General features: G+C 58.4%; 53 protein-coding genes (1 of these 53 running past the window's edge). 29 read left to right on the top strand and 24 right to left on the bottom strand.

Annotated features, from left to right (window positions below; all coding sequences use genetic code 11):
• The 8 genes from FHR98_RS03420 to FHR98_RS03385 all read left to right on the top strand — a co-directional run.
• Positions 1-1900, top strand: the 3' portion of a protein-coding gene (locus FHR98_RS03420; RefSeq protein ID WP_183415248.1) for an NADP-dependent malic enzyme. The gene continues 386 nt to the left of window position 1, outside the view; 1900 of the gene's 2286 nt are visible here — the last part of the coding sequence; its start codon lies off the left edge, out of view; its stop codon occupies positions 1898-1900.
• Between the two features lie 19 nt (positions 1901-1919).
• Positions 1920-3350 carry a magnesium transporter gene (gene mgtE, locus FHR98_RS03415; RefSeq protein WP_183415247.1) on the top strand — a complete coding sequence of 477 codons (1431 nt, stop codon included), beginning with the start codon at positions 1920-1922 and terminating at the stop codon, positions 3348-3350.
• Positions 3351-3401: 51 nt separating this feature from the next.
• Positions 3402-4370: an ornithine cyclodeaminase family protein gene (locus FHR98_RS03410; RefSeq protein WP_246377424.1), complete on the top strand. Its 969-nt coding sequence runs from the start codon at positions 3402-3404 to the stop codon at positions 4368-4370.
• Positions 4367-4825, top strand: coding sequence for a PaaI family thioesterase (locus FHR98_RS03405; protein WP_183415246.1), 459 nt, complete (start codon positions 4367-4369; stop codon positions 4823-4825). The genes FHR98_RS03410 and FHR98_RS03405 overlap by 4 nt, the downstream gene beginning before the upstream one ends.
• Positions 4826-4853: 28 nt before the next feature.
• Positions 4854-5471: a glutathione S-transferase family protein gene (locus tag FHR98_RS03400; protein WP_183415245.1), complete on the top strand. Its 618-nt coding sequence runs from the start codon at positions 4854-4856 to the stop codon at positions 5469-5471.
• A 92-nt stretch (positions 5472-5563) separates the two neighbouring features.
• Positions 5564-6736, top strand: a complete 1173-nt coding sequence (locus FHR98_RS03395) for an isovaleryl-CoA dehydrogenase (RefSeq protein ID WP_183415244.1) — start codon at positions 5564-5566, stop codon at positions 6734-6736.
• 18 nt (positions 6737-6754) lie between these two features.
• Positions 6755-6919, top strand: a complete 165-nt coding sequence (locus FHR98_RS03390) for a hypothetical protein (protein ID WP_183415243.1) — start codon at positions 6755-6757, stop codon at positions 6917-6919.
• Positions 6920-6937: 18 nt separating this feature from the next.
• A complete protein-coding gene (locus FHR98_RS03385) occupies positions 6938-7129 on the top strand; it encodes a DUF1272 domain-containing protein (protein ID WP_183415242.1) in 192 nt (63 codons plus the stop codon).
• Between the two features lie 210 nt (positions 7130-7339).
• Here the strand turns inward: FHR98_RS03385 and FHR98_RS03380 are convergent, their stop codons facing one another.
• On the bottom strand, positions 7340-8035 hold the full coding sequence (locus FHR98_RS03380; RefSeq protein ID WP_183415241.1) for a DUF1194 domain-containing protein: 696 nt from the start codon (positions 8033-8035) through the stop codon (positions 7340-7342).
• A 77-nt stretch (positions 8036-8112) separates the two neighbouring features.
• Here FHR98_RS03380 and FHR98_RS03375 point away from each other — a divergent pair, with 77 nt between their 5' ends.
• From FHR98_RS03375 to FHR98_RS03360, 4 genes are all read left to right on the top strand, one after another.
• Complete coding sequence (locus tag FHR98_RS03375; RefSeq protein WP_183415240.1) at positions 8113-8997, top strand: nitrilase-related carbon-nitrogen hydrolase; 885 nt, start codon at positions 8113-8115, stop codon at positions 8995-8997.
• A 243-nt stretch (positions 8998-9240) separates the two neighbouring features.
• The gene (locus FHR98_RS03370) at positions 9241-10047 is read left to right on the top strand and encodes a hypothetical protein (protein ID WP_183415239.1); all 807 of its coding nucleotides are present in this window, start codon (positions 9241-9243) and stop codon (positions 10045-10047) included.
• A gap of 132 nt (positions 10048-10179) precedes the next feature.
• Positions 10180-10476 (top strand): ArsR/SmtB family transcription factor, encoded by a 297-nt coding sequence (locus FHR98_RS03365; RefSeq protein WP_183415238.1) that lies wholly within the window; start codon positions 10180-10182, stop codon positions 10474-10476.
• 40 nt (positions 10477-10516) lie between these two features.
• On the top strand, positions 10517-11545 hold the full coding sequence (locus FHR98_RS03360) for a permease (protein WP_183415237.1): 1029 nt from the start codon (positions 10517-10519) through the stop codon (positions 11543-11545).
• Here FHR98_RS03360 and FHR98_RS03355 read toward each other — a convergent pair.
• Together FHR98_RS03355 and FHR98_RS03350 are read right to left on the bottom strand one after the other, a co-directional pair.
• Positions 11542-11958, bottom strand: coding sequence for a GFA family protein (locus tag FHR98_RS03355; RefSeq protein WP_183415236.1), 417 nt, complete (start codon positions 11956-11958; stop codon positions 11542-11544). The two genes, FHR98_RS03360 and FHR98_RS03355, sit on opposite strands and share 4 nt — an antisense overlap.
• An 85-nt stretch (positions 11959-12043) precedes the next feature.
• Complete coding sequence (locus FHR98_RS03350) at positions 12044-14482, bottom strand: GcvT family protein (RefSeq protein WP_183415235.1); 2439 nt, start codon at positions 14480-14482, stop codon at positions 12044-12046.
• Between the two features lie 278 nt (positions 14483-14760).
• On the opposite strand from FHR98_RS03350, the gene FHR98_RS03345 reads away from it, so the two are divergent.
• Positions 14761-16344, top strand: coding sequence for a trimethylamine methyltransferase family protein (locus FHR98_RS03345; protein ID WP_183415234.1), 1584 nt, complete (start codon positions 14761-14763; stop codon positions 16342-16344).
• 112 nt (positions 16345-16456) lie between these two features.
• Positions 16457-17104 (top strand): LysE family translocator, encoded by a 648-nt coding sequence (locus FHR98_RS03340; protein WP_221205708.1) that lies wholly within the window; start codon positions 16457-16459, stop codon positions 17102-17104.
• On the opposite strand, the gene FHR98_RS03335 is transcribed toward FHR98_RS03340, so the two are convergent.
• From FHR98_RS03335 to FHR98_RS03305, 7 genes are all read right to left on the bottom strand, one after another.
• A complete protein-coding gene (locus FHR98_RS03335) occupies positions 17094-17474 on the bottom strand; it encodes a hypothetical protein (RefSeq protein ID WP_183415233.1) in 381 nt (126 codons plus the stop codon). The genes FHR98_RS03340 and FHR98_RS03335 overlap by 11 nt on opposite strands.
• Before the next feature lie 21 nt (positions 17475-17495).
• Complete coding sequence (locus FHR98_RS03330) at positions 17496-18452, bottom strand: hypothetical protein (protein WP_183415232.1); 957 nt, start codon at positions 18450-18452, stop codon at positions 17496-17498.
• Between the two features lie 82 nt (positions 18453-18534).
• Positions 18535-20544, bottom strand: coding sequence for a coiled-coil domain-containing protein (locus FHR98_RS03325; protein ID WP_183415231.1), 2010 nt, complete (start codon positions 20542-20544; stop codon positions 18535-18537).
• Positions 20545-20811: 267 nt separating this feature from the next.
• Positions 20812-21441: a sarcosine oxidase subunit gamma gene (locus FHR98_RS03320; RefSeq protein ID WP_183415230.1), complete on the bottom strand. Its 630-nt coding sequence runs from the start codon at positions 21439-21441 to the stop codon at positions 20812-20814.
• The gene (locus FHR98_RS03315) at positions 21434-24442 is read right to left on the bottom strand and encodes a sarcosine oxidase subunit alpha (RefSeq protein WP_183415229.1); all 3009 of its coding nucleotides are present in this window, start codon (positions 24440-24442) and stop codon (positions 21434-21436) included. Before FHR98_RS03315 ends, FHR98_RS03320 begins: the two co-directional genes overlap by 8 nt.
• A gap of 16 nt (positions 24443-24458) precedes the next feature.
• On the bottom strand, positions 24459-24755 hold the full coding sequence (locus FHR98_RS03310; RefSeq protein ID WP_183415228.1) for a sarcosine oxidase subunit delta: 297 nt from the start codon (positions 24753-24755) through the stop codon (positions 24459-24461).
• A gap of 17 nt (positions 24756-24772) precedes the next feature.
• Entirely contained in the window at positions 24773-26026 is a 1254-nt protein-coding gene (locus FHR98_RS03305) for a sarcosine oxidase subunit beta family protein (RefSeq protein WP_183415227.1), read from the bottom strand.
• Positions 26027-26275: 249 nt separating this feature from the next.
• Here FHR98_RS03305 and FHR98_RS03300 point away from each other — a divergent pair, with 249 nt between their 5' ends.
• Positions 26276-27313, top strand: a complete 1038-nt coding sequence (locus tag FHR98_RS03300) for a GlxA family transcriptional regulator (RefSeq protein WP_183415226.1) — start codon at positions 26276-26278, stop codon at positions 27311-27313.
• Positions 27314-27376: 63 nt separating this feature from the next.
• Here FHR98_RS03300 and FHR98_RS03295 read toward each other — a convergent pair whose 3' ends face one another.
• The 13 genes from FHR98_RS03295 to FHR98_RS03235 form a co-directional block, all read right to left on the bottom strand.
• Complete coding sequence (locus FHR98_RS03295; RefSeq protein WP_183415225.1) at positions 27377-27940, bottom strand: HD domain-containing protein; 564 nt, start codon at positions 27938-27940, stop codon at positions 27377-27379.
• A 47-nt stretch (positions 27941-27987) separates the two neighbouring features.
• On the bottom strand, positions 27988-28911 hold the full coding sequence (locus FHR98_RS03290) for a homoserine O-succinyltransferase (protein WP_183415224.1): 924 nt from the start codon (positions 28909-28911) through the stop codon (positions 27988-27990).
• Between the two features lie 186 nt (positions 28912-29097).
• Positions 29098-31125 (bottom strand): ASKHA domain-containing protein, encoded by a 2028-nt coding sequence (locus tag FHR98_RS03285; RefSeq protein WP_183415223.1) that lies wholly within the window; start codon positions 31123-31125, stop codon positions 29098-29100.
• A 50-nt stretch (positions 31126-31175) separates the two neighbouring features.
• A complete protein-coding gene (locus tag FHR98_RS03280; RefSeq protein WP_183415222.1) occupies positions 31176-32087 on the bottom strand; it encodes a methyltetrahydrofolate cobalamin methyltransferase in 912 nt (303 codons plus the stop codon).
• 198 nt (positions 32088-32285) lie between these two features.
• A complete protein-coding gene (locus FHR98_RS03275; protein ID WP_183415221.1) occupies positions 32286-33191 on the bottom strand; it encodes a methylenetetrahydrofolate reductase in 906 nt (301 codons plus the stop codon).
• A 45-nt stretch (positions 33192-33236) separates the two neighbouring features.
• The gene (locus FHR98_RS03270) at positions 33237-33545 is read right to left on the bottom strand and encodes a virulence factor (protein ID WP_183415220.1); all 309 of its coding nucleotides are present in this window, start codon (positions 33543-33545) and stop codon (positions 33237-33239) included.
• Positions 33546-33558: 13 nt separating this feature from the next.
• A complete protein-coding gene (locus tag FHR98_RS03265) occupies positions 33559-34206 on the bottom strand; it encodes a DUF1638 domain-containing protein (protein ID WP_183415219.1) in 648 nt (215 codons plus the stop codon).
• A gap of 63 nt (positions 34207-34269) precedes the next feature.
• The gene (locus FHR98_RS03260) at positions 34270-34965 is read right to left on the bottom strand and encodes a corrinoid protein (RefSeq protein ID WP_183415218.1); all 696 of its coding nucleotides are present in this window, start codon (positions 34963-34965) and stop codon (positions 34270-34272) included.
• 129 nt (positions 34966-35094) lie between these two features.
• Positions 35095-35823, bottom strand: coding sequence for an ABC transporter ATP-binding protein (locus FHR98_RS03255; protein ID WP_183415217.1), 729 nt, complete (start codon positions 35821-35823; stop codon positions 35095-35097).
• A complete protein-coding gene (locus FHR98_RS03250; protein WP_183415216.1) occupies positions 35823-36569 on the bottom strand; it encodes an ABC transporter ATP-binding protein in 747 nt (248 codons plus the stop codon). Before FHR98_RS03250 ends, FHR98_RS03255 begins: the two co-directional genes overlap by 1 nt.
• The gene (locus tag FHR98_RS03245; protein ID WP_183415215.1) at positions 36566-38419 is read right to left on the bottom strand and encodes an ABC transporter permease; all 1854 of its coding nucleotides are present in this window, start codon (positions 38417-38419) and stop codon (positions 36566-36568) included. Before FHR98_RS03245 ends, FHR98_RS03250 begins: the two co-directional genes overlap by 4 nt.
• Before the next feature lie 29 nt (positions 38420-38448).
• Positions 38449-39423 carry an agmatinase gene (gene speB, locus FHR98_RS03240; protein WP_183415214.1) on the bottom strand — a complete coding sequence of 325 codons (975 nt, stop codon included), beginning with the start codon at positions 39421-39423 and terminating at the stop codon, positions 38449-38451.
• 3 nt (positions 39424-39426) lie between these two features.
• On the bottom strand, positions 39427-40647 hold the full coding sequence (locus tag FHR98_RS03235; protein WP_183415213.1) for an ABC transporter substrate-binding protein: 1221 nt from the start codon (positions 40645-40647) through the stop codon (positions 39427-39429).
• A gap of 152 nt (positions 40648-40799) precedes the next feature.
• Here FHR98_RS03235 and FHR98_RS03230 point away from each other — a divergent pair, with 152 nt between their 5' ends.
• The 3 genes from FHR98_RS03230 to FHR98_RS03220 all read left to right on the top strand — a co-directional run bounded on the left by FHR98_RS03230 (position 40800) and on the right by FHR98_RS03220 (position 45141).
• Positions 40800-42122, top strand: a complete 1323-nt coding sequence (locus FHR98_RS03230; RefSeq protein WP_183415212.1) for an FAD-dependent oxidoreductase — start codon at positions 40800-40802, stop codon at positions 42120-42122.
• A gap of 149 nt (positions 42123-42271) precedes the next feature.
• On the top strand, positions 42272-44116 hold the full coding sequence (locus tag FHR98_RS03225) for a 2-oxoacid:acceptor oxidoreductase subunit alpha (RefSeq protein WP_246377422.1): 1845 nt from the start codon (positions 42272-42274) through the stop codon (positions 44114-44116).
• Positions 44113-45141 carry a 2-oxoacid:ferredoxin oxidoreductase subunit beta gene (locus tag FHR98_RS03220; RefSeq protein WP_183415210.1) on the top strand — a complete coding sequence of 343 codons (1029 nt, stop codon included), beginning with the start codon at positions 44113-44115 and terminating at the stop codon, positions 45139-45141. Before FHR98_RS03225 ends, FHR98_RS03220 begins: the two co-directional genes overlap by 4 nt.
• Positions 45142-45199: 58 nt before the next feature.
• Here the strand turns inward: FHR98_RS03220 and FHR98_RS03215 are convergent, their stop codons facing one another.
• Positions 45200-46165, bottom strand: coding sequence for a GlxA family transcriptional regulator (locus FHR98_RS03215; protein ID WP_183415209.1), 966 nt, complete (start codon positions 46163-46165; stop codon positions 45200-45202).
• A gap of 218 nt (positions 46166-46383) precedes the next feature.
• Between FHR98_RS03215 and FHR98_RS03210 the strand changes: the two genes are divergently transcribed.
• The 11 genes from FHR98_RS03210 to FHR98_RS03160 all read left to right on the top strand — a co-directional run bounded on the left by FHR98_RS03210 (position 46384) and on the right by FHR98_RS03160 (position 57247).
• Entirely contained in the window at positions 46384-47118 is a 735-nt protein-coding gene (locus FHR98_RS03210; RefSeq protein ID WP_183415208.1) for a hypothetical protein, read from the top strand.
• Positions 47115-47870 carry a glutamine amidotransferase-related protein gene (locus FHR98_RS03205; protein WP_183415207.1) on the top strand — a complete coding sequence of 252 codons (756 nt, stop codon included), beginning with the start codon at positions 47115-47117 and terminating at the stop codon, positions 47868-47870. The genes FHR98_RS03210 and FHR98_RS03205 overlap by 4 nt, the downstream gene beginning before the upstream one ends.
• Before the next feature lie 35 nt (positions 47871-47905).
• The gene (locus FHR98_RS03200; RefSeq protein WP_183415206.1) at positions 47906-48586 is read left to right on the top strand and encodes an SDR family oxidoreductase; all 681 of its coding nucleotides are present in this window, start codon (positions 47906-47908) and stop codon (positions 48584-48586) included.
• A gap of 24 nt (positions 48587-48610) precedes the next feature.
• Positions 48611-49744, top strand: coding sequence for an acyl-CoA dehydrogenase family protein (locus FHR98_RS03195; RefSeq protein ID WP_183415205.1), 1134 nt, complete (start codon positions 48611-48613; stop codon positions 49742-49744).
• Between the two features lie 43 nt (positions 49745-49787).
• A complete protein-coding gene (locus tag FHR98_RS03190; RefSeq protein WP_183415204.1) occupies positions 49788-50402 on the top strand; it encodes a 2-hydroxychromene-2-carboxylate isomerase in 615 nt (204 codons plus the stop codon).
• Between the two features lie 110 nt (positions 50403-50512).
• Positions 50513-52120, top strand: a complete 1608-nt coding sequence (locus tag FHR98_RS03185; RefSeq protein ID WP_183415203.1) for a carboxyl transferase domain-containing protein — start codon at positions 50513-50515, stop codon at positions 52118-52120.
• A gap of 4 nt (positions 52121-52124) precedes the next feature.
• The gene (locus tag FHR98_RS03180; protein ID WP_183415202.1) at positions 52125-52916 is read left to right on the top strand and encodes an enoyl-CoA hydratase/isomerase family protein; all 792 of its coding nucleotides are present in this window, start codon (positions 52125-52127) and stop codon (positions 52914-52916) included.
• A gap of 28 nt (positions 52917-52944) precedes the next feature.
• On the top strand, positions 52945-53868 hold the full coding sequence (locus FHR98_RS03175) for a potassium channel family protein (RefSeq protein WP_183415201.1): 924 nt from the start codon (positions 52945-52947) through the stop codon (positions 53866-53868).
• A 6-nt stretch (positions 53869-53874) separates the two neighbouring features.
• On the top strand, positions 53875-55920 hold the full coding sequence (locus tag FHR98_RS03170) for an acetyl/propionyl/methylcrotonyl-CoA carboxylase subunit alpha (RefSeq protein ID WP_221205707.1): 2046 nt from the start codon (positions 53875-53877) through the stop codon (positions 55918-55920).
• Positions 55921-55922: 2 nt separating this feature from the next.
• The gene (locus tag FHR98_RS03165) at positions 55923-56828 is read left to right on the top strand and encodes a hydroxymethylglutaryl-CoA lyase (protein WP_183415200.1); all 906 of its coding nucleotides are present in this window, start codon (positions 55923-55925) and stop codon (positions 56826-56828) included.
• Positions 56828-57247, top strand: coding sequence for a DUF1489 family protein (locus tag FHR98_RS03160; RefSeq protein WP_246377420.1), 420 nt, complete (start codon positions 56828-56830; stop codon positions 57245-57247). Before FHR98_RS03165 ends, FHR98_RS03160 begins: the two co-directional genes overlap by 1 nt.
• Positions 57248-57671 lie beyond the last annotated feature (424 nt).

Below are 57671 nucleotides of genomic sequence, written 5' to 3'. Positions count from 1 at the left end.
GTTCGGCGGCATCAATCTGGAAGACATAAAGGCGCCGGAGTGCTTCGAGATCGAACAGCGCTTGCGTGAGCGCATGAACATCCCGGTTTTCCATGACGATCAACACGGTACGGCCATCATAGTCGCAGCAGCGATCTACAATGGATTGCGGCTGGTCGGGAAGAAGCCGGAAGAGGTGAAGCTGGTAACGTCGGGTGCCGGAGCGGCGGCGATTGCATGCCTCAACCTTTTGGTGGCTATCGGTGTCAAACGCGAGAACATCTGGGTCAACGACATCATGGGGCTGGTCTACGAGGGCCGTACGGAGCAGATGGATCCCTGGAAGGGTGCTTACGCGCAGTCCAGCAATATGCGCAGCCTGGATGAGGTTATCGAAGGCGCCGATATTTTCCTCGGTCTGTCGGCGCCGGGCGTACTTACCCAGTCCATGGTTCGGAAGATGGCCGACAAACCGATCATCATGGCGTTGGCCAATCCGACGCCTGAGATCATGCCGGAGGAGGCTAAAGAAGCCTCGCCGGGGGCCATCATATGTAGCGGACGCAGCGACTACCCCAACCAGGTCAATAACGTCCTTTGCTTTCCTTTCATCTTCAAGGGCGCGCTTGACGTAGGCGCCACGACAATCAACGAGGAAATGAAGTTGGCCTGCGTCAAGGCATTGGCCGATTTGGCCATGGCTGAGCCGTCCGAGGTCGTCGTGCGCGCTTATGGTGAAACGCGGTCTTTCGGGCCGGAATATCTGATTCCAAGGCCTTTCGACCCCAGGCTGTTAGTTGAAATCGCACCGGCGGTCGCAAAGGCGGCGATGGACAGCGGCGTCGCCCGGCGACCGATCGCCGACCTTGAGGCCTACAAGGAAAGCCTCAGTCAGTTTGTCTTCCGCTCTGGGCTGGTGATGAAGCCGGTCTTCGATCAGGCGCGCAAGGATCCCAAGCGGGTCATCTATGCCGAAGGCGAGGACGAACGCGTTTTGCGGGCGGTGCAGTCCGCAGTGGACGAAGGTATAGCGCGCCCAATCCTTGTCGGCCGCCCCGATGTTATCCATACACGGATTGAGCGGTTGGGCCTGCGTCTGCAGCTCGACAAGGACTTGGAAGTTATCAACCCCGAAAGCGACAGCCGCTACAAGGATTACTGGACCAGCTATCACACCTTGATGGAACGCAAGGGCGTGACCCCCGATGTGGCACGCACGATCGTGCGCACGCGCACCTCTGTCATCGCCGCCCTGGCTGTCCATAAAGGCGATGCGGACGCTATGATCTGCGGCGTGGAAGGGCGTTTCAAGAAGCAGGTAGAGCACATTCGCGATGTGATCGGATTGGCAGACGATGCCCATTGCTTCGCGGCCATGAGCCTTCTGATCCTGCCGCGCGGCATCTATTTCATCTGCGATACTTACGTGGCAGGCGACCATAACGTCCAGGAGTTCGTCGAGATCACGCTGATGGCCGCCGCCGCTGTTCGCCGATTCGGCATCGAGCCCAAGGTGGCGATGATCTCCCACTCCAACTTTGGTGCGGAGCCCAGCGAGACGGCGACCAAGATGCGCAGTGCCGTGGCACTGCTTCACGAGACCCACCCTGAATTGGAGGTGGAAGGGGAAATGCATGCCGATGCGGCCCTTTCCGAGAGTTTGCGTGAAAGGATGTTCCCGAATTCGCGTTTGTCGGGAGAGGCAAACTTATTGATGATGCCGACCTTGGATGCGGCGAATATTTCCTTCAATCTGATGAAAGCGTTGGGAGACGGCTTGCCGGTCGGGCCGATTTTGCTGGGACCGCGCAAGCCCGCGCACATTTTAACCCCCTCCGTGACCGCAAGGGGTATCCTGAACATGACGGCGGTTGCTTCCGTCGATGCGCAGGCGCAGCTTGAGAGGCGGAGTAGCAAATGAAGGGAGGAGGTGGCTGTAGATGGTTGATCGTCCTCCCGAACAGGAGCGACCCGAGGAGAACCCGCCGCAAGAGCAGGTTGGCGTAGGGATAGACACCTCCGCCGAAGGCAGCCTCGTGCTGCCCGAGGAACTTATCAGTTCAATTCACGAGGCCTTGGCGGCCGGTGACGTGCAGCAGGCAGAAGTGCTGGTGCATGCGCTGCACCCGGCCGATGCTGCCGATATTCTCGAAATACTCTCCGCCGACGAGCGTACTTTGCTGGTCGAGATACTGGGTGCGACCATCGATCCGGAGGTTCTCAGCCATCTGGAGCCTACGATCCGCGAAGAGGTGCTCGAACAACTGGGCGCGGAGAACCTTGCCCGGGTGCTGATGCATCTGGACAGCGACGACGCCGTTGAAATTTTCGAGGATCTGGAGGAGGACGCGCAGCAGCACATCCTTTCGGCTCTGCCGCTGGCCTACCGGCACATCCTGCAGGAAGGCTTGAGCTATCCCGAGGACTCCGCCGGGCGCTTGATGGCCCGCGAGTTCGTCGCGATTCCGCAGAGCTGGACCATCGGTCAGACAATCGACTATTTGCGCGCCGCCGAGGACCTGCCGGATATCTTTTACGATCTCTATGTGGTCAACCCAAAGCACAAGCCGGTTGGTATCATTCCGCTGAGCCGCGCCATCGGCGCCCGTCGACCGGAAAAACTGGGCGACCTGATGGATCAGGAACTGCGTACGATTCCGCTGACGATGGATCAGGAAGATGTCGCCTACATCTTCCGCCAGTACGGCCTGGCATCGGCCCCGGTCGTCGATGCGGCCGGTCGCCTTGTCGGTACGATTACCGTCGATGACGTGGTGTTGGTTATCGAGGAAGAGGCGGAAGAGGACATCATGAAGCTGGCCGGTGTCGCCGAGACCGACCTCTATGACGCAGCGATCGATACGGCAAAGGCTCGTTTTACCTGGCTGTTGCTCAACCTCGGCACAGCCGTGCTGGCGTCACTGGTCATCGGCCTGTTCTCCGGCACCATTGAAAAGGTCGTGGCGCTGGCGGTTCTCATGCCGATTGTCGCCTCCATGGGTGGAAATGCCGGAACCCAAACGCTGACCGTTGCCGTACGTGCGATAGCGATGCGCGATCTGGGCCCTTGGAACGCGCTGAGGTTCGTGGGTAAGGAAGTGATCGTCGGGGCTGCCAACGGTGTTATTTTTGCGTTGGTCATGGGGTTGGTCGCCTGGCTCTGGTTCGACAGCGCCATGATTGGGTTGATTATCGGCGTGGCCATGGTTCTCAACCTTGTGGTCGCCGCTCTTTTTGGTACCTTGATTCCGCTCGGCCTCGAACGCCTGAAGATTGATCCGGCCGTGGCCTCGAGTGTGTTCTTGACTACGGTTACCGACGTTGTCGGATTCCTGGCTTTCCTTGGACTGGCGGCGTTGATGTTGACGTAAGGATTTGAATGCTCCGAGGCGTGAAGTCCTCGGAATTGGGGAGAGATTACGTTGCTGTATTTGACAGATGAAAAACTGAATCACCTTTTGACATACGAAACCCTCGTTCCAGCACTTAGAGACATGCATAAAGTGCCGCCCGAGGTCTTGGAGGACATGTTGCTGGAGCAACCGGCCGTTGCCGGTGGCGTGGATAGAATCCTGAACCGGGCGGCTTGGCAGCAGGGTAAAGCCTTGGGCGTAAAGTTGGCGACAATCTTCCCGAACAATGGGAAGGACGGATCTGATTTACCGTCCATTCAGGCCCTTTACGTTCTTTTTGATGGTACAAACGGTTCGCCACAGGCGGTCATGGACGGCACTGTCCTGACATGGCGCAAGACCGCTGCGGATAGCGCGCTGGGCGCTTCCTTTCTTGCACGCGACGATGTGGAGCACATGGTCATGGTTGGCGCTGGTTCGATGGCGCCGGAGCTGATCAAGGCTCACCTGTCGGTCAGGCCATCGCTGAGGCGCGTATCGATCTTCAACCGCTCGGCGGGCCGGGCCGACGATCTCGTCGCCCGCCTGTCGACCGAAGCTCCGGGTGTATCTTTCAGCCGGGTCGACGATCTGGAAGCGGCGGTCGGCGAGGCGGACCTGGTTTGCTGTGCGACCATGAGCCAGACACCGGTTGTTTCGGGTGCTTGGCTGAGGCCGGGCACGCACCTCGATCTGATAGGTGCTTACACGGCCGAGATGAGGGAAGCGGATGACGAAGCGTTGCGGCGGGGACGCTTGTTCGTCGATTCGAGAGACACCACGATCAAGCATATCGGTGAGCTGATGATACCGCTGCGGACGGGTGTCATCGCGGAATCCGATGTTCTTGCCGATCTGGTCGATCTTTGCCGCGGCGAGGCGCCGGGGCGACAAACCGCCGAGGAAATTACAATCTTCAAGAATGGTGGCGGAGGGCATTTGGATTTGATGACCGCGCGCCATGCGATTACGCGCGCTTCCGAAGAGGGTGTCGCATGAAGACTCATAAACCCATAGATCCTGATTTCCGGCAAAGAGTAACAAACTCATTCCGACAACAAACGGTTATGTCGCTGATAGGCGCCGAATTGACACGGGTCGATGCGGGCTTGGCCGAAATCAGCCTGCCCTACCGATCCGACCTCTGTCAGCAGAACGGATATTTTCACGCCGGGATAACCAGCACGATCGCGGATTCAGCAGGCGGTTACGCTGCTTACACCCTATTTCCGCCGGGCTCTGGCGTTCTGACGGTGGAGTTCAAAATCAATCTTCTGGCGCCTGCATTCGGCGATAAATTGGTGGCGATCGGCTATGTCGTGAAGCCGGGCCGAACCCTAACCGTCTGTGATGTTGAAATTCATGCGGTGCAGAAAGAAGAAGTCACGCTTTGTGCAAAGATGCAACAAACCTTGATCAGGCTTGATCGACGTAAAGAGCCGAGGCCAAGCTAGCAAAAACCTTGATTCCCGGAGGGCAAGAGTGAAGCTGTATTACGCACCCGGGATGGGGTCATTCGTGGTCGAAGCCGTTCTGGCGGAGTTGGACCTTGTCTGCGAGCGGGAAATTGTTGAGGTAGCCAAACATGAGCAGAGCGCTCCGAGCTACTTGGCGGTCAACCCGCGTGGGCAAATTCCGGCTTTGGTTCTGGATGATGGAACGGTAGTGACCGAGAGCGCGGCAATCGCGCTATATCTGGCGGAGACCTACGGAAAGGGCCTACTTTTGCCGCCGGCAGGATCGCCGGAAAGGGCGTCCTTGTTGCGCTGGTTGTTTTTTGCTTCGGCAAACTTGTACGAAGCGGATCTACACTATTTCTACCCGCATCGTTACACCCGCGATAAAGACGGCGTAGAAGGTGTCAAAGCAGCTGCTGCCGAGGCTTTCCATCGGGCATGCGATATCTTGGAAACCGCACTTGGTGACGGCCCCTTTCTGTTGGGACAAAGCTTTTCCATCGGCGATCCTTACATCGCCATGCTGACGGAATGGCACTGGGATAAGCCGCAGCTCTTTGCCACGCGCCCGAAGTTGGCGCGGCTGCATGCCGCCGTCGCGTCCCGCCCGCGCTTGGCGGCCTTGTGGGCGCAGAATTTCTGAGCTTGGGGCAGCATTATCCAAGCCTTTGGTTTTTTCCTCATCGGTCCTATCCTGAAGAACGAATGTAATCGAGCCGCACAACGGAGACTTGAATGCTACCGAATCAATTGCCGGGACTGGATTTTGGGCTAGGCGATACCGCAGAAATGTTACGCGACAGCGTCATGAGCTTCGCCGCGGATGAAATCGCACCTCTGGCGGCGGAGATCGACCGTACGGATGAATTCCCTCGCCACTTGTGGCCGAAGATGGGGGCAGTAGGCCTGCATGGCGTCACCGTGGAGGAGACCTACGGCGGAAGCGGTCTGGGTTATCTTGAACATTGCATTGCCGTTGAGGAGGTAAGCCGTGCGTCCGCCTCGATCGGGCTGAGCTACGGCGCGCACTCCAACCTCTGCATCAACCAGATTCGGCGAAATGGCAACGACGAGCAAAAACTGCGCTACCTGCCAAAGCTGGTGTCCGGCGAGCACGTGGGTGCTTTGGCGATGAGCGAGCCGGGCTCCGGCTCGGATGTCGTTTCCATGCGCACCCGCGCTGAGAAGAAGGGTGATCGTTGGATTTTGAATGGCACCAAGATGTGGATCACCAACTCCAGCGAGGCAGAAGTGCTGGTAATCTATGCGAAGACAGATCCCGCAGCAGGGTCGCGGGGAATAACCGCTTTCATTGTCGAGAAGGAATTCAAGGGGTTCCGAGTGGCGCAGAAACTCGACAAGCTTGGCATGCGCGGATCGCCGACCTGCGAACTCGTTTTCGAGGACTGCGAGGTGCCGGCGGAGAATGTGCTGGGCGTCGTGGGTGGCGGTGTGAAAGTGCTGATGAGCGGTTTGGATTACGAGCGAGTCGTGCTCGCGGCGGGGCCCTTGGGAATCATGCAAGCCTGCATGGATGTGGTGATTCCATACCTGCACGAGCGCAAGCAGTTTGGCCAAGCTATTGGCGAGTTCCAGTTGATGCAGGGAAAACTCGCCGACATGTACACGACCATGAACGCCTGCAAGGCTTACGTCTATTCGGTTGCGAAAGCCTGCGACCGCAGTGAGACGACACGCATGGATGCGGCAGGAGCCATTCTCTACGCTGCCGAGAAGGCAACGTGGATGTCGCTTGAGGCGATTCAGTGCCTGGGTGGCAACGGCTACATAAATGACTATCCCACGGGGCGTTTGCTGCGTGATGCTAAGCTCTATGAGATCGGCGCCGGAACCTCGGAGATTCGCCGTTGGTTGATTGGTCGGGAGTTGTTCGAACAAACCGCCTGAGAATAGGGGAGATGCGTTATGAGTAATTCCTTGGATGACAAGACCCCCGAAGAGATCGAAGAGCTCGAGCACGAAGCCGAGGAGGAAGAAGAGGAGGCTAGGCGTGAATTCTTCAGTCTACGGCTGGTAGGTATGCTGGCATTGCTGACACTGCTGATCTTGCTGGCGGTTTTCGGATTCTAGCGCCGAAGGAATAACGCTATGGCGCTACAGATGAAACCCGCTTGCGAGCGTTGCGAAAAGGCCCTGGGGCACGGTGACGATGCGCTAATCTGCTCATTCGAATGCACCTTCTGCCCGGCCTGCAGTGTCGAGATGGAGATGCGTTGCCCGAACTGCGACGGCGAACTCGTGACCCGGCCCAGGCGGCAGGCAAAATCGCTTACGGCTTGATTTTCACTGTTTCTATTGCTTCAGGGAATATCAGCAACCACATGATAGTCCATGAACCTTACTGGGCTGCGTAGAAACACCCTGTTGCTCGTTCTTTCGCTGGCTGTTCTCAGCAGTCTCTCAGCTTGCGAGAGCCTACGTGCCCGCGCCGAGGGTGGGTCCGGGGGACTTCATTCCTGGGGTGTTGGCATTCGCTTCTGAACCCTGGTCTCAGCTAATCGGCACACCGGATATTTCCTGCTGTAGCTTGCGCCGAATGGCGATAGCGAAAGCCTCGTAGTCGTTCGCGATCTCCAGAAAAGATCCAGGTCCACCAACCACGCCAACCGCGTAGTACCGGTCCAGGTTTTTTTCCTCGTTCAAGATCGCCAGTCCATTGATGACGATACCGTTTTTCGTGGCGCGTGCCCGTGCGAAAGGCGGCGCCTCGCCTTCGTTATGGCGACCATCGCCCGATACGTCGATAACTTGACGTTTCCCCGCCCAGGCGTTTGTAAGCAGCAAGCGTGCGGAAAAATCAATGACATCGCCGACAGCTGTCGGACCGCTGATCTGGCGCGGGGTGGCGGCTAAGAGGCGCGATAACGCAAGGGCATCCTCGCGACTTCGCAGGCGCTGCCAGTCAATGACCTGGCGTTGCGCGTCCGCTCCAGCCCACTGCACCAGTGTCACCACGATGCCGCGCGCGGCATGGGCCTCGATGGCCTTTAGTACCGATGGATGGCTAAAGGCCTGGGACAGGCCTTCCATTTGAAGCCGATACTCGAGAGCGTCCACACTGCTGGAACAATCAACCGCCAATACCAGCTCGAGGTCGGCTTCGCCGGTCGAGGCTGGCGTCTGCCCACGCCCAATGAAAGACCCGGGGAGAGAAACGAGCAGAAAAATCAGCAGAACTAACTTCAACGGACTTGCCATGAGGCATGATAGCACAACAAAGTTCTTGAGAGCCGTTACAAGCCGTAGCCCAGAATAGGCCACTTATGAATCAAAGATCCAACGGTATGACCGTTGCCGTCGCCCAGATTGAGTGTCACCCAGGGGCGTTGGCGGAGAACCTGGAGAAACATCTGGAGATGATCTCGAAAGCGCGCGCGGCTGGCGCTGAGCTTTTGTTGTTTCCCGAGTTGTCACTTTGCGGGTACGAGGTTGCCGGCCGGGTGCTGGATGTCGCTATGTCGCGTGATGATCCCCGGTTGGTCAGGTTGGCCGAGGCAGCAGGTGATATGCGTGTTGTCGTCGGGTTGGTGGAGGAGGGCATCGCCGCGCAGTTTCATAACAGTGCATTCCTGTTGGAGCGTGGCCGCGTGGCTTTCATCCACCGAAAGCTCAATTTGCCGACTTACGGTAACCTGGAAGAAGGGAAGCACTTCGCGGCCGGGCGTTATCTCGAATCCTTCGAGTTGGAGGACCGGCGCTGGCGTTGCGGTGTCCTGATTTGTGCGGACTGTTGGAACCCGGCCCTGGTCCATCTGGCGGCTGTCCAGGGAATTACCTTATTGCTTCTGCCGGTCGCATCGGCAATGGAGGCATTAGGCGGTGATTTCTCAAATCCGACCGGTTGGCGCAAAGCTCTGGAATTCTATGGGATGATCTATGGCCTGCCGTTACTCTTTGCCAATCACTGCGGCGGCAAGCCGGGGATGGCGTTCTGGGGCGGCAGTCGTATTCTCGATGCCTACGGCGAGGCGGTGGCGGAAGCAGGCGATGGAGAAGAATTGCTGGTGGCTGATCTGGATTACGAACAGGTAAAGCGCGCGCGATATCTGCTGCCGACGCTGAGGGACAGCAACCTTGATCTGATCCGACGGGAACTGGAACGGCAGAAAGATATCGTTGGCGTGCCGCCGGAAAGCCGGGAGGTTTGAAGAGCTAAAATCAGCCGGAATTCAGGTGAGAGTTTCTGATTTCCTTGGCATTTGCCCTGGCTTGGCGTAGCTTGAAGCAGTGTGCAGCGGTTGATCTTCGGCGAAACAGGACATTTGCTGTCGGGGATCCTCCAGCGGGCAAGCTACCAGTGATTGCAAACGGTCGGGAGCAACGGACCCATGGGTTTCGGTAGACTTTTACGATTCTTTTGTGTCCTTAGCCTTGGTGTTGGATTGACTTCTGTGGCCTGGACTCCAACCGCTCAGAGTCAGCAAACCGCCGCCGTATCAGCAACACAAACACTGCATGTCAGCGCCGTTCCGGTGCGCGGTGCCGCGCCTTTGAAGGAGTCCATCGCCTACGCGGTGATTGCCCTCGACGGCAAGAAGCGGGGCCAGCTAGTCGCCGAACACATAGGGCCTTCCTTGAAGGTCGATCTTCCTAAGGGGCGGTATCGGATTAGTGCAATTTATGGTAGCGCAGAATCCAAGGCGGATGTCGTGCTGGATAAGGAGCCGCTGTTTCATCAGGCGATCTTCAATTCCGGCGGCATCAGCATGGAATTGATTCCCTATTTCGGCGCCAAGCCGATCCAGGATGATCTGGAATGGATTGTTTGGACTTTCGGCAAGGATTCGAGCGGCAACCGTTGGGAGGTTGCCCGGTCTGTAGGGCCGACATCGCAATTCACGCTTCCACAAGGTTATTACGTTGTGACAGCCAAGCATCATGATGCTCTAGCCAAACACACGATCGAGGTGACGGCCGGGATCGATTACAACTACACGATCAACCTCAATGCAGGCACGATGCGTATTTACAGCACGGTGGCCGAAGGGGCGCAGCCGGATAGCACCATTATCTGGAAAGTTTATCCCTATGGGTCCGATGGCTCCGGAGAGCCCTTGGTAACCAAGGCGCCGGGTGAAGACACGTTGCTTTTGCCCGAAGGGCGCTACCTTTTGGTAGGTCATAATGGCGGCAAGCAGATTCAAAAAGAGATCGAAGTCGTTTCGGGCAAGAAGAGCTCGGTCAAAATGAAGTTCTAAGCGGTTCATTCAGCAGGACATCAGGCGCCGGATTCTGCCCATAGGCGAGGCGGCGCCTCAATTTTTGGAATATATTTCGATTATTCTAGAAATATCGTTGAATAAGTTTGAAGGACTGACTATACTCCTGGCATGTCGATTGAGATTACAGCAAAACGCCTAGAGGCGCTCGGTAACAGCAGTCGGTTGGAAATCTTCCGGCTGTTGGTCAAGGCAGGGCGCGACGGTCTGCCGGTCGGGACTGTACAGGAACGGACCGGAATCGCGCGCTCGACTCTGTCCCACCATCTGCACCGCTTGATCGCTGTTGGTCTGGTAACGCAAGAGAGGCAAGGGACAGTCCTGATCTGTCGGGCGGATTATGACGTCATGGACGAGACAGTCGGCTTCTTGGTGTCTGAATGCTGTATCGGGACAGGTGGCAGGTAAAAATTTTGCCTTCTTATTTCGAAGATCTTAGGAGGATCGAATGAGTGAAGTAGTCATGATGAGGTTGAAAGCCGGGTTCCGTAAGCCCGATCTCGTCATCCTCGCGATTGTTGGCGTGCTGCTTCTTTTGTGGGCAGTAGATTCGCCCCAGGCTTTGGAAAGTGCGGCCTTCACATTGGAAAACCTGTGGTGGATATCGCCCTTTCTCCTGGCCTCGGTCGTGATTGCGGGTTACGCCCAGGCGAGTGGGGCAGACAGCTTGATCGCAGGGGTTTTCAAGGGCCGCGTCGTAAGCATGATTTTTCTGGCTGCATTCTTTGGCGGCCTTTCTCCCTTCTGTTCTTGCGGTGTCATTCCTTTGATCGCAGCTCTGCTGGCAATGGGCGTGCCGCTGGCGCCCGTAATGGCCTTTTGGTTATCGTCGCCGGTCATTGACCCTGCCATGTTCGTGTTGACGGCGGGAACTTTGGGAACGGGCTTTGCCGTTGCCAAGACATTGGCTGCGATCGGGGCCGGGCTTTTGGGCGGATTCTTCGTTCATGCAGTGGCGCAAGGCGGATTTTTGCGCGATCAGGTAAAGCAAGGTGCCGGTTGTAACACCGGATGTGGCAGCCCGCTTGCGCGGGCGGGAAGGCCGAACTGGGCTTTCTGGCAGGAAAAGGAACGTCGCGGCCGCTTTGCGACGAGCGCTCTTGATAACACGCTGTTCCTCGGGAAGTGGCTGACCTTAGCCTTTTTGCTGGAGAGCTTGATGCTCGTTTATCTACCCGGCGATCTGATTTCTCAGGTTCTGGGCGGCAGCGGAGTCCAACCCGTCGTGCTGGCAACTTTAGTGGGTGTCCCTGCCTACCTGAACGGCTATGCGGCTTTGCCGCTGGTTGCTGGATTGATTGGTCAGGGCATGCAACCGGGCGCGGGGCTGGCGTTTTTGGTTGCCGGTGGTATCACCAGCATCCCGGCCGCCATGGCGGTCTTCGCTCTGGTCAGGGTGCGTTTGTTCCTACTCTATCTTGTGCTGGCTCTCACTGCGTCGCTAGCCAGTGGCCTGATATACAATCTGGTGGTCTAGGAAGTGAGTGAATGATCGTCATGGGGATGGCTGGGCAAGCCATCGGCGATCTCGTAGTAATCACCTTTCGAAGCGGTATGGATATGGCCGATCAGAGTGAGGTTGGTCGGCCTATCCAGAGTTCCCGACATTATCGAGACCGATGGACGGGCTTGGTTATCCCAAAAGAGGTTGGAGCCGCAAAACCGGCAGAAACCGCGCCTTATGCCGGGTGAGGAGGTAAACCAAGTGATAGCATCCTCACCCGTAATCCGCAGGTCGCCACGGTTCGCACTGGTAGCCGCAACGTGGTGTCCGCTGGCTCGGCGACACTGGTTGCAGTGACAGGCGACGACCGGGCGCAATGGCCCGAGAACCTGATAGGAAACCGCGCCGCACAGGCAGGCCCCCCGGTTAGTTTCTGTTTTAGCCACTATGTGCCTCCAAAAGTAAAAAAGCCCCTTGGATCATCGCTTTCCAAGGGGCCTTTTTTTTACCGTCGTCTTTCCACTACCGCTGTTAGGCCCGCAAACAGGCGTTTTGCGGATCGTAAGGACTTTCCTCCAACACGGTGCAGCGATGCCTGGTGCCCAGGATATCGACTTCCAGTTCTGTTCCGGGCTCCGCCAGGTCTGGGCGGAGCATTGCCAGCATCAAGGTTTTCTGGATGCGGAAGCCATAGCCGCCCGACGTGGCGCGCCCGATCATTTTCCCATCCTTGAAAATCGGGTTGTTGCCGACCGGATCGGCGTCCGTGATATCGTGTACTTCCAGTGTGGCAAAGGCGTTGTCGAACCCCTTCTGCTGCCAGGTGACCAGAGCGTCTCGGCCGATGAAATCGCCCTTGTTCGGATGAACGAAGCGTTGCAGTCCCGACTCAAAAGCGGCGTATTCGATGGATAGTTCGCGGCCCGGTAGACGGTAGGACTTCTCAAGACGCAGCGAATCCATGGCACGGATACCGAAGGGCTTGATGCCAAGATCGGCACCGGCCTTCATCAAGGTGTCGAAGATATGGATTTGGTACTCGATCGGGTGATGTAACTCCCAACCCAACTCACCGACGAAGTTGACGCGAATGGCCCGGCAAGGGGCCCAACCGACCTCGATATCCTGACCGCTCAACCATGGAAAGGCCGCATTCGAGAAATCGGTGCGGGGCGAAACGCGCTCCATCAATTGTCTGGCCTTTGGTCCGGTCAACACCAGTACGCCAATTGAGTTTGTCAGATGGTCGAACCGCACCGAGCCGTCGTCCGGCATGTGCTTCTTCACCCAGTCGTGGTCCAGGCGCTGGAAGCCACCGGCGGAGATCGCATAGAAGCTGTCCTCGCTCTCGCGCATGATGGTGAACTCGGAATGCACGCCGCCGCGGGTGTTGAGTGCGTGGGCTAAAGCGATACGGCCGATTTTCTTCGGCAGCTTGTTCGCCACGAGATTGTCCAGGAATGCCTCCGCGCCAGGGCCGGAAATTCGCGCCTTGGCAAAGCCTGAGAGATCAAGCAAACCGACGTTTTCCATCACATTGGTGCATTCTGCGCCGACGTGTTTGAAATAGGCCGAGCGGCGGAACGACCAATCATCCTGTGGCTCGACGCCCTCCGGTGCAAACCAGTTGGCGCGCTCCCAACCAAAAGACTGGCCGAAAACGGCACCCAAGTCCTTCAGGCGGTCATAAACCGGCGTGCGGCGCAGCGGTCTGGCTGCCTCGCGCTCCTCATCGGGAAAGTGGGTCGTGAAGACACTGGCGTAGGCTTCCTCATTCTTCGTGATGAGGTATGACTTGGTGGCGTAGTCGCCGAAGCGCCGTGGGTCCACACCCAGCATGTCGATAGTCGGTTCGCCTTCGACGATCCATTCCGCAAGCTGCCAGCCAGCCCCGCCCGCGGCGGTGATCCCGAAGCTATGGCCCTCGTTCAACCAGAAGTTCTTGAGATCCCAAGCCGGTCCAATGATGGGGCTGCCATCGGGCGTATAGCAGATGGCGCCATTGTAAACCTGTTTGACACCGACCTCTCCGAAGGCGGGAACGCGGTGAATTGCCGATTCGATATGCGGCTCAAGGCGCTCCAGATCCTCTTGGAAAAGCTCATACTCGCAATCCTCACCCGGACCGTCGACATAACAGGCCGGAGCGCCGACCTCGTAGGGACCCAGAATGAGGCCGCCACGCTCCTCACGCATGTACCAGGAGCCATCGGATTCGCGCAGCACGCCCATTTCCGGCAGCCCCTGTTCGCGGCGCTTCAGGATCGCTTCGTGCGGCTCGGTCACGATGTACTGATGCTCAACGGGGATGACGGGAACATCCAAACCTACCATCCGGCCGGTCTGGCGGGCGAAGCTGCCCGATGCGGTGACGACGTGCTCGCAGACAATGTTGCCTTTGTCGGTCTGGACTTCGAACTCGCCCGACGGGAGCTTTTTGATGCCGGTCACTGTCGTGTGGCGGTTGATCTCGGCACCCAGCGTCCGTGCGCCTTTGGCCAGGGCTTGAGTCAGATCCGCAGGCTGGATGTAACCGTCATCGGGGTGCTGAATCGCGCCAATCAAGCCGTCGGTGTCGCACAGCGGCCAGATTTCCTTGACCTGCTCAGGCGTCAAAACATTCACTTTGACACCGATGGTGGCCGCCACGCCCGCATACTGGAGGTATTCATCCATGCGGTCGCGGTTGGTGGCCAGCCGGATGTTGCTGACTTTCTTGAAGCCGACGTTCTGGCCGGTTTCTTCCTCCAATTCCTGATAGAAGCGAACCGAGTATTTGTGAATCTGGCCCACCGAATAGCTCATGTTGAAAAGCGGTAGCAAGCCGGCGGCGTGCCATGTGGAACCCGACGTTAGCTCTCGCCGCTCCAAAAGCACCACGTCGCTCCAACCCTTTTTAGCAAGGTGATAGAGAGTCGATACGCCGACGACGCCGCCACCAATTACAACTACACGCGCGTGAGACTTCATGGGTGCTTCCCCCGATTGACTTAATCAGAATATTCTTTCAGGCAGACAATCGGCAAATGCTGCTCTGCCGTCCAGGCAATTTGCGACGCGCCGCTAGCAATTTCCGACATACAGGAGAAAGGGGCCTTTGAAAGAAGGGTACGTGCCCCCGGTCGCCGCTTCGTTATGCGTAAGCAACGCCGCTTTTCCTCCTAGTCGGGTCGCAGCCTCGCAAGTGTTATAGTGGGTTGGGCAGGGATAATCCGCGCGAAACATTCTCCCAATAGAGGACAGGCGTTATGAGTGATCCCACTGAACTACCCGGCGAATCGGCAAGCGGCGGCGCAAGGCGCGGTCGAGGTGGCGGCGGTGGCGGTAGAGAAGCGCGGCGGGCGCTTCGCACCGGTGGCGGCATCAAGCAGCGCAGGTTCATTGAGCGCAAGCTGTCGCCCTTCGAGATTCTGAGCGAGGAGGGGCTCGCCATTATCGAGCAAAATGCCGACATCATCCTGGAAGAGGTCGGTATCGAGTTTCGCGATGACGCCGAGGCCCTTCAGATTCTGAAAGAGGCCGGTTGCGATGTGGAGGGAGAGAGAGTGCGGTTCCCGCGCGGCTTCTGCCGCAAGATCATTCGCGAGAATGCACCGGCTACCTTTACCCAACATGCCAGGAACCCGGAGCGCAGCGTGACGATTGGTGGTAACGCCACCGTCTTCGCACCAGTCTATGGTCCTCCCTTCGTTCGCGATCTGAACGGCGAGCGCCGCTATGCGACGATTGAGGACTTCCAGAACCTGGTCAAGCTCGCCTACATGAGCCCGGCGCTGCACCACTCCGGCGGTACGGTCTGCGAACCGGTCGACGTGCCGGTCAACAAGCGGCATCTGGATATGGTCTACAGCCATATCAGATATTCCGACAAACCCTTCATGGGATCCGTCACGGCGCCCGAGCGAGCGGAAGATTCGGTCGCCTTGGCAAAGATAGTTTTCGGTGATGACTTCGTTGAAAACAACACGGTGATGATCAACTTGATCAATGCCAACTCGCCCATGACCTTCGATGGCACCATGCTTGGCGCCTTAAAGGTTTACGCCCGTCACAATCAGGCCGTCATTGTGACGCCCTTTATCCTGTCGGGCGCCATGGCGCCTTGCACGCCAGCCGGCGTGATGGCACAGACCTTGGCCGAGGCGATGGCAGGCATAGCGTTAGCGCAGCTCGTGCGCCCCGGCGCGCCTTGCGTTTTTGGCAGCTTTGCCTCCTCTATGTCGATGCAGTCCGGCGCGCCCACTTTCGGAACACCGGAACCCGCCATGGTGCTTTATGGCTGTGCTGCCCTTGCCCGCCGTCTTGGCATTCCTTTCCGATCGGGCGGATCGCTCTGCGGTTCCAAACTGCCGGACGCGCAGGCCGCCTATGAAAGTGCAGCGACCCTGCAGCCCACGGTTTTGGGAGGCGTCAACTTCGTCCTCCATGCGGCAGGATGGCTGGAGGGCGGCCTGGTTTCCTCTTTCGAAAAGTTGGTCATGGACGCTGACCAGCTCGGCATGATGCAAACCTTCGCGGAAGGCCCCGATCTTTCCGAGAACGGGCAGGCGATGGATGCAATCCGTGAGGTTGGGCCGGGCCAGCATTTCCTGGGCTGTGCTCATACGCAGGCTAATTTCGAGACGGCCTTCTACCGTTCCAACGTTGCCGACAACAACTCCTACGAGCAGTGGTTGGCCGAAGGCAGCCTGGACGCGGCACAGCGCACGAACAATCTCGTTCGCAAGATGCTGGAGGAGTACGAAGCACCAGTGCTTGATCCGGCGGTTGACGAAGCCTTGAACAGCTTCATCGCGAAAGCGAAGGAGTCCATGCCGGACGCCTTTGCCTGAGTTTCTCCGCGACGCTTTTTTGCCCCAGGGGCCGGACTTGCTTCTAAAAGCGAGCCCGGTCAGGCATGCTTAGCTGTGAGAAAGCCTACAGGCAGACAAGGGGCAAGCACGGTTGGGTGAAGGTTATCTGTTCCTCAAGGCCGTGATCGTCGGCATGGGCATTGCGGCTCCCGTTGGCCCTGTCGGTGTGCTTTGCGTGCGCCGGACTCTTAGCGGTGGACCCTGGTTGGGCTTGTCATCCGGTTTAGGGGCAGCAATAGCCGACGCGCTGTATGGCGCGATCGCTGCTTTTGGGCTGACGGCGCTGGGTGATTGGCTTTTGGAACAACAGGATTGGGTTCGCTTAGGCGGCGGTCTCTTTCTGCTCGCCCTCGGTGTTGCGAGTTGGTTACGTGGCCCGCGGGAACGTCGGGGCTATGAGGGAAACCGGAGTTTGACCTGGGCCTTTTCCTCGGCGCTGCTCCTCACTCTCGCCAACCCGATCACACTGCTGTCGTTCGCCGCCATCTTTGCCGCGGTGGGGCTTTCGTCCGCCGATGCTGGACTCCAAGCCGGTGTAATCATAGTTACAGGCGTTTTTCTGGGGTCTGCTGCGTGGTGGCTGGGCTTGGGGGGACTGGTATTGCTGTTGCGTGAGAAGGTGACATCCGGCTGGATGCGGCGGATTCACTATGGTGCCGCTCTGCTTATCATCAGCTTTGGCCTCTATGCGCTGGGTAGCTTCCTGTTGGGCGACCCCTTCGCGGCTTCTACCATGTGACTTGCTGCCCCGAAACCACCTTGGCGTCGTAGCGGGTTTTCCCATCCGGTGTTACCCATGCAATGGCATTGCCTTCGCCAAAAACGTCGTAGCAACTCCAACCCCCGCGCTCCCACCAGGAACAGTACTGGTTGCTGGCCGGATCGCTTCGCCATTTACCAAGGTCGGCGGGCTCGCCGTCCGGCACATACCAAGTGCGACCGTCCGCATCGAAGAACTGTCGGTAGGGTTTGCCGCCGATCACGCCGACTGCGGTATTGCCCGTCAAAACCTCTGTGATCTGACCAGCCGTCAGCTTTTGCTCCTGGGCGAAAGCAGAGTTGGCAAGGAGGAATCCCGCTATCAAGATCATGAAAGGCTTCGTTACCACTTGATGATCTCCTTTCTAGAATCAGGGATCGATGAGGTTATGTTGGAGGAGGGTTTGGGTGAAGTCTTGCTCATTCATGCCGGGGGTTATGGCGGCGTGGTAGAGGAGGGCGAGGGCGGCCAGCGCGCGGGCCTGTTCGGGCGGTGTCACCGGGCCGCTTTTAAAGAAGAAGCCTTCGGTGGGGTGCAACCCCAAGCTGACCAGCAGCGCCTTGAAGAGACAGTGATCCACCGTTGGTTCACCCGGTAGATGGCGGGTGCCGATGCCGCCGAAGTGCAGCCGGTAGGCTTGGGTCGGCGGCAGGGCCCTTTTTTCTGCTAGCGTCAGACTTCTGCCATCCTTCTTTGCATAAAAGCCCCAGTATCTTAGTGTCACGGCACAGCCAAGCTTTGTCATGCGCTTGCCGGTTGGAGAAGAGCTTGGTTCGTCCATGATCCGATAATCCCGTTTTTTGGTTTTCCAGCCAAGCACCGCAAAGATTTCCGGGTGTGGATTGTCTCGGTCGTTCCGGTTATCGACCTCGAGCGGTAGCAGTGGCGGTAGCCTCGGCACCTGCGCGCGCAGACTTTCATAGAGCGCGCGCAGGGTCTCTTCCGCGTCGTCTTGAACATGATCGGCTCTGTAAGCCTTGATAAAAAGGGGTTCTTGCCCGAACTTCTGGATCACGCCGCCGTACTCTTCGTCATCGTCGAAGCGCGGTTCGTAGGGGCTCTTTGGAAAGAAGTAGGTTTCGAGCTCGGCGGCGGAAAGCCTAGGCAGGGCCTCTGGGAGCGCCTCTGGCGCCAGGATGGGTGGCCAGGGGGCCTTGAGCCGGGGCGGCGCTTCGATGTCGTCGGGGGCCGTGTAGATCCCATAGCCGTCGCTGGTGAAGTGTTTCCAGAAGAACGGCAGATCGTTCAGCAGGATAACCGTGGCAATCAGCGCGTAAGTCCGGACATGCCAGCGGCCACGCTTGCCGATTTTTCTCCAAAGCCCCATATCGCATAGGTAGAATAAAGGCGTTATTTTTACAAGCCTCCTCCACCTACTGGCAGAGGGGGCGTTGCTGTCAGAGTTTGGGCTACCTGCGCAGACGCGCTTTGGGGTCAAGCAAGTCTGGCAGGACGCTTAGCACCGACCCTAGGAAGTCGATGACTGCGAGTTCGCCCATAAGGTCCACGGCCTTACTCGGGTCGGCCTTCATCAAATGAGGCAGATCATCAAGCTTTCCGTCCGCCAGGAACTGCTTGACCTGTTCTGCGGCGGCGTCGGTGATGGCGCCTTCAAGCGCGCCCAGAACCACACTGGCCAGCATGCCGGCAGGGTTGGGCTTCTTGATCGCCGTTCGGACGCCCGACAGGGCGCCACCGACCACACCCCCATTGCTAGCCGCATCAATAATACCAAACAGGAGATCGAGCGTCTTGTCGGCGCCCTCGCTTGCGATCAGGTCGGAGAGAATGCTGGCGGCGCGCAGATGGTTGAAGAAAGTTGCCTGCCCCTCAAATTCGATCCGCTTTTCGGCGATCTCATTGCCAAGACTAAGGGTCTCGTTAAAGACCTTGAACTGTTCATCCCGTAGCTGGCGGATTTCGTCTGGCGAGAGTCCTTCGGGATTGCTTAGTTGCTCCTGCAGGTCTTCAAAACGGCGGTTCAGGGCATCGCGGTCTTCCTGCAGCTTTTGCAGGCCCCCGGCAGCTTTAACCAGATCTCCAGCTTGGTCACTAATATCTTCAAATTTTTTCGTGACGTCCGCACTTAGAGGACCTTGGGCTATGGCGGCCTTTTCTATCTCCGCAACGAGCCCGTCTGCGAGCGATGCATTCTCCGGTTTGGTGAAACTGCGCGCGTCGATCTCTTCCTTTACCTTTTCGTCCAGCTGACTTTTCTGCTGTAAAAGAGCATCACGGTCGCGACGTAGCTGCGTCAGTTCTGGATCCGAGTGTGGTTCGCGGCCTGCCGGCGTCATTGCTTGCGCTTTGATCTGCTCTTTGATGTCATCCAACTGTGAATCGATGACGCTGCGGTCTTTTAAAAGCGTCGCTGTGCCATTCTTCGTGGTTTGCCTCTTGTCGTCAGGTGCCCCGGGAATTGGTTGGACGATGGTACTCAGACGATTCCTATCCTCCCGGCCATCCAAGGCTTCGCTGGGGTGGCTATCGGCGGCCTGCTTGTCGCTGGGTCGGTCATCTGAGACGGCCGCTTTTGGTTTGGGGAGGGTGGGCTTGGCGTCGGCCTGTGGGCCAGCCTGGGTTGCATTTGCCGCGCTGGTGTCCTGCACCCCCGCTGTGGCTTCGCCGACTTGTGTCCTACGAGTCTGCGCTGCGGATTGCGCCCTGTTGGATTGCGCCTGAGTTTGCGCAGCAGCCCTCTCCTGGGCTGCCTCGCGCTTATCAAAGGCAGCGATGCGCCGGTCCAGGGCATCAAGGTCGCGACCGATGCTGGACTCCTGGGTTTTGGTCAGGGGGCCGTTGAGGGCTTCGGCCAGCTTACCGCGTTCGCGCAGCATCTCACGGCGCTCTTCGCCGGGGGGCTGGAAAGCCTCCTGCGCCTGAGAGGGTCGCGCTTGAGCGCTCGGCTGTCGCGCAGCGCGCTCGAAGGTGGGCTCGGGTGGGCGGCTCAGGGGCGGGCGGTCCTCGTTGGCCTGGCTGCGGGTCAAGACGCCAGCCTGCTTTTTTGCCGCCTCCCGTTCGCGACGCTGGGCCTGGAGGGCGCGAGGATCGCCGCCGCGTAACAAGGCGTTAAACACATCAGCGCCATCTTCCTTGTCGTCTACGGCCTTACGCAACAAGGCCTCGGCGGCGTCACCCGGCATGATCTTGCGGCTGGGCGGCAGGCCTGCCGCCTCCTTCATGGCGCCAAAGGATTGAAACAACAGGTCGTCGGGCTCGTCCGCCTTGCGCTCAGGATGGCCCATCACCATCGGCACGCGCCCTGCCGCAGCCATTGCGGCGCGAAAGGTCTTCACATCTTCAGGGTCGTTCTCAATCCCCAGACCCAGAGGACGGCGAAATCCGATACCAGATACAGCGTCGCCGCGCGATTGGACGATCTTGTCTGGGTTTTTCTTGCGGTTGTCATCGTCAAGCATGAAGGGAAACTCCTTTGAAGCATTTCCCTTATTGATATGCAAGAAAGATAGTTTATACAACCTATATAAGGTATTAAAACGTAACTAATATTGTCTAGATAAATTGAATACGAATCAGGAATCCGTACGAGCATCTTGCGGCGATGCTGAGAGCCTCGCGCGTAGAGCTGTAGCGTAGAAAAGCGGCCCGAATACCGGGCGGCTTTCTACGGTCATCCGTTTGGGGAAGTGCCCGATAGCCGAGCGGGTTTGTTAGGTTGGTTTATGTTAGGGCCGCACTTGGAAGCCATACTCTTGTGCTGCATCCTCCAGCCATCGCCAGAGATAATCCGCGAAGGACCGCAGCACGTAGATGTCGTAAGTCGGTTCGCCGGACTTGCTGTCTCCCAAGTAGTGCAACACCACGATCGCCTTTGCTATATGTGTGCCAGCACAACGCCCAGCGGGCAATTGGGTCGGATGCAGATCCAGGGGGGTGCCCTTTGCTAACTGATCGCGGGCATGACGGCCGGTGACGCGGATCGTAGTCCGGCTCTCGCCAACATCGACCAGGGAGATATGCTGTCCAGACAATGCGGCTTCTAGCTTGCTTGCCAGTTTTCCTGTTTGGCTATCGGTGATGATCCACCATTCATCCGGTGCCAGCCAAAGGGCGGTGATCTGATCCTTGGAAGCGCTTTGGTTTGGCTCCAGCGGCAGGTCGAAGCCGAGCGTCTTGCTCGTCGCGGCAAGGAACGCCGTGTCCTTCGGGTTGCCACGCAGGTTGATGATGCTCTTGAAGGGAAGTTCCTTCATGGCAACACCCGGGGCCATACCCTGACTGCCGCCGGTATCAACCGCACGACCATCAAGGGCTAGATGCGCAAGAGCGCTCTGTCGCAGGAAGCTGTCAGGCACGGAGACGTTCTCCTTCCGGGTCGAAGAATACGGTATCGGTGATGGTGGCGCTGACGACACGGCCGTCGAGTAGGGGTACGTAAATTTTCTTCCCCTTCTTAGCCAGGCCGCCCTTGACCATTGCCAGGGCGATCGAATGCCCAAGATTCGGGCTCCAATAGCTGGAAGTCACGTGCCCGACCATGGTCATCGGTGGTTTGTCCAGGAGCTCTTCAACAATTTGGGAGCCTTCAGGCAGCACGGTTTTTGGGTCATCAGTCAGAATGCCGACCAGCTGCTTGCGGTTGGGTTTGGACATGTCTGCGCGGGTGAGGGAACGCTTGCCCACGAACTCCTTATTCTTGGCCACCACCCAATCCATGCCGAGGTCGTGCGGGTTTACCGACCCATCAGTTTCCTGGCCAACGATGATGTAGCCTTTCTCGGCACGCAAGACGTGCATGGCCTCGGTGCCGTAGGGTGTGATGTCGTATTTCTCCCCGGCGGTCATTACCGCCTGCCATACGGCTAGGCCGTAGGATGCCGGGACGTTGATCTCGAACGATAATTCGCCGGTGAATGAGATCCGGAACACACGGGCCGGAACGCCTGCCACGGTACCCTCTGTATAACCCATGAAGGGCAGGGCGTTGGGAGATAGCCCGATGTCGCTCGTCAACTCGGCCATGAGCTTGCGGGCATTGGGGCCTGCTACAGAGATGGTAGCCCATTGCTCCGTCACCGATGTCAGGTAGACCTTGAGGTCCGTCCATTCGGTTTGCAGGTAATCCTCCAGATGGGCCATCACCTGCGGTGCATTGCCCGAGGTTGTCGTCATCAGGAAACGGTTTTCGCCGATACGGGTGGTGACGCCATCGTCCATCACCATGCCGTCTTCCTTCAGCATCAGCCCGTAGCGGGCCTTGCCAATATCGAGTTTCTTCCAAGCGTTGGTATAGATGCGGTTCAGAAACTCGGCAGCGTCAGGTCCCTGGATATCGATCTTGCCGAGTGTCGATGCGTCCAGGACACCGAGCGAGCGGCGCACCGCGGCAACCTCGCGGTTAACGGCGGCATGCAGATCTTCACCGTCCTTCGGATAGTACCAGGCCCGCTTCCACTGTCCGACGTCCTCGAACTGAGCGCCCGCGCGCTGATGCCAGCTATGCATAGGAGTGGTACGGGCCGGATCGAGCAGGTCGTCCGCATCGCGACCCATGAAAATACCAAAGGTGGTTGGTGTGTAAGGCGGGCGGAAGGTAGTCACTCCGATCTCGGGGATCGTCTTGCCTTGCACGTCGGCGACGATGCCCAATGCGTTCACGTTGCCGATCTTGCCCTGGTCGGTGGCCATACCAGTCGTCGTGTAACGTTTGACGTGTTCCACGGAACGATATCCCTCCCGCAGCGCCAGCTTAAGGTCTGCAGCGGTCACATCATTCTGGAAATCGGTGAAGTGCTTGCCCTTGCGCCCCAACGGTTCGGTCGAGGGAACCAGCCACAACGGTTGCAGCGGCAAATGGTTGCCGTTGGGTGCATCGGGTGCTTTGGTAGGTTTTGCGGCTTTCCCAAGGCCGCTGGCGGCGGCTAGCTTGGCGCCTGCTGCAAAACCCTCCGCGAGTGCATCCTTCAGGCCAAACGCGCCGTTGGCTGCACCGACCGAGGCTTGTGCCTTTTGCATCGGTTCGCCGGGTACGAAGGATGCGATGTCGTCACGCCATTCGAGCTTTCCCTTGGATTGGCAGAAAAGATGGACGGTGGGATTCCAACCGCCGGAGGAGGCTATGAAGTCAACGTCAAGCTCTTCGACCTGACCAAGCGCCCTGTCGCCACCGCTTCCCAAATCCGCGATCAACGCTTTTTCGACACGCTTGCTGCCCTTCGTGCCGACGATGACCTTGCCGGCACGGATATCCAGCCCGGCTGTCTTTGCGGCGTGATAGTTGGCACCTTCCGGCATGTCACGGGAGTCGAGAACGGTGATGGCGACACCTGCATCCGCGAGATCTATGGCAGCCTCGTAGCCGCCGTCATTGTTGGTGAAGACGATACCGCGATTGCCTGGCTTAACCGCATAGCGGTTCAGGTAGGTTTGTGCGGCGCCCGCCAGCATGATGCCGGGGCGGTCGTTGTCTTGGAAAACCAGAGGGCGCTCAAGTGCCCCAGTTGCCAGAACAACCTGCTTGGCGCGAACTTTCCACAAGCGTTGCCGAGGCAGGTGTTTGGGCTTGTCCGCCAGGTGATCAGTAACTTTTTCACAGAGACTGACAAAGTTATGGTCCCAGTAGGCAAATGCGGTTGTACGCGGCAGCAGGCGCAAGTTCGGATACTGTGCCAGCGTTTTCAGGGAATCGGCGGCCCAGTCGACACCCGGTTTGCCATCGATCTCGGCGTGGCGATTTAGCAGGCTGCCGCCCATCTCGGCCTGCTCGTCGCAAAGAATAACCCGCGCGCCAGTTTTCGCGGCAGCCAGCGCCGCGGCAAGGCCCGAGGGCCCCGCACCGACGATCAAGACATCGCAATGGGCGTTGGTCTTGTCATAGGTGTCCGGATCGCGCTCGGTTGGCGATTTGCCAAGACCGGCGGCGTGGCGGATGACGTACTCGTATTTCATCCACAAGGCAGCGGGCCACATGAAGGTCTTGTAGTAGAACCCCGCGGGGAAAAACTTCGAAAGCGCATTGTTGAGGGCGCCGACGTCAAAGCTAAGGCTGGGCCAGCGGTTCTGCGATTCGGCCCGGAGGCCGTCGAACAGTTCGATCTGAGTGGCCCGCAGGTTTGGCTCCGTGCGTGCGCCATGTCCAAGCTGGATCAGAGCATTTGGCTCCTCGGCGCCGGCGGCCACGATACCCCTGGGGCGATGATACTTGAAGCTCCGCCCGACAAAGTGGACACCATTGGCCAACAGAGCCGATGCCAGCGTATCACCTGCATATCCGGCATAGCGCTGGCCGTCGAATGTGAAGGACAGCGACTTCGAGCGGTCGATGCGCCCGCCTTGGCGAAGGCGATAATCGGTCATCTTCGGTCCTTCCTTCTCAGACGTACTTCGTGAGCGCTAGCTTCTTGGGTGGCTTCGACCCCATGGGATAGACAGCCAAGACTTGGTAGCTAACCGTGTCGCGGGCAACGTTGAACCAGCGACGACAGCCGTGCGCATGGTTCCAGCGCTCCAGGAAAACGCCCTTGGTATTCTTGCGCCAGTAGACGAACCCGGCCCATTCTTCGTCGGTCATCGATGCCGGGTCTTTCGGGCGCGCCAGATGGGCCTCACCGCCGTAAGTGAATTCCGTTTCTTCGCGCGGACCGCAGTGTGGGCAATCTAACAACAACATGAGGTCGTTCCTTCGGGTCAGTGCGCCACGGCCGCTGCGCCGTGTTCGTCGATGAGGAAGCCGGTCACGAAACGGTCGAGCCGGAAAGGCGCTGCCAGTGGGTGTGGTTCGTTCTTGGCGATCGTGTGGGCAAAGACATGGCCTGAGCCGGGTGTGGCCTTGAAGCCGCCCGTTCCCCAACCACAGTTGAAGAACAGCCCCTCAACGGGCGTTTTCGAGATGATTGGACTGGCGTCTGGGCAAGTATCCACAATGCCGCCCCAGGTACGCAGCATGCGCATCCGGCGGAACATGGGGAAAAGCTCACAGATTGCCCCGAGGGTTTCTTCGGTAACCGGAAGGCTGCCGCGTTGACCGTAGCCATTGTAGCGGTCCACGCCGGCGCCGATTACCAGCTCTCCCTTGTCCGACTGACTGACATAAGCATGAACGGCATTGGACATGACGACGCAATCGATGATGGGCTTCACCGGTTCGCTGACCAGCGCCTGCAGGGGGCGCGATTCAACAGGCAAACGGAACCCGGCCATGTCGGCCATGACGCTGCAGTGACCCGCAACGACAACGCCGACCTTCTTTGCCTTGATGGTGCCCTTTGCGGTCTCGACGCCGGTAATGCGGCCCTTGTCGATCACGAAGCCGTTCACGGGGCATTCCTGAATGATATCGACGCCCAGCGCATCCGCGCCGCGCGCATAGCCCCAGGCAACGGCGTCATGGCGTGCTGTACCGCCACGTCGCTGCAGACTTGCGCCCAGGACCGGGTAACGTCCGTTGCCGCGAAGGTCGATGATTGGGCAAAATTCCTTAACCTGTTCCGGCGTCAGGAATTCAGAATCGACGCCATTCAGATAGTTGGCGTAGATGCGTCGTTGCAATTCACGCAGATCGTGCTGGCTGTGCGCCAGATTCATCACGCCGCGCTGACTGAACATGACGTTGTAGTTGAGATCCTGGCTCAATCCTTCCCAGAGCTTGAGCGCATGCTCATAAAGTCCGGCGCTCTCGTCCCACAGATAGTTGGAGCGCACGATTGTGGTATTACGCCCCGTATTGCCTCCGCCGATCCAGCCGCGCTCGATCACCGCGACGTTGGTGATGCCATGTTCCTTGGCTAGATAATAGGCCGTCGCCAAGCCATGCCCGCCGCCGCCGACGATAATGACATCGTACTCCGCCTTTGGTTCCGGACTGCGCCAGGCTTCCGGCCATCCCTCATGATAATTGAGAGCGTTGCGTATCAGGCTTACGATCGAATAGCGGGCTTTCATGGGGCCTGACCTTTCCTGGGGACGGCAACGATAGCGAAACCGGTGGGGCTGCGACGATTTATCGATAATGGAAAGGCTCAGTCTGTTTGACAACGCCCTTCGCATCTCTCTATCTCGAACTCACGTGCAATCTGCGGTTATTCACAACAATAGCTTTCGGGCTTGCGTCGGATATTTTTCAGATCGCGACATGGCTATAATTGTGTAACGTATCCGTTGGAAAGCGACCAGAAGGAGTCGTTTAAAGGAATGTTTGGTGCGACCCCCAGGGAGACTCCTCAACGCATCGCGTTTGTGATGCTGCCGCGTTTTTCAATGATTGCTTTTACCTCGGCTATCGAGCCGTTACGCGTTGCCAATCGCTTGAGCGGTCAAGCGCTGTACAGTTGGCATCTCTTCTCGCCGGATGGCAAGCCGGTTGCGGCTTCTAACGGCATTGCCCTCACGCCGGAAGGCGACTTGGAGGCGGCAACCGGCTTTGGCACGGTCATTGTCTGCAGTGGAATCGACGTGCAGAAGGTCATCGTCAAACCCTTGTTTGCCTGGTTGCGCAAGATCGACCGCAAGGGTGTCGACATCGGTTCGCTCTGCACCGGGGCGCACGTATTGGCCAGTGCCGGACTCCTGGACGGCCATCGTTGCACGATACACTGGGAGAACCTCCCGGCTTTTGCCGAGGACTTCCCGGAGATCGATGTCACTGCCGAGTTATTCGAGATCGATCGTAGCCGTTTCACCTGCGCTGGGGGTACTGCGGCCATCGATCTCATGCTGAACGTGATCGCCATGCAGCACGGCCACGAACTAGCGGCCAAGGTGGCCGACCAGTTCATGCACGAACGCATCCGGGACCGCCACGATCACCAGCGCATGGGCTTGCCGGCGCGCCTGGGTGTGCGCCATCCCAAGCTGTTGAAGGTAATCCAATTCATGGAGGAAAACCTGGAAGAGCCTCTGTCGCGGGCAGAACTGGCGCGCGAGGCGGGACTTTCCACACGGCAGTTGGAACGACTGTTTCGCAAATACCTGACCCGCTCGCCGGCGCGTTACTACCTGGAGCTACGTCTTAACAAGGCGCGCCTCTTGTTGTTGCAGACCAACATGTCCGTGATCGACGTGGCCCTGGCCTGCGGGTTCGTTTCTGCTTCACATTTCTCCAAGTGTTACCGCGACTACTTTGGTCATACGCCGCGCAAGGAGCGTGGGGTTCCCCTGCACGAGGGTGGTGTGTCTGACGACGAGGACTACGACGAACTCCCTGCGTCATCGCAACGGCCCGGGGCTTAACAAGGAACCCTGCCGCAGGAGCAGATCAGATAATGATTTAGGCGTGCGAGGGCGGCCTCGCCGTCATACGAAAGCTGTGGGCTTCTTCGCAAAGAGGCGGCGGACCATCGGCTCGAATGTCGATAGCGGTTCGGTGGGATAATCGGGGTCGAATGACGTTTGATCCCAGGCCTCGCAGAAATGCGCGCAAGCATCAAAATATACATGACCGCGAAAGGCGTCTCTGGCATTCCGGTCCTGGCCGATTTTATCGAAGTAGTAATAACCCTGGAATACACCGTGGTGCAGGATGATCCAGTGGTTTTTTTCGCTGACATAAGGTCGCAGAATTGCTGCGGCCAATGCGGAATGATTCTCGGGCGCTATGCTGTCGCCAACGTCGTGAAGCAGCGCGCAGACAACGGTTTCCTCGTCAGCACCTTCCTTCATGGCGCGGGTGGCTGTTTGCAGTGAATGCTCGAAGCGATCAATCCGGTACCCCAGCGTGGGACCTTGCAGTAACTTTAGAGACCCCAAGACGTTGTCTGCGAGCGTCGCGCGGACGTGTGTTTCCGCATTTCGGACCAGAAGAGCGTAATCCTCAACAGTGCCATCGGCCATCCGGGTAAAGGTCACGGTCTCGGTCATGGTTTCCTCATTGCTCTTTGCTACAGAAACCTCAGATCTTTTCTTAGTTAACGCGTCTTTCCGATCTTCTGAAGATCGAAGGGGGCGTGCTGGTAAAGATCGTTGATCCAGTTGCCATAAAGTAGATTCCGATGAGCACGCCAAGCAACACGGGGCGGCTGACTAGGATCGTCGCCTTGGAAATAGTTGCGTGGCAAGGCCGTATCCAGGCCAGCGGCGTGATCACGCTGAAACTCGCGTTTCAAGGTATCGCCGTCATACTCCAGATGATTGAAAATGAAGACCCGGCGCTTTGCGCGTTCTTCAAGCAGGCATAAACCGGAATCCGCCGAATCCGCGAGAATCTCCAGTCCCTGTATCGGCTCTACGTCTTTCCGTCGCACCTCGGTGTAGCGTGATACGGGGCAGTGGAAGATGTCGTCGAAACCTGCAACCAATGGCGAGGCATGTTGGTCCACGGCGTGGGGAAAGACGCCGAACATCTTGCCGTCCAAGTCGTACTTCGGCACGCCGTGATAATGGTAGAGAGCCGCCTGAGCACCCCAGCAGATGAAAAAGCTCGAAAAGACGTTGGTGTCCGCCCAGTCGAAGATCTGCTGGAGCTCATTCCAATAGACCACATCCTCGAAGGGCATCTGTTCGACCGGCGCGCCGGTGATGATGAGAGCGTCGAACTTTTGCTCCTTTACGTCTTCCCAAGTCTGATAAAACGTCAGCAGATGCTCCATCGGCGTGTTGCGACCGGTGTAGCTGCCGGTGCGCAGAAGCGTCATCTCGATCTGTAGAGGGGTGGAGCCGAGGACCCGGGCGAGTTGCGTTTCCGTACGAATCTTCTCCGGCATCAGATTAAGCAAGGCCACGCGCAGCGGACGGATATCCTGCCGCATGGCATCGCTCTCCTGAATGACGGGGACGCCCTCGCTTTCCAGAATCGCGCGGGCGGGTAATTCGTTTGGAATCTTGATCGGCATAAGGCTTCCCGATGACTTGCGGCCGAACATTCCGGCACCCGACGTTCCTTGGTACGACCGCATTGTGAGCAAATCTACCTAATGGGCGCGCGTGTTTGATTCAATAACTAGTTTCGACAAGCGGCATTGCGCCACGAACAATGCAGGCGGAGGTTATAACCGGAATGGGTAAATGAACGTGCGCTGTTATCCTTCGCTGCGTCGCCGACGGCGGCGGGCCGCCCGGTCTTCCGAGGCGCTGTCGCCGGCTGGTCCTGCCTTCTTCGGAGCGGGAAGGGCGACCGCCGCGGCAAGCATCGGATAGGGGGCCGTCGTATGCGGCAGCCCCATCGCTTCGATGAAATGCGCTTGGAACTTGGGTTCGACCGCGGTCTCGATTTTCTCGACTCGGCGAACGACATCCTCGATCTCGTCGCGCGCCTTCTGATTCAGAAGCGCGATCCGTGCGCCTGTGCCCGCTGCGTTGCCCGCGGAGGCAACCTTTGACAGATCGCAGTCAGGAATCATGCCCAGGATCATGGCATACTTGACATCGATGTGGCTGCCGAAAGCACCGGCAAGAACGATACGGTCCACAGTGTCGATTTCCAGGTGATCCATCAGCAATCTGGCACCGGCGTAGAGCGCAGCCTTGGCAAGCTGAATGGCCCGCACATCATTCTGGGTGATGCGAATTTCCGGTTCGCCCTCTCGAATCAGGTAGGAGAAAGTGCGCCCGTCGGCCTGAATGCGCGGGCTTTTCGCAGCCATTGCACCGTCGATTGTGCCGTCGGTCACCAGAATGCCTGCAAGGAACATTTCGCCCAGCGCCTCGATGACGCCGGATCCACAGATTCCGGTCACGCCGATTCTCCGGATCGCCTGATCAAAGCCGTCTTCATTGGACCAAAGATCGCAGCCGATCACCTTGTACCGGGGCTCCAGGGTATCTGGGTCGATGCGCAGGCGCTCTATCGCACCGGGTGCGGCGCGCTGGCCGCAAGATATCTGCGCGCCTTCGAAAGCCGGGCCGGTGGGCGAGGATGCCGCCAGCAAGCGGTCTTTGTTACCGAGCACTAATTCCGCGTTGGTGCCGACATCCACAACCAGCACGATGTCGTCGGACAGATAGGGGGTTTCCGAAAGGATCACACCCGCGGTATCGGCGCCTACGTGTCCGGCGATGCAGGGAAGGACATAGATACGCGCATCCTCGTTGATCTCCAGGCCCATCTCGGTCGCCCAGATGGTGAGGCCGGAGTTCAGGGTCAGAGCGAAGGGCGCGCCGCCCAGTTCCGTCGGGTCGATACCAAGCAACAGGTGATGCATGATGGGGTTGCCGACGAAGGCGGCATTGAGAATCTCCGATGGCAGGATATCCGCCTCTTTGCAGACTTCGGCTACCAGCACGTTCAGACCATCGCGAACCGCCTGTGTCATCTCCTTGTCGCCGCCTGGGTTCATCATCGCGTAGGAGACACGGCTCATCAGGTCTTCGCCAAAGCGAATCTGCGGGTTCATGATGCCGGAAGAAGCGACGACCTCACCAGTGCGCAGGCTGCAAAGGTGTGCTGCGATCGTGGTTGAACCGACATCAACGGCAAGTCCGAAGACCCGGTCGTGGAACCCGGGCCAAATCGCGGTAATAACCTGGGCGCGGTGGACCGCCACCGTCACTTTCCATTTCCCGTCGCGCAGCGATTTCTGGAGCGATTGCAGGATACGCAGATCGCATTCCAGCTCCTTCAGGCCCCATTGGTCCTCCAGCGCCCGGCGCAGGCGCTCAAGATCGCCGGTGGGTTTGTGCATGTCCGGCTCTTCGACCTCGACGTAATGAAGCCGAATCGCCGGGTCTAGTTTGATGTCACGCACTTCTGCGCGTTTGCGCACGACCTGTCGATGAACCTGGCTGTCGGCGGGCACATCGATGACCACGTTGCCTTCGAGCAAGGCCTGACAAGAGAGGCGGCGCTCGTCGCGCATGCTTTTCTTGGACTTGTAACGGGCCTCCACTTCGTTGAAAGCAGTCAGGTTCTCTGCGCTGCTAACGATGCCGTGCTTCGAGAAGGAGCCTTCGGAAACCTGAATCTGACAACGCCCGCAAATGCCGCGTCCGCCACAGACCGAGTCGATATCCACGCCCAGTGCGCGGGCTGCCTTCAGAACCGGGGTGCCGATAGGAAAATGACCACGACGCCCCGAAGGGGTAAAGACGACCAGCGCGTCTTCGGACATAGCAGCACCACTCCTCCTTTTTGTTCACCCGACCGTCGGTCGAGTTTAGTTCATGCCCGGCGACGGCGTCGCTCACGGCGTCCCTCGCCATTCTCGGAGCCGGCTGTCTGCTCCGGAGCAGGTTCACGGTATTTGCGGATCCATCGGGCGCAGTTCGCGTCCTTTGCCAGAAGTACGTCGGAGGCCATGATAGCGCCCATTTCTTCCTCGTGAAGAGGATTCATGATCGCCGAGGTGAGGCCAAAGCCCGCAGCCATTGCCAGGAAGACGCCATTCATTGAGTGACGGTTCGGCAATCCGAACGAAATGTTGGATGCCCCACAGGTGGTGTTACAGCCAAGTTCTTCTTGAATGCGCTGGCAGATGCGGAAAACCTGACGCCCGGCGCCGCCCAGCGCGCCGATCGGCATAACCAACGGATCGATCACCACGTCGGCCGGCTTGATACCATAATCCTGAGCATGGTTGACGATCTTCTTGGCAACCTGGAAGCGGACTTCCGGGTCCTCGGAGATGCCGGTTTCATCGTTGGATATAGCGACAACCGCGGCATCGTATTTCTTGATCAGGGGCAGAACCTGTTCCAGGCGCTCTTCCTCGCCGGTGACCGAGTTCACGAGGGCACGGCCCTCATAGACCTCCAGACCGGCGGCCAGTGCTTCCACGATGGAGGAATCGATCGAGAGGGGCACGTCAACCAGCGACTGTACCAGCTTGATGGTCGAAGCCAGGATGGCAGGCTCGTCGGCCAGGGGGATACCAGCGTTTACGTCCAGCATGTGGGCCCCGGCCGCAACCTGAGCCAGCGCATCCCGTTCGACCGTGGAGAAATCGCCGGCCGCCATCTCGGCAGCCAGTTTCTTGCGGCCGGTCGGGTTTATGCGCTCGCCAATGATGCAAAACGGGCGATCATTGGCGATAATGAGAGTCTTCTTGGCCGAACTGACGACGGTATCAACCATGGTGCGGAACTCCTTTAAATGACCGCTTGGGTCGTTGTGTCTACCCTGACCAACCCACCATCGGCCTCGTAAGGTCGCCGTCTGGCCACGCTGGGGAGCATGTTGGAGCGCATTCCATGCTTTTTACCCTCCGAGGGCTGATGCTTTTGCGACCTCCATTAGTCAAAACGCGAAAAGCCGCAGGACAAATTGTATCAATCAGTCAATGTCGCGATTGACCTTGAACCCTTTGTTGCCGGACTTGAGAGTGATATCGCCTTCCACGACGGCATAGCTCCAAGCCGCAGATTTCCGGAGGCCGCCCAACGGGTACATGTGGACCTTGTTGATCAGGCATTCCGGGTTGCTAGCAACGTGCTGCGCTAAATCCAGCGTAAGCTTGTCAGGCGCATTCACGGTCATCAGCTTGGCAACGTTGCGTGCTTGCCGAACCAGGAAATTCATCGACGGGCCGATGCCGCAGGCGCGTGCGTGATTGACGAGCGTCTTGATGGTCGCCAAGCCGGGCAAACCGATGTGGATCGGCAATGCGTTGCCAGCGTTTCGGATGCGCTTCTCCCATGCCAGAATGGGTTCGGCTTCAAAGCAGAATTGGGTAACGATGTAGAGCTTGGCGCTACTGCTTCTGGCGTAGGTGTTTTTCCAGGCCAAGGCGCTGGCCAGATCGCTGTCGCTGATATCAGGGCTTCCCTCGGGATGCCCGGCGATACCGATGGTCTGGATGCCGTGTTCCTCGAAAAGGCCGGTCTCAAGGAGAGCCATTGAGCTTTCGTATGGGCCCAAAGGCTTTTCCACGGCGCCGGCGAGGGCAACAACATGTGCGATGCCAACGTCATCCTGTAGCCGCTTCAGATAGTCTGCAAAAGCATCTTTGCTCGGAATGGAACGTGCCGCGAAGTGCGGCATCGGCACCATCCCTTCGTCCTTCAGCTTCTTGGACGTTTTCACTGTGTCGGCAAAGTCCGAGCCTGGAAGGAACGTGACGGCGACCTTCGTGCCTTCGCGCAGGTGCTCACGATAATCGGGAATCTTCGCAGCCGATCCCGGCGTGGTCTCGATGGTGAAATCCGTTAGGAAATCAGCGATTGTTTTCTCCAGCGACATTACTCTTCAATCCTTTGACCTTGGCGGGGCGGGTAAGGGTTTACCTCAAACTTCTGGGGTCTCGAGGCCGCCCTGGTTCACCAGCATCTTCAGGCGTTCATCGGGATAATCTGCTTCCAGGCGCGCCGCACAAGCGTCGGCCTCGGCTTCTAAATCGTCGCCGCAGGGTATCGCCGCTCCGCGCCGCCATTCTGCCAGGTAAGAATCTGAGTCGCGGAGCTTCGCGCGCATGGCCGCCCGGTCGATCGCTTTTTCGAAGCGTTCATCCAGTTGCCGTTTCGCGTTGTTGCGACCGGCCTTGACGATGACTTGTGCCGGGATATCCCGCCAGTAAACGATGGTTAGCTGTGCCATTTCCTGTTCTTTCTCACCCTTGCTTTGGATGGTGGACTGCGCGGTTCACAAAGCCAGCAAGTTCTCCCATACCCGTCGATATGCGCTCATAGCTCAAGCCTAGCCGTGCTGCCGCTTCCTGGGCGCCAGCATCCAACGCCGGGTCATCGATTTGGGCTAGATATACCAGCTTGGTGTAGTGGCCAAAATAAGCGTCCCGAAGGTCGGGATGCCGGTCCAGCCCTAGGCCCTGCCACATCAAGCGATCAAAATGCCGTACCAGATAGTCTGTCAGATAAAAGGTGCCAATCTCAGCGTCGGCGAGTGCCTCGAAGCGCGCTTGCCCGGCAAAAAAAGCGTAACAATGTGGCCCGTCAATCCGCTCGACACCTTCCTCTTCGAGAACGCGGTCCAACAAACCGCCTGTGCCACAGTCGGCATAGGCGACTAGAATCCGCTCGATCCCCTCCGCTCGCGCCTGCCTAATCTTGCCCCGCACGCCGTCGGGAATACGCTCTGGGCGGTTGTGCCAAATGGCAGGCAGGCAGGTGAGCGATAGATGCGTAAGCCCTGGCTGCTTCATGATTGCCAGCAACTCACGCGCCAGGGCGCCACAGGCAATGATTCGGGTGCGCGGTGGGGCTGGCGGCTCAGGCGCTTTGTCTCGTGCCGTCGCTTCCATGCGGTCAGGTCTCCCGAGGTCCTGGGCCAGCAGGCTACAGTCTGACTTTCCTGTCCTCGACCGTCAGGCGGCCTGGTTGTGCTTGCGCTTGACCAGCTCCTTGGCGGTCTCGACGGCAACAGCCGCGTCACGACAATAGGCATCTGCACCGACAGCCTCGGCGAAGGCCTCATTCAGCGGCGCGCCGCCAACCAGCACGATGTAGTCGTCGCGGATGCCGTTTTCCTTCATGGCGTCCACGACGACCTTCATATATGGCATGGTCGTGGTGAGTAGCGCCGACATGCCGAGAATTTCAGGCTTATGAGTGTCGAGGGCTTCCAGGTACTTTTCGACCGGGTTGTTGATGCCAAGATCGATGACCTCGAATCCAGCGCCTTCCATCATCATCGAGACGAGGTTTTTGCCAATGTCGTGGATGTCGCCCTTGACGGTGCCGATGACCATCTTGCCGACCTGCTTGGCTCCGGTTTCAGCGAGAAGCGGGCGCAGAATGTGCATCCCGCCTTTCATCGAATTGGCTGCCAGCAGCACTTCAGGCACGAAAAGAATTCCGTCGCGGAAATCGATGCCGACGATCCGCATGCCTTCGACCAGCGCGATCGTTAGAACGTTGTAAGGCGTCCAGCCACGCTCCAAAAGGATGTTGACGCCTTCCATGACCTCTTCCTTGAGGCCGTCGTAAAGGTCGTCTTGCATCTGCTGGACAAGCTCGTCGTCCGGCAAGGAGCGCAGGTCAAGATCGTCTTCGTCAGCCATTCCAAATGCCCTCATGCTTATAGCGGGGCCGAGATGACCCCTGATCATCATTTATTGCTACGCGCCGAGACCCGGTAACGGCTGCGCCGCGCGCGACAAGTCATATCGGAAATGCGACTACGCTGCGCGCTAGACCATAAGCGCCCGAGAAACATGCTTGTCATCAAGCAGACTCCCAAGATCGCCGGTTGCCAGTATACGCCCTTTTTCCAGAATATAAGCCCGGTCGCACAATCGGCGGGCAAATTGCAGATTCTGTTCAGACAAAAGGATCGCAATTCCTTCGCGTTTCAATTCCGCGATGGCGTCGCTCATTTGTCGCACGATCAAGGGCGCTAGACCTTCCGAAGGTTCGTCCAGCAGCAGGAGCGTTGGGTTCCCCATCAGTGTGCGGGCGACAGTGAGCATCTGCTGTTCGCCGCCGCTCAAGAGGCCTGCGCGGCGGTCCAGGAGCTTTGACAAAGCCGGAAACAGTTCAAGGACGCTATCGAAGGTCCAGCGCTGCGATCCGGATTGTGACGTGCGGGCGCCTGCCAAGAGGTTCTCGGCGACGGTGAGCTCGGCGAAAACTCGTCTTTCTTCAGGAACATAGCCGACGCCCAAGGACGCGATCTTGTGTGTCGGCATGCCTAACAATTCAGTGCCGCCGTAGCGAATACTGCCGCATGCGCGCGCACCCAGACCTACGACCGCTTTCAAGATCGTCGATTTGCCTGCGCCGTTCCGCCCCACCAGTGCGACCAATTCTCCCGGTGCAAGAGTTAGATCGACACCAAAGAGTATTTGCGCGGCGCCATAGAAGGCTTCCAAACCCTCGATCGAGAACCCTGTTGACGCGCGTTCTATGCCGTCAGTCATCAGAAATCCTCTCCGAGATAGACTTGACGCACACGGGGGTCGGCGCGAACCTGGGACGGCGTTCCTTCCGCGATAACATGGCCATGGTCGAGCACGAGAATGCGTTCTGCATGGTCAAAAACGATATCCATGTCATGCTCGGTGAAAAGCAGGCTGATCTGTCGCTCTGCGGCAATTGCGACGACCAAGGTCATCAGGTCGTGCCTTTCTCCAGGCGCCATGCCGGCCGTCGGCTCATCCATCAGCAGGACACTCGGGTTCCCCGCTAGAGCCATCGCCAATTCGAGCCTTTTGACATCACCGTAGGCAAGTTCAGCGCTTTGGCGCTGGCGAAGGTCGGAAAGCCCCACAGCGGTCAGCAGCGATTGTGCCTGGGACTGATGCTTTCGGGCCACGCTTTGGGTAAAGCTCGGCCCAAGGCCTTCTGCGGCTGCTATGACCGTCAGAAGGTTTTCCTCAAGCGTCATGGAGCTGAATACGGAGCCAATCTGAAAGGTTCGGCCCAAGCCCTGAAGGTAGCGCTGGTCCGGGCGAAGCGAGCCTAGGGAGCGGCCTTTCAAAACGACGTTTCCGCCGTCAGGCATAAGCTGCCCGCCAATGAGATTGAAGCAGGTGGACTTTCCGGCCCCGTTGGGTCCGATCAAGGCGAGGCGCTCGCCGGCATGAAGGTCAAAGGAAACATTGCAAACCGCCTGTACCCCGCCGAAATTCTTGTTCAAACCGGTAACGGACAACTGAGCTGTCATGTCCCGGCTCCTTTTCGCCGCCAGAGCTGGCTTGCACCACCGGCCAGTCCTTGGGGGAAAATCAGAACCAGCAGCAAAATGATGCCGCCGATCGCGCTGCGCCAGAAGCTGGTATAGCTCAACAGTTCGGTTTTCAGGCCTAGATAGGCCGCGGCGCCCAGCAAGGGTCCCTCAAGAAAGGCAACGCCGCCCAGCAACACCATGACAAGCGCTTCCACCGACATGGGTATTGCCAAAACGTCAGGGAACACGCTGCCTTTCAAAAGAGCATAAAGACCACCCGCGAGGCCCGCGCAAGCGCCGCTAACGGCGAAGGCTTGCCAGCGCAGGCGTTGCGGGTTGAGCCCGCTGGCAGCAGCGCGCAGCGCATTGTCCCGTTGCGCCCGCAAGGCGAAGCCGTAACCCGAGAAAGCCAAATGCCGCATGAGTAATAGCGCTGTGGCGACCAGCGCCAGGACCAGCCAGTAAAAGCTGCGAGGTTCGGCAAACCATGGGCTGGGCCAGACGCCCAGTATTCCGTTGTCGCCGCCGGTGAAGCCGTACCATTGAAAAGCAACGGACCAGAGAATCTGGGCAAATGCCAAGGTCAACATGGCGAGATAGACGCCGGACAGCCGCGCGCAGAACCAGCCGAACGCGAGCGCCACCACCCCGGCGACAACGGGGGCAACGAGGAGCGCCGCTTCCATCGGCCAACCGAGGTCGGCGCCCAACAGTGCGACGCTGTAGGCGCCCAGTCCCAGAAAGGCGGCATGTCCAAAGGATATGATGCCGCCTAGTCCCAATAGGAACTGAAGCGAAGCGGCAAAAAGCGCGAATATCAGTATCTCCGCCCCGATGATCACCACGTAGCGCCCGCTGAAAAGAGGCAAGACCGCCAAAAAGAACAGCAGCGCCAAGGCCCCCAACTTCATGGCGGTACCGGCCGCCAATAAAGGCGTATGGGGATCGGCGACACGGGCGGCAAAGGCGCTTTCCCGTTTGCCGAACAACCCCTGGGGACGCAGGGCCAGAATAACGGCCATCACGAGAAACACGATGACCAGGGTGATTTCTGGAAAGAGCAGGATACCGAAGGCTTGGATCACGGCAATAAGCAGGGCAGCCAGGTAGGAACCGAAAATCGATCCCATGCCACCCACAACGACAACGACGAACGCCTCGGCAATGATGTTCAGGTCCATACCAAGCGAAGCGGCCTCACGAGGAAGCTGCAACGCACCCCCTAGACCGGCGAGCGCGGTTCCCAGGGCCACGACGCTGGCGAACAGACGTTGCTGATCGACGGCCAGGGCAGCGACCATTTCACGGTCCTCTGTCGCGGCGCGTACGAGGATGCCCCAACGGGTGCGTTTGAACAGCAACCACAGGGCTAAAAGACCGGTCGGCCCGGCAGCGATCAGAAACAGATCATACTCCGGGATTCGGTTACCAAAGAGGGTAATCGCGCTATCCAGCCAGGGGGCCCGAGGCCCGACAATGTCCTCCGGACCCCAGACGTGCAGGGTTACATCCTGCAGCACCAGCAGCAGCCCAAAGGTGGCCAGCAATGGGAAGAGTTCATTCGAGCGATAAAGGCGACGCAGCAAGAACCGCTCCATGCCGAGACCGACGAGTCCCGCGCCGGCGGCGGCCACTGGCAGGGCGAGCCAGAAACCCAGGCCGCCGAGGAGAGGCATCAAGAGCCCGCTGATGGTCACCCCCAGATAGGCGCCAAGCATGTAGAAGGAGCCATGCGCGAAGTTGACGATCCGCGTCACGCCAAAAATGATCGACAGGCCGACCGCCACGAAGAACAAGGCGGAGGCATTGGCGAAGGCCGTTAGGAACTGGGCGATGGTAAAGGACATCGCAGGCTGTCGGTCCTTCCGATTTCTGGCTAGTCGCGACGCCCGGCGTGCGCCTCGGCGACCAGGCAAAGAATCTCAAACATGATCTGTGAACCGGCCAGCGCCGTCACGTATCCCGGGTCGAAACAGGGTGCCACCTCAACCACATCGCCACCCACGTAGTTTAGTCCGCGCAATCCCCGCAGCATGGCCAAAGCCTCAGCCGTCGAGAAGCCGCCAATCTCGGGCGTACCTGTGCCGGGAGCAAAAACCGGATCCAGACCATCGACATCGAATGAGAGATATGTTGGGCCGTCCCCGACGACGCGCCGTGCTTCAGCAATCGCGCCTTTGACGCCGATCTCCAGGAACTCCTCCATGTAGATCACCCGCATGCCGCTGTCGTGGCTGAACTGCCATATCTTGGCATCGTTGACGCCGCCGCGAATACCGATCTGGATGGTGCGTTTAGGATCGAGCAGACCTTCCTCCACCGCCCGGCGGAAAGGCGCCCCATGGTGGAACTTGGAGCCCAGATAATCGTCGCCGGTATCGCAATGGGCGTCGAAGTGAATCATCCCCACGGGGCGATCCTTGGCGATGGCTCGAAAGATCGGCAGGGTTACTGAATGGTCGCCACCCGCGGATACCGGCAATACTCCCGCGGCGTGAACCTTGGCGAAGAAGTTTGCGATCTCCGCCAGGGACTCCTCCAGATGGAAGGGACGTTGCGGCCAGGCATCGCCGATATCGGCAATACGGCAGAGACTGAAGGGGCTGATTCCGGTTTCTTGGCTCGTGCGCCGCATTAGACTGGATTGATTACGGATTTCCCTTGGCCCATGACGCGCACCCGGGCGATTGGTGACCCCACCGTCGAACGGGACGCCGACCAAGGCAATATCCAACTCATCCAAGGCTTCGGAATAGGGCGCCCGCATAAAGGTCGGAATGCCGGTATAGCGCGGCCAGGTTTGCTGGTCCTTGTATTCGGTGTAGTCCCAATCGTCCCGGATCTTCGTCATATGCTATTCCGCGGCCCGAAGCTTGGCGGCCTCCTCTTCGCTGGGCAGGAAATCGTTGCCGTTGGCATAGTACCAGTCCGTCATGGTTCCGGCCCCGTTCTCCACGGCGGTTAAGCCAACGAAGGTACCGAGGGTCGACTGATGGTCTGCTGCACGGAAGTGGATCGGTCCGAATGGCGTGTCCAACGCCAGACCCCGCAAGGATTCGGCCAACGCTTCAACGTCCGTTGTTTGCGCTTGATTAATGGCTTTGGCTAGAGCCTTGAGCGTTACATATCCCACGACCGACCCCATTCTCGGCTCCTCCGCGAACTTGTCGATATAAGCCTCGCGGAAGGTATTGTGCTCCGGGCTATCCACCTTGTTGGGTGGGTAGCCGGTCACGATCCAACCGGTGGGAAGTTCGTCCTTTAGGGGGGCATTCCATTCGGGCTCACCGGTTAGCAGGCTGACCACGGTGCGATTTTCAAACAACCCGCGCAGGCTGCCTTCACGGACGAATTTCACGAGGTCGCCGCCGAAGGTCACATTGAAGATTGCATCCGGTTCGGCCAGAGCGAGGGCCTGGGTGGTCGCACCGGCATCAATCTTGAACAGGGCAGGCCACTGCTCAGCCACGAATTCGACGTCCGGGCGCAACTTCAGCAGGTTCTCCTTGAAAGCCGCGACAGCGGACTGGCCATACTCGTAGTTCGGCGCAATCGTCGCCCAGCGCTTGGCGGGAAGTTTTGCCGCTTCGCGCGCCAGCATCAACGATTGGGAGTAGGTTCCAGGGCGCAGCCGGAAAGTATTGGGCGCGCCTTTTTCCCAAACCAGGGCATCGGTCAGGGGTTCGGCCGCCATGAAAAGGACATTTCGCTGTTGAGCAAAATCGGAAACCGCCAGTCCGACATTTGAAAGGAGCGTCCCCATCAAGACCGTTGCGCCTTCACGTGCGGTCAATTCGCTGGCGGCCGTAACCGCTTCGCCGGGCGCACCACCGTCATCACGGCTGACTACCACCAAAGGGGCGCCCAACACACCGCCATCGGCGTTGATTTCGTCCAGCGCCAGCTCCCATCCCTGTTTATAGGGCACGCTGAATGCCGGTAGCTTCGTGTAGCTGTTCAAGTCACCGATAATCACGGATTCGGCTGCCCGGGCAGGGTCGGTCAGGCCCGGGGCCACAGCCAACGGTGCAGTAAGCAGGGAGAGGGCTGCCAGAAGGCCCTTGATCTTGTTCATAATGGAGAAAAACCTTTCGTATCTGAGCGTAGCAGAAAAACGAGATGCCTTTGTCGCGGTCCCGATGGCTCCCGTCAAGAAAGCATTGCGGGCTTGTCAAGCGGGCCCATCGCCTTACACCATAGCCACATCGGAAATGAGGGATTGTCGGAATGCGTCTTTCCGTTGCGATTGTGGGCTCGGGACCGAGCGGATTTTATGCCGCAGAGTCGCTGCTGTCAGCTTTTCCCGATTGCGAGATCGATATCCTAGAGCGTTTGCCGACGCCCTTCGGTCTTGTGCGGTTTGGTGTGGCGCCGGATCATCAATCGGTAAAACGCGTGACTGAGGGATACGAGAAGACCGTCAGCAGCGGTCGGGTCCATTATTACGGCAATGTCGAAGTAGGGCGTGACGTGACCATGGCGGAATTGCGGGACTGCTATGATGCCGTGGTGCTGGCCGTAGGGGCGCCAAGAGATCGCCCAATCGGTATTCCGGGAGAGGATAAGCGCGGCATACTTGGCTCGGCGGCCTTTGTCGGTTGGTACAACGGTCATCCGGACTTCGCCAATCTTCATCCCAATATCGATGTGGAGCGCGCGATTGTGGTGGGGAACGGCAACGTGGCCCTCGATATTGCCCGTATACTGGTCCTTTCGCCCAATGAACTCGCCGCGACCGATATCGCCGAGGAGGCGGCGGACGCAATCACTCGATCGAAACTCCGCGAAGTCATAGTCCTCGGTCGACGCGGAGCGGCGCAGGCTCGCTTTACCAATCCGGAACTTCGGGCGTTTGCCCGCCTCGATAGAGGAACTCCTTGCGTTGAAGGTGACAGTCTCTCGGAACATGCCCTGGAAGGATTAAGCGAGAAGCCGCGCCGGCAAGCCGAGAGGAACCTGGAGACCTTGCGAAGCTTCGCAGAACTTAAAGAGAAAACAGCGACGCGGCGCATCACATTTCAATTCTTTGCGAGACCACTGGAAGTCTTGGGCGGAGAAAGCGTTACGGGACTGCGTGTAGCGCAGACGCGGTTGGAGGGAAGCCGGGTGGTGGAAACAGGTGCTCAGGAAGACCTATCCTGCGGCTTGATCATTAAGGCCATCGGATACCGGTCACCCAGAATTCCGGGAATACCTTTTGATGCGGCGCGCGGGCGACTGCGCAACCGAGATGGACGTATAGCGCCCGGGCTATATGCGGTGGGATGGGCAAAACGCGGACCCAGCGGCGTCATCGGTACGAATAAGGCGGATGGCAAGGCGCTGGCCGAGCAGTTGCGTGACGATATGAAAACACAAGGCAAGCCAGGGCGAAAGGCGCTGGAGGCACGGCTGACCGCTCGTCAGGTTCGTTGGGTTACCTACCGGGATTGGCGCCTGATTGACGAGGCTGAAATCGCCGCAGGTCAAGGCGATCACCCGCGCCGGAAATTCGTGTCTGTGGCCGATATGCTGGCGCTTCTTGATCGCGCGCAGGAAAATACTACCTGAAGACCAGAGAAAAAGAGGGGCTGATTGCGCCCGGGCTTTCTGCTAATCGGTGGACCAGCAATCACGATGACGTCCGGATAGCGCAGGAGTGGGCGACGCGAATGGAAGGCTCTAAGGCCCTAAAATCTGCAGACCGGCGACACCAGGAGATGGAGTCGGCGACAGTTCGCTTTGCCGGTGATTCCGGTGACGGTATGCAGATAACCGGCGGTCAGTTCACGCTGACGACCGCCCTTGCCGGGAACGATCTGGCGACTTTCCCCGATTTTCCGGCGGAGATTCGCGCGCCTGCCGGTACCACGTATGGGGTCTCGGCGTTCCAGATAAATTTTGGGGCGCGGCGCATCAAGACGGCCGGCGATCATCTCGACGTCCTGGTGGCGACGAACCCGGCCGCGCTGAAGGTGAATCTGGCCGATGTCAAATCCGCTGGTCTGGTCATCGTTGATACGGGTCAGTTCAACGACAAGAACCTGCGCAAGGCGCATTATGATAGCAATCCGCTGGAAGACGATACTTTGGCGCCTTATCGGGTGCTCAAGATCGACATCACACAGCTCACCCAGGACGCAGTTGAGACCGTCGGCGTCACGAAGAAAGAGGCTGTGCGCTCGAAAAACATGTGGGCGCTTGGTTTGGTTTACTGGCTTTTTGGCCGGGAACGTGCCCCCACGATTGCTTGGTTGAAGCGGAAGTTCGCCAGCAAGCCTGAGGTTTTGGAGGCCAATATAGCGGCGCTCAATGCGGGCCATGCCTTTGGTGAAACATCTGAACTTCAGCATGAGGTGGCACAGATAGATGTTGGCCCAGCTGCAATTCCGCCGGGGCTCTACCGTGCCATCACCGGCGCCGAGGCATTGGCCTGGGGATTGGTCGCCGGCTGTGAGAAAGCTGCCTTGCGGATGGTATTCTGCTCCTACCCAATCACCCCAGCTTCCAGCCTTTTGCATAGTCTTGCCGCTCTCAAGTCCTTGAACATCCTGACCTTTCAGGCGGAAGACGAGATTGCCGCAGCCTGTGCTGCGATCGGGGCGTCCTACGCGGGCGATATGGGAATCACATCCTCGTCCGGACCCGGTGTCGCCCTGAAAACCGAGGCGCTGGGTCTTGCCATCGCCACCGAGTTGCCATTGATCGTCGTGAACTCCCAGCGTGCGGGCCCCTCGACGGGAATGCCGACGAAAACAGAGCAATCTGACCTCTATCAAGCCGTGTATGGACGGAACGCCGATTCGCCTTTGGTCGTGCTGGCGGCGCGTGCCCCAGGTGATTGTTTCGATGTTGCGGTGGAGGCTGTTCGCCTGGCGACAAAGTACATGACGCCGGTCATGTTGTTGACCGACGGGTACATTGCGAATGCATCGGAGCCCTGGCTCATCCCCGACTTGGACGCTATAGCGAGTTTTCCGGTCAAGCGCCGCCAGGATCCAGAGGGGTACCAGCCCTTTGCCCGTAACCCGCAAACCCTGGCCCGCGATTGGGCAGTCCCCGGGACACCTGGGCTGATGCATCGAATTGGCGGAATTGAGAGGGACTCGACATCCGGCAACATCTCCTACGACCCCGATAATCATCAGCGCATGACGGACCTTCGTGCGGCAAAGATCGAAGGCATTGCAAACGATATTCCGTTGCAGGAAGTCGATCAGGGAGATCTTGGCGCCGATCTCGTGCTGGTTGGTTGGGGCTCTACCTATGGCCCCATAAGCCGTGCAGTCACAACCATGCTCGCAGAGGGCTACAATGTGGCGCATGTCCATTTGAGACATATCTGGCCTTTACCTGCAAATCTCGGCGATATATTAAATACTTATAAGAAAATACTAATACCAGAGATGAACCACGGACAGTTGGTTACGTTGCTACGGGACCGCTATCTGGTGGACGCTGAAAGTTTGGCTCAAGTCAACGGCAAGCCTTTCCGTGTTTCGGATTTGGAAGCGGCGGTTCGCGCGAGGATTTCGCGCAAACCCGGATTGGAGAAGAAGCTATGAGCGGGCCCGATGGAATCGCGGCTTTGCAGCCGAAGGATTACGCAACGGATCAGGAAGTCCGTTGGTGCCCAGGGTGCGGTGACTACGCCATCTTGAAGGCCGTGCAGCGGACACTGGCGGATTTGGCTGCGGACCCGGCTAAGACGGTCTTCGTGTCGGGCATAGGCTGTGCGGCACGCTTTCCCTATTACATCGCGACCTATGGTTTCCACACCATCCACGGGCGCGCGCCGGCCGTGGCGACGGGGGTGAAACTGGCCAATCCGGAGCTGGATGTCTGGGTCGTCATGGGCGACGGGGATGCGCTTTCCATCGGCGGTAATCACCTGATGCACTGCCTGCGCCGTAATCTCGATCTCAACATGCTTCTGTTCAACAACGAGATTTACGGTTTGACGAAGGGGCAGTACTCGCCGACGTCACGGGCTGGACTGCGCACTCCTTCGACCCCGATGGGGTCGATCGACCAGCCTTTGTCCGCTGGGCTTTTTGCTCTAGGGGTGGGGGCGAGGTTCTTCGCCCGCGGTGTCGACACGCAGCAAAAGCGGCTGCCGGAGATCTTCAAACGGGCGCATACACACCGTGGCGCCTCGCTGGTGGAGATACTCCAGAACTGCATCGTCTACAATGATGGCGTCTTTGCGGGCATCACTGAGCGCGATGTGGCGGAAGACCGGCAGGTCCATGTTCAGCACGGCGAGCCCTTGATCTTCGGTAAAGATCAGGATCGCGGGTTGCGCCTGAATCCCTCGACGCTGTCCCTTGAAGTCGTGAATCTGGGAGATGCCGGTATCACTGAAGCCGATGTTCTACGGCACGACGAAAAGAATCGCGTGCTGGCGACGTTGTTGGCGGCAATGGAGCCGCCCACGCTACCGGTCGCCTTGGGCGTACTCTATTGTGATCCGACGTCCAGTTACGATCAGAGCGTTCATACGCAACTGGACGCCGCCAAAGGGCAGGCACCCGCAGGTGGATTGCAAGAGGTAATGAGAGCCGGACATACCTGGACGGTAGAAGCTTGAAGAAACTTCCCTAATTGTTTGATAAACAACGAAAAATCAGATAAACAAAGGATATACTTTAGGCAATCTGTTGGCGCTCGTCGCGAGGTTTTCGGTTGAACTGTTCGCGATAGCATTTCGAGAAATGAGACGCTGATACGAAGCCGCTTGCCATGGCGATGTCCAGAATCGAGAGCGATGTCTGATTAAGGAGCGAGCGTGCCTTGGCGAGACGAAGCTCCAGGTAATAGCGGGTCGGAGTCCGATTCAGATACTTGCGGAACAGCCGTTCGAGTTGCCGCGTCGAAAGTCCGCTCATGGCGGCCAACTTCGATCTGGGCAGTGGGTCCTCAAGGTTCTGCTGCATCATCTCGATGACGTTTAGCAGCTTGGGATGAGAGATGTTCAGTCGCGTGCGCAGATTCATGCGCTGGTGGTCGTGTTGATCGCGGATTCGTTCATGGATGTAGTTTTCCGCGATCTTGGTCGCGAGTTCGCGACCGTGATCCTTGGCGATCATCGACATCATCATGTCCAATGCGGCGGTGCCACCCGAACAGGTAAAGCGATTTGCGTCGATCTCGAACAACTCCTCGGTCACGTTGAGTTGCGGATAGTCCTCCTGGAATCCCGCAAGGTTTTCCCAGTGGATCGTGCAGCGTACACCGTTGAGCAGCCCAGCGCGTGCCAGGATGTAGCTGCCAAGGGACACTGCACCCATCTTTGCCCCCTGACGGGCTAGCAGCCTGAGCCAAGCTAATGTTTGTCTGTTGTCAAACACATGCGCGTCCACGCCACCGCACACAATGACGGCGTCCAGTTTGTCGCAGGCACGTACCGGCATGTCCGACCGGCAGGCCACGCCGCTGGACGCTGTGACAAGACCACCTTCGGGAGAAAGAAGTGTCCAACTGTAGAGGTTCTCGCCTGAATGGCGGTTGGCCGAACGAAGGGCTTCAATAGCTGATGCAAAGGGAAGTATGGAAAAGCCTTCAATCAACAAAAAGCCAAAATGTTGAGTGTCAATGATACTGCTCTGCTTCATGACTACCTGATAGGCGAGGTACAAAGTTGGCGTGGGGCCGAATCTGCCGTATGTGCAAGTCCCTGCCCCCAGCGCGAGAGATCGTGACACCCTCCGATCATGAATGACAAGAACTAAGGAACGATAATGTCCGCACTATTGCTATAGAAAGCGGTCCAGGATGATACGCGAGGAATTATCTTTATAGGGCCTTCACCCTGCGGTAGACCATTGATCCCATGAAGGACGATCTGACAACGGCGCTCGCGGAACAGGGATTGTTGTTGAGGGGCGGTTTCCGACCTGGACCGGAGACCCCGTTGCCGTCCTTACCGGATGGCCGCGCCGTGGATTTTGTTGCGATGATCGGCAACGCAGGGCCTGAAATGTGGCGTCATTTCGTGCGCAGTCCGGAGTATCGGGACAGCAAACCCGATCCAATGAACCGCTGGACCAAGCGTGTCGTTGATGCGATCGCCTTGCGGTTTGGTTCCGCTCCGCTTTATCCATCGGACGGACCGCCATACTATCCTTTTCAGCGTTGGGCCCAGCAAGCCGAGGCAGTCTTTCCTTCACCGCTGGGCATTCTGGTTCACCCACGGTTTGGGCTGTGGCACGCCTATCGTGCGGCTTTACTTTTTACTTCCGCGGACGGCTTGGCGTTGAAACTCGATGACCAAGGACAAAACAGGGCTGGTGATCATCCTTGCGAGAGTTGCGCGGATAAACCCTGCTTGAGTGCCTGCCCGGTTGGTGCGTTCACTGGGGTCGGCTATCGGGTTGACGATTGTGCGGCTCATGTCGGGAGCGCCGCCGGTCACGATTGTCGGACGGCCTATTGTCGGGCGAGGCGTGCATGTCCGGTCGGACTGGACTATATCTATGACCAGGAACAGGCGGCCTTTCACATGGCCGCTTTTCTGTCAGCGCGTCCAAATATGACGAAACCTTTGGTTGTTGGAGATGAAGAATGAGCCGTAAAGTCTTGCTTTTAAACCATATGGAAGGGGAGAGAATTGATAGAGCCCATCCAATGTTGGTTCGGCGAGGCTTTGAGGTCGAGTGGTGTGCGCCCGCCCTGGGCGACGTTTTACCCGATCCCCTGAGCGACGCGTTCGATGCTGTCGTCGTTTACGGCGGCGCTCAGAGTGCCAATGACGATGGGTATATCCAGGATGAGGTTGAATGGATTCGAACGTGGGTAGAGGCGGACAAACCTTTCATGGGATTTTGTCTCGGCGCGCAGCTCCTGTCATTGGCTTTCGGCGGTGAGGTGCGACCCCATCCCACCGGACTTTATGAAATCGGTTTTTTTCCGATAGAGACGGTGGCGCCCGGGTTCAAGGGCCCGCACTCACTAGTCTACCACTGGCATAAGGAGGGGTTCACGGTGCCTCGGACCGGCGAATTGTTAGCCCGGGGTGATACCTTTCCGAACCAAGCATTTCGCATAGGAAGAAAGGCCTACGGGCTTCAGTTTCATCCGGAAGTGACACAGAACCAGATGCAGACGTGGATGGACAGCGCGGGCCATATGCTCGCGCATCCTGGAGCGCAGGATCGGGAACGCCAGCTTGCAGACGCAAGGCATCACATTGCTCCGCTCGGTGATTGGCTGGAGGATTTCCTTGATCGTTGGCTAAGCGACAGCGGTCTGACTTATCCAGCACGTTCATCGACAGCCGCCAGCGACCTCTTGCCGAGTGAGCGGGTGCCGTCGTCCTGACGCACTTTTGAGTTGCGATTATCGAAAGGAACGTCATGCCCACTCTTCTCATAACAGGCGCCAACCGTGGCATAGGATTGGAGTTCGTTCGCAGCTATGCGGAGAGCGGTTGGTGCGTGCATGCCTGTTGCCGCCATCCAGATAAAGCGAAAGAATTAAAAGAGATACCAGGTGATGTTAATGTCCACCGCGTAGATGTGACTGACGAGTTGCAGGTTGCCAATGTTGCCCGTTCCTTGCGGGACCAGCCGATTGACCTTTTGATCAACAACGCCGGCATCTATGGACCGCGAACCGGATTTGGCGAACAGGATTATCAGGCTTGGTCCGAAGTTTTGCAGGTCAACGTCATTGGATTGATGCGAACTGTCGAGCGGTTTGTCGAACATGTCTCTCAAAGCGAGTTGAAGCGCATCGTTAATATCTCTAGCCAGTTGGGGTCGATTGCGCGAAATCGGTCTGGCGCGGCTTATCCCTACCGGACCAGCAAAGCTGCGGTGAATATGATCACCAAGGGCTTATCCGAGGACCTTGAGGAGAAAGGTATCGTTGTAATCTCGGTGCATCCTGGATGGGTGCAAACCGATATGGGCGGCGTAAAAGCTGAGATTACGGCCGAGGAAAGCGTCGCGGGATTGCGCGCCATCATCGACAATCTGACGCCTGAACAAAGCGGGCATTTCTATTCATACGATGGGACGGAGATGCCCTGGTAGCCTGCCTTAGCGGAGGAAAGACCCGTGCTGCTCAATGACGAACAGGCAATGATTCGTGAAACGGCCCGGCAGTTCGCTGAGGCGCGGCTGAAGCCTAACGCGGCGTCTTGGGACCGCGATAGCCATTTTCCAAAAGAAGCCCTGGCAGAGATGGCAACCCTCGGCTTTCTGGGTATGACGGTGCCTGAGGCTTGGGGGGGCGCTGAAACCGACAACGTTTCATACGCCCTGGCGTTGATGGAGGTAGCCGCCGGCGACGGTGCGACCTCGACCATCATGAGTGTGCACAATTCCGTCGGATGCCAACCAATTCTCAAGTATGGCAGTGAGGAGCAGAAGGAACGCTTCCTAAGGCCGATGGCGCTGGGTGAAAAACTAGGGGCGTTCATGTTGACCGAACCGCACGCTGGGTCCGACGCGGGCGCCATACGGACCCGGGCGGAAAAGCGCGGAAACGGCTTTGTATTGAACGGCACTAAACAGTTCATCACTTCTGGCGCCAATGCCGATGTCGCCATTGTCTTCGCGGTTACCGATCAATCCGCTGGAAAGAAAGGTATTTCCGCTTTTATCGTGCCGACGGACACGGCCGGATACAACGTAGCCAGCGTCGAGCGCAAGCTGGGCCAGCATGCCAGCGATACCTGCCAGATCGTGTTCGACAACATGGAACTGACACCGGATCTGTTGCTGGGCGAGGAAGGGCAGGGCTATCGCATAGCCCTATCGAACCTGGAGGGCGGCCGCATCGGGATTGCAGCCCAGTCCGTGGGGATGGCACGCGCGGCCTATGATGCGGCACTTGCCTACGCCAAAGACCGGCAATCGATGGGCAAGGCGATTTTCGAGCACCAGGCCGTCAATTTCCGCCTGGCGGATATGGCAACCGAACTCCACGCAGCAGAACTGATGACACTCCACGCCGCGGCCCTGCGTGATGCGGGTGTCCCCTGTTTAAAAGAAGCTGCGATGGCGAAGCTGTTCGCCAGCGAGATGGCCGAGCGGGTATGTTCTGCCGCATTGCAGATACACGGCGGATACGGATATCTGGAGGACTTTCCTGTCGAGCGTATCTATCGCGATGTCCGCGTTTGCCAGATTTACGAGGGCACAAGTGATATTCAGCGCTTGATCATTGGCCGCCAGATAGCCGGATAAGCAGGCAGCAAGTAAGCATTCAAGCAGGAGGAACTACTGCACCATGACATCAGCAGCATCGAGTCCGATCGAGTTCTACTTTGATTTCTCCAGTCCATACGGATACCTCGCCGCGCGGATTATCGACGCTGAGGCCGCCGAGCTTGGACGCAAGGTGACGTGGCGCCCCTTCCTGCTGGGGGCAGTCATGAAGCAAACCAAGGCGGAGCCTTTGCTAACAATCCCGATCAAAGGCGACTATGCACGGCACGACCTGGCCCGGGCTGCGCGATACTATGATATTCCCTTTGTCGTTCCCCCGCAGTTTCCCTTTGCGTCGATCGCCGCTTGCCGAGCGTTTTATTGGCTGAATGGGACAGATCCGGCAAAGGCACGTGATTTCGCGCTTTTCCTCTATGAGCGCGCATTTCTGGCGGGCAAGGATATTTCCAAGCCCGATAGTGTCCTGGAGGCGGCTTCGGACGCCGGGTTGGATGCCGCGGCCATGGCGTTGGCTCTACAGGATCCGGCGATCAAGGAGCTTTTGAAGGCGGAAGTCGACAAGGCGATCAAAAAGGGCGTGTTCGGGTCACCATTCTTTCTGGTCGATGGTGAGCCTTTCTGGGGGCACGATAGGATAGCTGAAGTCAGAGAATGGTTGCGCAAGGGTGGCTGGTAGGCAGCATTGGTGTGCCTGACCGCTAATTCCTCTTGAGAAATTTTTTGGTTGGCCTTCGCCTCAGCGCAATTGAGAATGATTACCCAATCACAGGGAGGCAGGGCCCTTTAATGAGCGTGCTAAAAAGCTCGATCTCCACGCGATCCGAAGAGTTTAAGGCCAATGTCCGTGCTATGGAGGCGCTGGTTGGGGACCTTCGCGAGAAGGTTGCTGCGATCAAGTTGGGTGGCGGGCAGGGGCCGCGAGAAAAGCATTTGGCGCGGGGCAAACTTCTACCGCGTGATCGAATTCGCAACCTTCTCGACGTGGGCGCGCCATTCCTCGAACTATCGCAATTGGCCGCCTGGGATCTTTACAAGAATGAAGTGCCAAGCGGCGGCATCATCACCGGCATCGGTCGCGTATCTGGACGGGAGTGTCTGATTGTCGCCAACGATGCCACCGTCAAGGGCGGCACATATTTTCCACTGACGGTGAAAAAGCACCTTCGCGCTCAAGAGATTGCGGAACAAAACCATCTGCCCTGCATCTATCTGGTGGATTCGGGAGGCGCTAACCTTCCAAATCAGGATGAGGTCTTTCCCGACCGTGACCATTTCGGGCGCATCTTTTTTAACCAAGCCAATATGTCGGCTAAGGGAATCGCTCAAATCGCCGTGGTGATGGGATCGTGTACCGCCGGCGGGGCCTATGTGCCGGCCATGTCGGACGAAGCCATCATCGTGCGCGGGCAGGGGACCATTTTCTTGGGCGGCCCGCCGCTCGTGAAAGCGGCAACAGGTGAAGAGGTCAGTGCCGAAGACCTGGGCGGTGCGGAACTGCACAGTAAAGTCAGTGGTGTCGCCGATCATCTGGCGGCCGACGATCACCACGCCTTGGCTTTGGCGCGCCGCATTGTCGGTAACCTCAATCGGTCGAAGCAGCACACTCTTGAGTTGGCGACACCCCGCGACCCGCTTTATGACCCGAGCGAACTTTACGGCGTCGTGCCTTCAGACCTACGCAAACCTTACGATGTGAAGGAAGTGATTGCGCGCCTGGTCGATGGCTCCGAGTTCGACGAGTTCAAGGCGCTTTATGGTGCCAGTCTGGTGACGGGATTTGCGCGTATTCACGGCTATCCGGTTGGTATCCTGGCGAACAATGGCATCCTCTTTTCCGAGTCGGCCCTGAAAGGAGCGCATTTTATAGAGCTCTGCGCGCAGCGCGGTATTCCGCTGGTGTTCCTGCAGAATATCTCGGGCTTCATGGTCGGCCGTAAGTATGAGGCCGGGGGTATCGCCAAAGATGGTGCCAAGCTGGTGACGGCGGTGGCGACAGCACGTGTGCCTAAGTTCACGGTGCTGATTGGCGGGAGCTTTGGTGCCGGCAACTATGGCATGTGCGGCCGTGCTTACTCTCCCCGGTTTCTTTGGGGATGGCCCAATTCACGTATTTCCGTCATGGGCGGCGAACAAGCCGCCAACGTACTGGCGACAATCCGCAAGGACGCGATGGCTGCCAAAGGGCAGGAATGGCCTGTAAGCGATGAGGAAGCATTCAAAACGCCGATCCGAGAACAGTATGAGAGGCAGGGTCATCCCTACTATGCAACGGCCCGCCTGTGGGACGACGGCATCATCGACCCGTTGGATACACGGATGTCCCTAGCGCTCGGTATATCTGCTGCCCTCAATGCACCCGCCCAGGCAACCCGCTTCGGCGTGTTCCGGATGTAACGCCATGGACAGCCCCGTGTTCCTGCAAGAGATCGCCGAAAGCGGCATAGCCACATTGACGCTCGCACGTCCGGATAAGCACAACGCCTTCAATGCCAAGCTGATCGCCGACTTGACCGATGCTCTTTGCGACTTGGATCAGAATGAAAGGGTCAGGGCAGTCGTGCTGGCGGCGGAGGGTCGGAGCTTTTCCGCTGGCGCCGACCTTAACTGGATGCGCGCGATGGCCGACTACAGTGAGGAAGAGAACTTGGCGGACGCGCGCCGACTGGCCGAGTTGATGCGTCGGCTCGACGGTTTTTCAAAGCCGACCGTCGCACTCGTGCAAGGAGCAGCTTTTGGCGGCGGTGTCGGCCTGGTCGCCTGTTGTGATATCGCCTTGGCGTCAGAGACGGCGATATTCTGCTTGTCGGAAGTTCGTCTCGGTTTAATTCCGGCTGTGATCAGCCCCTATGTGGTTGGGGCCATGGGACCGCGTATGGCGCGGCGCTACTTCATGACGGCTGAACGATTTGGAGCGCTGGAAGCGCTAGCCTGCGGCTTGGTCCACGAGGTGGTGCCGGAGAGGCTTCTTGTACAGCGGGGAAATGAGATACTGAAAGCATTGTTGGCTGGCGGACCAAACGCTTTGAAGGAGGCCAAAGCTTTGATCGCGCGTGTCGCATTGCAACTGCCGGACGACGTGTTGATCGAAGATACCGCGCGCCGCATAGCGCGCATTCGGGGTGGCGACGAAGCCCGCGAAGGGATGGGGGCGTTTTTCGACAAGCGTAAGCCCGACTGGGTCGACGAGTGATAAGCACTGAAAGACGGGAGCTGATCGAATGAGTATGGGCGATCGGAGTTGGGTCCGCGCCTCAGCCTTTACCGCGGTTCTTTTTCTGCTCATTACGCTGGCAACCAGCCGAGGCCAGGTTGGCGGCCTGTTCGCGCTGGTTGTTCTGTTGGCGACATTGGTCGCCGTGACGGCGTTTTACCGGTTGTTTCCCGATCGCCATTTTTTCACGATTGTCCTGACGAACTTCCTGGCTGTCTACACCTGCATCTTCTCATTCTTCATCGAGGTCAATTTCGCTCCGGTAACACCCTGGTTGGTGCTGGCAACCTTTCCTCTGCCGGTTTTCACGTTTCTGGCGGGCGCCTGGCGCAATAGGACAACAATTCATAAGCTTCTGCTGCAAGACCAGCACAGGGAGATTCATCATTGGGGCAGGGTTTTCAGATGGCTGCTTCCAGCTTTCCTGATTGGCGGTTTGACCTTTGCCTTGCCGGGGCACGACTTTACACCTTTTGAGTACGATCTTCTTTTCCTGGCCTCCATGTCGGCAATCGCCGCCATCGTGTTTTTCGTCAGCGACGAGGTCTGTAGCTTTCTCCTGGAGACGAGCCTGCTGTTCGAACTGTTCTTCGCAGGCATGAAAAGGCTGGTGATACCGGCCTTTGCTTTCTTCTCCTTTTACTCGCTCATTGTGATCGTCTATGCCTGCATCTATCGCATCATCGATACCCTTGGCGGCGGCGGTTTCATTATCGGTGGTGAACTGCGGGAAATCACTTTTACCGAGAGTCTTTACTTTTCAATCGTGACTCTCAGCACTGTCGGTTACGGCGACATCGTGCCGGTTTCCAACCTGATCAGGGTTATTATATCGTCCCAGATAGTGGTCGGCGCGCTCTTGATACTGTTTGGTTTCGCCGAGTTTGTCTCCTATGGCCGCACCAAGCCGCAGCGGCGCAGTAAGGATTGAAATTTCATGGCCCAGCGCGAATCCGCCAGAGCTCTGTTTGATAGCCTGCTGATCGCCAACCGTGGCGAGATTGCCTGTCGTATCCTGCGCACGGCCAGAGCCATGGGTATTCGCACGGTCGCGGTATATTCGGAAGCGGACGCCGAGGCTCAGCACGTCAAGCTGGCGGACAGTGCTTTTTGCATCGGTCCGGCTGCGGCAGCCGAGAGTTATCTGCGTGTCGACAGAATACTCGAAGCGGCTAGGCAATCAGGCGCCCAAGCCATCCACCCTGGTTATGGGTTCTTGGCCGAGAATGCGGATTTTGCCGAAGCTTGCGCTGCCGCGGGAGTGGTCTTCGTTGGCCCGCCGCCATCGGCCATCAGGGCCATGGGTTCCAAGAGCGAGGCCAAGGCCTTGATGGAACGCGCGGCGGTTCCTCTTGTCCCGGGCTATCACGGCGCCGAGCAGGATGAGGCCTTCTTGGCGGAGCAGGCGCGCAAGATAGGATTCCCCGTTTTGATCAAGGCATCCGCAGGCGGTGGCGGCAAGGGGATGCGCGTTGTCGAGAAACCAGGCGACTTCAAAGCTGCACTTGCGGGCGCACGACGCGAGGCCATGGCGTCCTTCGGCGACGATCGAGTTTTGATAGAAAAGTATCTCACCAAGCCGCGTCATATCGAGATTCAGATATTCAGGGATAGCCACGGCAACGGGGTGCATCTCAACGAGCGCGATTGTTCTGTGCAGCGCCGCCATCAGAAGGTGCTGGAGGAAGCGCCCGCACCCGGCATGACGCCGGAGCGGCGGGCCGAAATGGGACAGACGGCAGTCGCGGCTGCGGAAGCTATCGATTATCTAGGAGCGGGCACCGTCGAGTTCATTGTCGAGGACGAGCAGTTCTACTTCATGGAAATGAACACGCGGTTGCAGGTTGAGCATCCGGTTACCGAGGCTATTACCGGGTTAGACCTTGTGGCTTGGCAACTCCGTGTGGCCGCAGGGGAGGCGCTGCCGATCACCCAAGAGCAAGTTGCGCTTCGGGGGCATGCGATCGAGGCGCGGCTTTATGCGGAGGATGCGGAGCGCGACTTTTTGCCCGCGACCGGAGACCTCAGGAGACTGCGGTTTCCAGAAGCCGTCGAAGGGTTGCGTATCGACAGCGGTGTGTTAGAGGGGGACCGCGTTTCGCCCTTCTACGATCCCATGATCGCGAAGGTTATTGCATGGGGTGAAACGCGTGATGAGGCTCTGCGGCGGTTGCGGCAGGGACTCGATAGTATCCGCGTGGCCGGTTGCCGAACCAATCTGGCGTTTCTGGGGCGCGCGCTTCGCCACGAGGCGTTCGCCTCGGGCGGTGTCGATACCGGGTTTATCGCCCGTGAGGCCGGCAAGCTATTGAAGCCGGGCCTATCCGAGCCGGGGCAGGTGTTGACAGCTGCAGCGCTTCACCAATTACTGCTTCGTCGGCGTGAGACGGCTAGACAGGCGGCGTCGAGCAGCGATCCGAACTCGCCCTGGTTTACCTGCGATGGTTGGCGTCTGAACGCCCAAACCGCCCAGCCCATGCGCTTTTCCTGGGGCGAAGATATCTGTGATGTGACGCTTGGCTTCGGCCCGGGATCCGGAGGTGTCGGCGAAGGTATGCGGGTTACCCTGGCCGGTAAGACGCTGCCAGTATCGTTCCAGCAGCGACCAGACGGCGATCTGGCGATTGCGCTCGGAGATCGTCGCTATGTAGCCGGGGTTTTGGATGAAGGCGACGACCGGCTTGTGTTTCTACGGGGCGAGATTTTCCGCCTTGGCTTTCTCGACCCCCAGGCGCATGCGGGCGAGGGGGCGGATGCCGGCGGAAGCCTCACGGCGCCGATGCCGGGCAAGGTAACAGCGGTGCTTGTCAAACAAGGTGAGAGGGTGACACAGGGGCAGGCCTTGATCGTGCTGGAGGCCATGAAGATGGAGCATACGCTTTTGGCACCGGCTGATTCGCAGGTTGTCGCTCTCCACTTTGCCGTCGGCGATTTGGTGGAAGACGGCGTAGAGCTTCTGACTCTCGAGCCGGTAGAGGCGTGACCATGCACCTGCCGGGGAAAGTCACAGTTGTCGAGGTCGGGCCGCGCGACGGTTTGCAGAACGAGAAACACGCCGTGTCGCTGGAGACCAAGGTAGCCTTGATCGACCTCTTGGCGGACGCCGGCTTGAAGACGATCGAGGCTGGAGCTTTCGTCAGTCCAAAATGGGTTCCACAGATGGCGGATAGCGCCGCGGTTTTCCAGGCTATCGGCAAGCGAAGGGGCGTTACCTATCCTGTCCTGGTACCGAACATGAAAGGATTTGCCGCAGCGCAGGGTGTGGGCGTAACCGAGATCGCCATTTTCGGCGCTGCTTCGGAGACCTTCTCCCAACGCAACATCAACTGTTCGATTGCCGAGAGTCTGGAACGATTCGCGCCAGTCTGCGAGGCCGCGCTCGGTTCTGGTATTGCGGTGCGGGGCTATGTTTCTTGTGTGCTCGGCTGTCCTTACGAGGGTGCGATAGCGGCGGAGGCAGTCGCCGATGTTGCGGAGAAGCTGCTGAAGCTTGGCTGTTACCAGATTTCTTTGGGCGATACGATCGGGATCGGCACGCCCGGACAGGCGCAACAGATGCTGGATACAGTAGCGGCACGAGTTCCGCTGGATCGTCTGGCCGTCCACTTCCACGATACCTATGGGCAGGCTCTGGCGAACGTTCTGGCCTGCCTGGAACGTGGCGTGACTGTTGTTGATAGTGCGGTGGCCGGGCTTGGCGGCTGCCCCTATGCAAAAGGCGCAAGCGGGAATGTCTCGAGCGAAGACCTGGTTTATATGCTCCAAGGCCTGGGCATCGAGACTGAGATAGACCTAGCTGCGCTCTGCGCCGCCGGTCGTTTCATATCGGACGCCCTTGGGCGGGCTCCGAACTCGAGGGTTAACCAGGCGCTTTCCGGTAAGGAAAACTGATGCTCCACCTCATCAAGCTTTCGGTCGGTAGCGAGAGCCTGGAAAGCCTTGCCGACTGGCAGCGGCAGCGGTTGGAGGCCGATGGTCGGCTTTGGCATCGCACCCGCATGCTGCCGCGACGGCACGAGGAGATCGTCGCCAGCGGCGGATCGATCTACTGGGTCATCCGTGGGCAAGTGCTCGGCCGGCAGCGAATTACAGGGTTTGATCGGATCGTGGATGCCGAAGGGCGCCCCGATACGCTTATCCTGCTGGACTATACGTTGGTGCCCGTTTTACCGCGCCCGCACCGGCCGTTTCAGGGCTGGCGATACCTGAAGGCGGAAGACGCTCCCCGCGATTTAGCCGACGCGGAGGGCGGTGAATCCGAGATGCCCGCAGAATTGCTGACGGAACTGCGTACTCTGGGGCTTCTGTAGGCCCTGCGTACATTCATAGATTAGGCAAAGCGGTGCTTGAGGGGGCTTGTGGGCCAGGGAAGAGGCTTTTTTGTGGTTTTGGAATTTTTTCCCTTTGACAGTCCAGGCAGCCCTCTTTATACACCACATCACTGCGGCGGCGCACTGTCCTGCGCCACACAGTAAGCGGAAAACGAGAAGATTAGGTTTTAACGTCGATTCAGACGTTGAAGCGTAATTTTTTCGCCGCTATACTCCTCGACCCGTTCAGTCGAATCGAGGGGGTGGCTCAAACCGAAAGGAGCGGGTCATCCGGGTTTTCACGGCGCTCGTTACAGAGGGCCGCGGCGGTTCGGTTTTGTTCATTGACATTGTGGATATGAGATAAGGAAGGGATACGCGGGCGGCGGCTTTGCGGTTGCTGTTTTGTGCTGTTTTTCTTTGG

The sequence above is a fragment of the Limibacillus halophilus genome (genome assembly GCF_014191775.1).
GTDB classification, from domain to species: domain Bacteria; phylum Pseudomonadota; class Alphaproteobacteria; order Kiloniellales; family CECT-8803; genus Limibacillus; species Limibacillus halophilus.
This window is presented reverse-complemented; position numbering and strand designations above follow the sequence as displayed.

Coding starts and splice junctions, on each gene's coding strand:
- FHR98_RS03190 (WP_183415204.1), top strand. CDS start 49,788: ATGACATCAGCAGCATCGAGTCCGATCGAGTTCTACTTTGATTTCTCC.
- FHR98_RS03350 (WP_183415235.1), bottom strand. CDS start 14,482: ATGAAGTCTCACGCGCGTGTAGTTGTAATTGGTGGCGGCGTCGTCGGC.
- FHR98_RS03215 (WP_183415209.1), bottom strand. CDS start 46,165: ATGAAGCAGAGCAGTATCATTGACACTCAACATTTTGGCTTTTTGTTG.
- FHR98_RS03285 (WP_183415223.1), bottom strand. CDS start 31,125: ATGTCCGAAGACGCGCTGGTCGTCTTTACCCCTTCGGGGCGTCGTGGT.
- FHR98_RS03290 (WP_183415224.1), bottom strand. CDS start 28,911: ATGCCGATCAAGATTCCAAACGAATTACCCGCCCGCGCGATTCTGGAA.
- FHR98_RS03180 (WP_183415202.1), top strand. CDS start 52,125: ATGGACAGCCCCGTGTTCCTGCAAGAGATCGCCGAAAGCGGCATAGCC.
- FHR98_RS03260 (WP_183415218.1), bottom strand. CDS start 34,965: ATGGCTGACGAAGACGATCTTGACCTGCGCTCCTTGCCGGACGACGAG.
- FHR98_RS03250 (WP_183415216.1), bottom strand. CDS start 36,569: ATGACAGCTCAGTTGTCCGTTACCGGTTTGAACAAGAATTTCGGCGGG.
- FHR98_RS03225 (WP_246377422.1), top strand. CDS start 42,272: ATGGAGTCGGCGACAGTTCGCTTTGCCGGTGATTCCGGTGACGGTATG.
- FHR98_RS03185 (WP_183415203.1), top strand. CDS start 50,513: ATGAGCGTGCTAAAAAGCTCGATCTCCACGCGATCCGAAGAGTTTAAG.
- FHR98_RS03210 (WP_183415208.1), top strand. CDS start 46,384: ATGAAGGACGATCTGACAACGGCGCTCGCGGAACAGGGATTGTTGTTG.
- FHR98_RS03160 (WP_246377420.1), top strand. CDS start 56,828: ATGCTCCACCTCATCAAGCTTTCGGTCGGTAGCGAGAGCCTGGAAAGC.
- FHR98_RS03375 (WP_183415240.1), top strand. CDS start 8,113: ATGAATCAAAGATCCAACGGTATGACCGTTGCCGTCGCCCAGATTGAG.
- FHR98_RS03275 (WP_183415221.1), bottom strand. CDS start 33,191: ATGTCGCTGGAGAAAACAATCGCTGATTTCCTAACGGATTTCACCATC.
- FHR98_RS03315 (WP_183415229.1), bottom strand. CDS start 24,442: ATGACCGATTATCGCCTTCGCCAAGGCGGGCGCATCGACCGCTCGAAG.
- FHR98_RS03200 (WP_183415206.1), top strand. CDS start 47,906: ATGCCCACTCTTCTCATAACAGGCGCCAACCGTGGCATAGGATTGGAG.
- FHR98_RS03300 (WP_183415226.1), top strand. CDS start 26,276: ATGTTTGGTGCGACCCCCAGGGAGACTCCTCAACGCATCGCGTTTGTG.
- FHR98_RS03395 (WP_183415244.1), top strand. CDS start 5,564: ATGCTACCGAATCAATTGCCGGGACTGGATTTTGGGCTAGGCGATACC.
- FHR98_RS03360 (WP_183415237.1), top strand. CDS start 10,517: ATGAGTGAAGTAGTCATGATGAGGTTGAAAGCCGGGTTCCGTAAGCCC.
- FHR98_RS03280 (WP_183415222.1), bottom strand. CDS start 32,087: ATGGTTGATACCGTCGTCAGTTCGGCCAAGAAGACTCTCATTATCGCC.
- FHR98_RS03385 (WP_183415242.1), top strand. CDS start 6,938: ATGGCGCTACAGATGAAACCCGCTTGCGAGCGTTGCGAAAAGGCCCTG.
- FHR98_RS03220 (WP_183415210.1), top strand. CDS start 44,113: ATGAGCGGGCCCGATGGAATCGCGGCTTTGCAGCCGAAGGATTACGCA.
- FHR98_RS03345 (WP_183415234.1), top strand. CDS start 14,761: ATGAGTGATCCCACTGAACTACCCGGCGAATCGGCAAGCGGCGGCGCA.
- FHR98_RS03305 (WP_183415227.1), bottom strand. CDS start 26,026: ATGAAAGCCCGCTATTCGATCGTAAGCCTGATACGCAACGCTCTCAAT.
- FHR98_RS03295 (WP_183415225.1), bottom strand. CDS start 27,940: ATGACCGAGACCGTGACCTTTACCCGGATGGCCGATGGCACTGTTGAG.
- FHR98_RS03365 (WP_183415238.1), top strand. CDS start 10,180: ATGTCGATTGAGATTACAGCAAAACGCCTAGAGGCGCTCGGTAACAGC.
- FHR98_RS03230 (WP_183415212.1), top strand. CDS start 40,800: ATGCGTCTTTCCGTTGCGATTGTGGGCTCGGGACCGAGCGGATTTTAT.
- FHR98_RS03265 (WP_183415219.1), bottom strand. CDS start 34,206: ATGGAAGCGACGGCACGAGACAAAGCGCCTGAGCCGCCAGCCCCACCG.
- FHR98_RS03255 (WP_183415217.1), bottom strand. CDS start 35,823: ATGACTGACGGCATAGAACGCGCGTCAACAGGGTTCTCGATCGAGGGT.
- FHR98_RS03330 (WP_183415232.1), bottom strand. CDS start 18,452: ATGGGGCTTTGGAGAAAAATCGGCAAGCGTGGCCGCTGGCATGTCCGG.
- FHR98_RS03310 (WP_183415228.1), bottom strand. CDS start 24,755: ATGTTGTTGTTAGATTGCCCACACTGCGGTCCGCGCGAAGAAACGGAA.
- speB (WP_183415214.1), bottom strand. CDS start 39,423: ATGACGAAGATCCGGGACGATTGGGACTACACCGAATACAAGGACCAG.
- FHR98_RS03325 (WP_183415231.1), bottom strand. CDS start 20,544: ATGCTTGACGATGACAACCGCAAGAAAAACCCAGACAAGATCGTCCAA.
- FHR98_RS03390 (WP_183415243.1), top strand. CDS start 6,755: ATGAGTAATTCCTTGGATGACAAGACCCCCGAAGAGATCGAAGAGCTC.
- FHR98_RS03170 (WP_221205707.1), top strand. CDS start 53,875: ATGGCCCAGCGCGAATCCGCCAGAGCTCTGTTTGATAGCCTGCTGATC.
- FHR98_RS03270 (WP_183415220.1), bottom strand. CDS start 33,545: ATGGCACAGCTAACCATCGTTTACTGGCGGGATATCCCGGCACAAGTC.
- FHR98_RS03405 (WP_183415246.1), top strand. CDS start 4,367: ATGAAGACTCATAAACCCATAGATCCTGATTTCCGGCAAAGAGTAACA.
- FHR98_RS03245 (WP_183415215.1), bottom strand. CDS start 38,419: ATGTCCTTTACCATCGCCCAGTTCCTAACGGCCTTCGCCAATGCCTCC.
- FHR98_RS03235 (WP_183415213.1), bottom strand. CDS start 40,647: ATGAACAAGATCAAGGGCCTTCTGGCAGCCCTCTCCCTGCTTACTGCA.
- FHR98_RS03165 (WP_183415200.1), top strand. CDS start 55,923: ATGCACCTGCCGGGGAAAGTCACAGTTGTCGAGGTCGGGCCGCGCGAC.
- FHR98_RS03175 (WP_183415201.1), top strand. CDS start 52,945: ATGAGTATGGGCGATCGGAGTTGGGTCCGCGCCTCAGCCTTTACCGCG.
- mgtE (WP_183415247.1), top strand. CDS start 1,920: ATGGTTGATCGTCCTCCCGAACAGGAGCGACCCGAGGAGAACCCGCCG.
- FHR98_RS03205 (WP_183415207.1), top strand. CDS start 47,115: ATGAGCCGTAAAGTCTTGCTTTTAAACCATATGGAAGGGGAGAGAATT.